The organism is Flavobacterium collinsii (assembly GCF_902804485.1).
Lineage (GTDB): Bacteria > Bacteroidota > Bacteroidia > Flavobacteriales > Flavobacteriaceae > Flavobacterium > Flavobacterium collinsii.
In genome coordinates this window covers 1-47,521 of sequence record NZ_CADCST010000111.1, presented here as the reverse complement: position 1 = coordinate 47,521, position 47,521 = coordinate 1, and the positions used below count along the sequence as shown (strand labels likewise).

Below are 47,521 nucleotides of genomic sequence, written 5' to 3'. Positions count from 1 at the left end.
CAGATATTGTTTTTGAGGATTTTCAATCTAAAGAACTTTGTAGTTCGTTGCTTGTTTCGGGTAATACAATTCTTTTCGATGGGGGTAATCACAAGTTATATACAATAAATAAAGAGGATTTGAAAACGGTCAGGGAAAGAGGCATTAGTCGGAAGTCTGCCAAAAGTAGGCCTATTAATTCTGAATATCTGATAAGAACTAATAAAAGCCACACTTTTATATTGACAAAAAAGCAACTTTTTGTATTCACGAAGAATAAACAGAAAGTACTGCAATTGGATTTGGAAACAGTATTTCCTACTGATCATTTTACGAATGATGCCTACGCAGCCATTTTAGAAACTCATCCCGGAACGGTTTGGTTTTACTACCAAAAATATTTAATTCATTATGATTTCAAAGATAGGAGGTGTTTACGAAAAGTAGATTTAACGTTTTGGAATCCTCACCAATTGGTAGTAGATAATAGAACGATTTGGCTGATTTCTAAAAACGATGGACAGCTCTATGCGTTGGATTTTGAACCTAACGACGAAATAGACATAAATATAAAACGTAAAAAAGCCATGCAGGACCGTCTGTGTTGTGAGCAACCTAATGAAGAAAAAATTAGAGCGATGAAGGAAGCACAGGAAAAATTTAAAAGAAAGAGTTAACAAAAAAATGAAATCATGAAAAAACTATTTATAATTTGCCTTTTAATGGCAATAACGATGGGTTACGCACAAGGACATCAATCAGGGGGTAAATGGTGCTGCTTACTTAAAAGCAAAGGCTGCGATTCAGAACGCTACTTATGTCCGGCTTGCGAAAAAAATGAGAACAAAAAGAGGGAAGATAAAGCTGCTGAAGATAAACGCAGGGCGGATATTGTTGCTGCCAAGATAGAAGCGGATAAAAAAACAAGGGAAATTGAGCGTAAGAAAGAATTGGCAGAACTAGCTGAAAAGAATAAAGTAACAGAGGTTTTTGTAACCATGCCGAAGAGTGCTTCTGTTGCTTCAGATTTGCAACCAAAAAAGACCAGCTCAATTAGCACTAGTACTCCATCATCTGATTCTGATACTTCATCGCCATCAAGTTCGTCTGATGTCTCGATTTATAATAATATTTATGCAGCAGAAAATGTAAGAAAGTATAATGAACAGAAAGCCCTGGTTGACGTAACAACGGGTATAATTGACTTATTTTCTGCATCGCCTGAAAAACAGCAGAGAGATAGAGATGCTGCTTTTGCTGAATTACAAAGATACAATCGAAGTCAACAAGAAATAGCGAATAGAAAAGAGGAAGAATTTAAATGGATCTATTCGGAACTGATAGACAAAGCCAAAGCAGGGGACGAAAATTACCGAATGCTTCTTTATTTTGCAGGTGCGGCACTGCTAAAAGATTCATACGAATACTTACCGGATAGAAGAGAATGGATTGATACGGCAATAGCGAATAATAATACAGATGCTTTAGTAGAATTTGCCTTAAATAGAGCTTTGAACGGAAGACCAGCCCCTATTTCTCAGTATAATTTTGAAAAATCTATCTTGTATTTTAAGAAAGCAGCCGATTTGGGAAGTAGAGATGCTATGATGCTGCTGGCGCATTGGTATGATTCAGCCAATTATTCGTCTGCCTATACCGTAAAAGGAGGTAATAATCCTGAATTGGCTTTAGAGTGGTTTCAAAAGGCAGCAAAGGCGGGTAGTCCTAACGCCATGTATTATTTAGGAATGATATACACATATGGCAGAACCATCAACTTTAAAAAGCTAAATATGTCTGGAAAGAGTAAAAGTTATTACAAGCAAAAATTTATAGAATATAATATTGACAAAGATGAAAATCTCGCCTTTGAATGGTTCTCCAAAAGTTTGCAGCCTGATTATCAAATGTCATTGTTCTCAAAAGCTCGTTATAATGAAGCTTTAGATAATCCGGATCATTATTCTTCCTATTTTGAAAAAGGAACTTATATAGAACTGGCTGAAATGTATAGTGATGGAAAAGTAGTGCCTAAGGATAAAGTTAAATCGGCAGAATTAGAGAATCTATATCGTAATTATATAAATACCCAAACATTTGAATACATATACAAATAAACTTTGAACATAATAATAGTACCACCAATCAATTTTAATACATTTGATTATAGCTATTCTGAATAAGACATCTTTTTAGTAAATAGACTTTGATTTGGGATTAACTTTTGTTGTTTCCGAATATTTTTAATGAAACAAGAAGGATGAAACTCAAAGGCGAAGAAAAAAGATTTTGGTGGCATTTTTGCCAGATCAAGGATTCCAAAGACATTCCTCAGAAAGTACCTGTTGTTGCCGGAGTAGATGACTTGGACTATAATGACAATTATTTCGCAATGCTTACGGATAAAGTAAAGATCATCCATTGCATTTATCTTAAAGAAACCGCAGTCACAGATGAAGGTGTGAAACAGATTTCCAAAGTGCAACAGTTAAAAAGTCTCACGTTGATGAAGCATCCCAATATTACAAAAGCCAGCTTGTTTTATCTCAATCAGCTTACAGATTTGGAATATTTAGACATTTGGCGAACGGAGATTATTTTGGAAGATTTAGCAGCACTGGATCAGCTGAAAAATCTAAAGAAGGTGTATGTTTCATCTTTAGCAGAAGTAAATGGTTTTTTTCCTGAGCTCGAAAATGAACAGATTTTAGAACATCTGATTGTACTGGAAGATCTGTTTCCAGATTGTACTTTCTATGTAGATCACAAAGAATATTGATCGGAATTATGATAGGATAAAATGACTATATACTTGAATCTGCTAACTAGAAAAAAGAATAGTTTTCAGAAAGCGATTATATTATACCTTGAAGGACACAATTCTTGATTAGTTCACTGGTATTTTTAGAATCAGATTTCGCTAAAATGTTCCTACGATGTTTTTTAACCGTTAAGGCACTAATAAAAAGTTTAGTTGCGATTTCATTATTGTTTAAACCATTACCAATTAGCTTAATAATATCCATTTCTCGTTTAGAAAATTCTTTTACTTCCATTTTACCCTCATTAAGACTTACATTCATAAAAGAAGGTTCTCCATTTAAACCAATAAATGAAATCTTATAAGTGTTTTGATTGCTTAGATGATCAATTACAGTGTGTATGTTTAATGATTTTCCATAACCTCCATTGTCATCCATGCTAAGCATTAAGGATTGATGATTGAACAGACTGTAGTCCCCATTCTTTAATCGGGCCCTAAAACTATAACTTATTTTATAACTCAAAAATTTTTTCCTATCCACTTTCTCCTGAAAGAATTTAGTTAGAAATGCTTCAGCTTTGATCACAAATTCGATGTCTTCCGGATGAATAACCCCAATTACATCATTAAGCGTGAAAGTTTCCTGGTCAAATCCGTGCATGTCGTAAATAGCAGGGCTTATATGTGAGAGTGACATATCGTAAAAATCTATAATATAGAAATAGAAGGGGCCGGTACTAATAATTGAATTTGTAAGATCATCAAAAAAAATTTGGTGTGATGGTGTAGTTTGAGCCGTTCTATTAGAAAGCCAAACATCATGAAGGGTTTGTATTTCAGCATTCATTGATACGGAGTTTTAGTAAGCAAATTAACAAAATAATGAGTTTAACTCAAATAAAAGTGGGTAAATATTGCAGAGAACTGTATGCTTGGTCAAATCAGTTACAAAAAACACAAAGTACTTAGTTATTTTTTTGCAGCGATGGATCTAATTATATTAACCATAATTTACCAAACTTGATATCAGTTTATTCTATTGATAATTAATTTTTTGTCTTTATCTTTAAAAAATAAATTTTAGTTCTACCATTAAGATTTTTACAACAATTTAAACGCATTAACATCAATACTATTAATGATTATTATATGGAAAAAAAATTAGTTATAGTATTCTTATTCTTTATAATAGGATGCCAAAACTATCATCATACAGTAGAGAGTCAAGGAAAAGAAAATCAAACGGTATCTATTGATAAAAGCGATATTATTTCATCTGATATTTTAACTGCTGAACAACAGGCAAAACTCACACCTGTTGAAGTATTGGAACGATTAAAAAGTGGCAATAAAGCTTTTGCTGAAGACAATTTAACGATTCGTAATACTACAGAAAGAGTGAGGAAGGCATCTTTAGGTCAATATCCAAAAGCGGTAGTACTATCGTGTCTTGACTCCCGTGTGCCCGTTGAAGATGTTTTTCATAGTGGCATTGGTAACTTATTCGTTGCCAGAGTAGCTGGGAATGTTGTAAATGATGATATTTTAGGAAGTTTAGAATATGCCTGTAAAGTTTCGGGCGCAAAATTAGTATTGGTGCTGGGACATGAATATTGCGGTGCTATTAAATCGGCTATAAGTGATGTCAAGTTAGGTAATATAACCTTGCTGTTGAATAAAATACAACCTGCAGTTAAAAAAGCTAGTATAGATTTTAAGGGTGAAAAGACACCTTCGAATGAAGCATTTGTAGAAGCAGTATGTGCTACAAACGTTGAACTTGCTATTGATCAAATTCGTCAGAGGAGCATTATTTTAAAAGAGATGGAACAAAACGGCCAAATACTAATAATTGGAGGTGTTTACAATATGAAAACTGGAGTGGTAGAGTTTTTCGATCCGTATCAAACAATCCACAATAAGTGAACTTATAAACAGGTGCCTATTTATTCAAAAATGGATAATAAAAATAAGTAAAAAAATACGTTTTTATAGTGCTCATTTTTGAGTTCTGAAAACAAAGAATCCCCGTTAAAATACTATATAATGGCGTTTTAACAGGGCATTCTTTGTTTTCTAATATTTTGTAAAACCTATTTACCGATACAGAAATTTGCAAAAATATTTCCTAACAATTCGTCGTTAGAAACCTGACCGGTAATAAGACCAAATTGGTACAAAGCTTCGCGAATATCAAGTGCAATAAGATCGCTGGAAAGATTAGTTTCAAGTCCGAATTTTACTTTCTGAATCTCTTCTAATGCTTTAAGTAGAGAATCGTAATGTCTTGTATTCGTTACAATAGTTTCATTGTTTCTGAGTGCTCCTGTATTGACAAAAGAAAGTAGCTCGTTTTTTAAATCATCAACACCAATTTTCTCTTTAGCTGAAATTAATAATAGCTTTGCATTTAAATTTTCAAGCTTATTGGTGATGTTTGCAACTTCATCAGTAGACAATATATCTTTTTTATTGACGACAATTAGCAGAGGTTTTAACGGGTACTTATTTTTGATTTGTTCAATTTCAGAAACAAACTCAGAACTTGAAACCTGAAACTTGAAACCGTCGAACAAGTAAATCACAACCTGTGCCTGGTCGATTTTTTCAAATGTTTTTTTGATTCCGATGCTTTCTACAACATCCTTGGTTTCGCGAATTCCTGCTGTATCAATAAATCTAAAACCAATTCCGCCAATCACTAATTCATCTTCGATTGTGTCGCGTGTTGTTCCTGCAATGTCAGAAACAATGGCACGTTCTTCATTTAACAGGGCATTTAGTAAAGTAGATTTACCCACATTTGGTTCTCCAACAATGGCTACCGGAATACCGTTTTTAATCACATTTCCAACGGCAAAAGAATCAATCAGACGTTTTAAAACAAATTCAATTCGATTTAATAACTCATGAAATTGGGTACGGTCTGCAAATTCTACATCTTCTTCGGCAAAATCCAGTTCCAGTTCGATTAGAGAAGCAAAATTTAAAAGCTCTTCACGGAGTTTGGCTATTTCGTTGCTAAAACCACCGCGCATTTGCTGCATAGCGATCTGGTGCGAAGCTTCGTTATCTGATGAAATCAAATCGGCAACGGCCTCTGCCTGCGATAAATCAAGTTTTCCGTTTAGGAAAGCTCTAAGTGTAAATTCTCCCGGATCAGCGATTCGACATCCTTTTCTTAAGAGCAGCTGAATAATTTGCTGTTGGATATAAGTTGAGCCGTGACACGAAATTTCAATTGTATTTTCGCCTGTGTAGGAGTTAGGTCCTTTAAAAACAGACACCAATACTTCATCCAATGTTTTTGAGTCATCAACAATATGACCCAAATGTAAAGTATGTGTTTTTTGTGTGGTTAAGTCCTTGTTTTTTATGGATTTAAAAACAGAGTTTCCGATCGTAATAGCGTCAGAACCTGAAATACGTATGATAGCAATAGCTCCAGCTCCTGATGGAGTAGCCAATGCAACTATAGAATCTTGATTTATCATGTTGCAAAGGTATAAAAAAAGGCACAAAGTTACGAACTCAAAGCTTGCTTGAAAATGAGGTTTATAGTTTTTCTAAACGCTAATTTTAATAAAATTTTAAATGTTAAAATACTGATAATTATCAGTTTGATTTGAACCTAGAATGATTAAATTTGAGAAACAAACCTTTAATCTCAAACAAAATGAAAAAGATATTATTTCCAACAGATTTTTCTGAAGCGGCAACAAATGCTTTTGTTCACGCTTTAGAATTTGCTAAGATTGTAAACGCCGAACTCGTTTTGTTGCACACTTTTGAAATTCCGGTTTACGATAGCCAATTTTTCCCCGAAAATTATGCATCAATCTATAGTTCTATTGAATTGGCAAAGTTTGAAATGTTTAAAGATGAGATCCCGAAGCTTAGAACCATTGCAGCGGAGCGAAAATTGGATAACATTGTCATCAAACATCGTTTAATGGATGGTGACTTAGTTTTCAATCTAAAAAAAGCAGTAGAAGAGGACCATATTGATTTTGTAATCATGGGAACTTCTGGGGTTTCAGACTGGACAAAATTTTTCCTTGGATCAAATACGAGCTCAGTAATTTCAGAGGTTAAGGTTCCTGTTTTGTGTATTCCTGCTGATGCAAAATTCAAAAAAATAAAAATAATTGGTTTTACAACGCGTTATCGTGAGAAAGACAAAGCCGAGCTTCGTAAAGTTCTGGAAATTGCCAGAAAAACAAATGCAAAAGTAAAAAGCCTCTATGTAAGAACTTCAAATACTGATGTCCCAGATACTACAATTAAAGAATGGGATAAAGAATTTGCGAATGAAAATGTAGAATTTTTGGTTCTGCCAAGTGATGAAGTAAAAGAAACTATTCTTGATTTTGTACTTTATAAAGATGTAGATGTTTTAACGGTTATCACGCACAAAAAATCTTTCTTTGAAAGTATTTTTGAATCCAGTTTCTCAAAAAAAATAACCAAAGAAGTTTCGATACCTGTTTTGGTCATGCATGAAACCTAAAATCTATTAGAGATTTAATACCGGAATGTAAGTGTAAAACCTATATTTGTGTTTCATTAAATTTAAGGAATGGAAGCATATCAGAATAAAGTTGAGCACTATACAATACTTTTTAATAAAATCAACAAAAAATACAATAGCATTAGTATTCTGCGTCTTTTAAGCGTATTTCTGTGTTTGTTCTTATTGTTTTACTACATAAAAACCAATGAAATACTTTACGTAGCTTTTGCTTTTTTGTCTTTTGTTGGTTTTCTTTTTTTAATGCGAATTCATTCTGCTCTGTCTTTTCAGAGGGAACTTACTAAAGCAATTTTGAAATTAAATGAGAATGAAATTGCTTATTTAAAAAGAGAAAAAATTCCTTTTGAGAACGGAATAGAATTTAATGACTTTAGCCATTCCTATGCTTATGATCTGGATGTTTTTGGAGATCATTCACTGTTTCAAAATCTAAACAGAACCGCTACTTATATTGGTAAAAAGACGTTGGCAAATCAATTGCTGAAGTTATCTTCCAATGAAACTATTCTTGAAAATCAGAAAGCAATCGACGAATTAAAAACTAAAATAGATTGGCGTCAGGATTTTATGGCTTTGGCAATGATAAGTTATGACACAAAAGAATCTTATAGCTCTTTAATTTATTGGAATTCATTTAAAAATAACATCTTACCTAAAGTTTTAATTGCAATATCTGTTATTTTTCCAACCTTATTTTTAGGCTTTTTAGCAGCATACTTTTTTACATCAAAAACAATTTTATTATCCTATCTGAGTTATATTTTTATTGCCAATATGATTGTTTTGGGAAGTTGCTTTAAGCGGATACAGTCGGAGATTGCCAAAGCCGATAATGTAGATAAAATCATCAAACAATACAGTTTATTAGTTCAGAAGATCGAAACTGAATCTTTTCAGTCAAAAAGATTAATTGATTTACAACAACAGCTTATTTTTAGAAATACAACCGCAAGCAAACATTTAAAAGACCTTTCGGAGTTGTTTTCTAGAATGGATACCATTAATAATTTTGTAACTGCAACTGTCTTTAACGGAATGTTTTTGTTTAATCTGCACGTTTTGAAGGCGCTTTTAAAATGGAAACAAAACTATTCGGCTGAACTTGAAAAATGGATAGATATTATTGGTGAATTTGAAGCATTGAATAGTTTAGCAAATTTGGCATACAATAACCCGGATTTTGTTTTCCCTGAAATCAATTCAGAATATAAAATTGGGTTTTCAAATCTGAGTCATCCGCTATTAAATCCGGCAACCAGAGTAGGGAATGATACTCATTTTTATCCTGAATCCTTCATGATTCTGACCGGTTCAAACATGTCGGGTAAAAGTACTTTTTTGAGAAGTTTGGGAATCAATATGGTTTTAGGAGGGATAGGTTCAGTTGTTTGTGCTTCAAAAGCTAACATTCACCCACTTCCAGTTTTAGTTTCAATGCGATTGTCTGATTCGTTAGCGGATAGTGAGTCTTACTTTTTTGCTGAAATTAAACGTTTAAAACAAATTATGGACGCGTTAGAAGAACGTCCTGCTTTTGTTTTGTTAGATGAAATTCTAAGAGGAACAAACTCCGATGATAAACGAAACGGAACAATTGAAGTGGTTAAAAAAGTAATTGCTAAAAATGCGATTGGTGCCATTGCTACGCACGATATTGAGGTATGTTTGACAACAAATGAATATCCTGATGTTTTAACGAATCAGTGCTTTGAAGTTGAAATTAAAAATAACGAACTTCATTTTGATTATAAACTTCGTAACGGAATTTGTAAAAATAAAAGCGCAACTTTCCTGATGCAGAAAATGGGAGTAATTTAGAAGGTTTGAGCGTAGATTTTAATTGAAACGCTTCTATTATAATTTGTAATTGAAGTCTAATTTTGTAGTTTTCTCTTATTAGAAATATTAAAAACAGGAGAAGAAAAAAAGTAAATTATTACTTTGCTTTTTGAAACACTACAATGAAGTATGTAAGAAAAAGCAAAGTAGTAATTAAAAATAGTATGGTGGTTTTTAGATGAACATACTAAACAAAAATCCTGAAGCTATAGTTACAGCTATAGTGACCAGACCAGGCAACATAAAACTATGATTGACTACATATTTTCCTATTCGGGTAGTACCTGTACGATCAAAGTCCATTGCAGCAACCAGCGTGGGATAGCCTGGTAAAATAAAATCAGCATTAACAGCAGGAAACATGGCAATAAGATGTGGTTGTCCAATTCCTAATGCCAATCCTATTGGCATCATGATTTTTGTCGTTGCGGCCTGACTGAATGTTAACGCTCCCATAATGATTAACGCAAAAGTAAAAGTAAAGGGATACTCTGATGTGATGTCTCTGAAAGTACTTTCGATTAATTTGTTGTTCGCTCCCATAAAAGTGGCACTCATCCACACGACTCCAAGAACTGATACAAGAGCTGTTGCCATAGAAGTAAACAGACTCATTTTGGATACTAACATAGGGGAGGTTTTTGTAACGATCATTATAAGTGCCGAAGCCGATAGTGTAATCATAATAATCAATCCGGTAAGATTAACAGCTCCATCTGCTCCTACAGCAAAACCTGCTTCTCCTTCTCCTACATAAGGAAGAAATTGTGGAAAAGCCCCGAAAATAATAATAAGCAATATAGCACTCGCGAATATGAAAACGGCTGTTTTAGCACCTGGTTTTAACGTTCTGTCTGATTCAGATGTTTTATCTATACTTTCGGCAAATACAGGGTCCTTCATTTTTTCGATAAACTCAGGGTCTTCATTGAGTTCTTTGCCTATTTTCCAAACTGAAAAAACACCTGCAGCAATTCCTATGAGACAAGCAGGGATACATATCTTCATGATATCGACAACAGCGGTAGAATAGGCAAGTATAGCTGCTAAGGAGGCTGTTGCAGCACTCATTGGGCTTCCGGTAAGTGCCATATGAGAGGCGATAACAGAAATACTTAATGGTCGTTCAGGTCGTATTCTTTTCTTAGCAGAAACTTCTGCTATAATTGGAAGCAGTGAATATACTATGTGCGCGGTACCGGCGAAGAGACATAAGAAATAAACGGTAAATGGCGCAATAAAAGTAATGTACTTGGGGTTGCGTCGTATAATTTTCTCAGCGATACTAACTAGATAATCTAAACCTCCGGCGGCCTGTAATGTAGCTGCAGTAGTTACAATGGCCAGAATGATCAAAAGTACCGCTACAGGTGGCTCCGCAGGGCGCATATGAAAAAACAGGACAAATATAAGTAGTCCGATCATTCCCATTACTCCCAGACCAATTCCTTTAAGTCTCGATCCAATAAGGATCATGGCAAGCAGTATGGCAAACTGTAGTAGTATCATATAGTGATGAATTTGAAGATTAACAAGATTGTTTGTGAATTGAATCTTATTCGAAAGTTACTGATAATGTTGTAAATGTGGTAAGTAAAGATTTTAAAAATGGAAAAAATAATCTTGTAACTCTTTTTTATTCTTTGATTTCGTTAGTCCAAGCATCAATAAAATTCTTGCTTTTTGCGGGCTAAGATTATCAGATACTATAGTCCCTAGTTCATTATCGTTGGTCTCACCATCTAATACGACTCTGCCTTCAATGCAACGACTTGCACGGCATACAGAGATATTTGCTTTGGTTGCTTTTTGAATAGCATCGGTAAAAGCTTTAGAGAAATTCCCGTTTCCAACACCGGCTATTACAATACCATCTACTTTTTGTTTTACCAAATAATCGATATAATCAGCTGAGGCATCTGCATACATATATACAATTTCAACTTTTGGCAGTTTTGTGTTTGTATTCACTTCAAAAGGTCTTCCTTTAGTGGTTTCTCTCACGGATGATTTATAGTATTCTACACGACCGTCATAAACTTCTCCAAGTGGTCCCGAATCTGGCGATTTAAAAGCATTTACTTTAGTTGTACTGGTTTTGGTCACTTCTCTGGAGTCATAAATTGATTCATTAAAAGAAACTAAAACGCCACGTTTTCTGCTTTTAGGGTCGGCAGCAACCGTAATAGCATCAAACAGGTTTTTAGGACCGTCAGCACTAATAGCTGTTGCCGGACGCATAGAGCCCGTAATTACAACAGGTAATTCATGTGGAAGGACCAAATTAAGAAAATAGGCTGTTTCTTCCTGCGTATCGGTACCATGTGTTATAACAACGCCATCGGCTTCATTTTTGCTAAATATTTCATTGATACGAGTGGCTAGTTTTTTCCATATGTCGAGACTCATGTCCTGACTGCCTACAGAAGATATTTGCTCTCCGCTGATGTCTGCAATCGAATTTACACTCGGAATGCTTCCTATAAGATCGGATATTGGAATTTTACCCGCAGTATAGCCGGCTCTATCCGAAGATTTTCCCTCACCTGCAATAGTTCCACCCGTAGCAAGAATTATGATTCGGGGTTTTTGTTGTCCAAAGGTTATAGATGTCGCGATGCACAACAAAAATACGAGTACTAATTTTTTCATTTTTTTTATTATTTATGTGGTTAATCCTGATATTAGAAATTGAATAACATTCCAAAATTGATTCGAACGGCGTTAGCCCCTTGAGTGTTTCCATCTGCATATTGTAATTGTTTGTAGCCTATTTGTGGTTCAAGTCCGACAGTAAGGAAATCAAAAAAGTCATAAGATGCATTAAGCGTAAACTGGTAATTGGTCATACGGTCCCAACCGGCCTGTGTGGCAGCTCCGTCATAAAAATGATTGTAAGAGGCCATAATCATGGAATGAAATTTTTTATTGAAGAAACGTTCGTACGAAATAAAACCTGCATGTACTGGTAAAAGGTCTAGTTTTCCCGAATAATCTGATCGGGCAAAACCATCTAGCCCCGAACCACCCACAGCCAGAAAATAATCACCGATTCCTTTACCTATTGTCCATTGCGCCTGAAGATTATTTATTAAGCCTGATTTTTTTCTAAAAAAGATACTTGTAATTGCTGTGACACCGCCACCATTTTGGGAAGCAAAATCAAATTGTGTTTCTCCGGATGCAACATTTTTAGAATCGTAAGCAACACTACGATAAAGTCCGGCCACTTTTATAAAGCCTTTGTTGTTAAAAGCATATCTTATGCCTGCAACAGCATCAGGTGCTCTGGAGGGCACGTAATCTACACCTTGAGTGGGGTTTAGCGTGTAATCGTACAAGCGACGTGGTTCCATATATTCTGCAGAAAGCTCAAAAGCAGTGTGTCCGTTTTCTTTAAAGCGAGCAGTGTAGCGTACCTGAATTCTGCGGGAAAGTACCATACCTGTAGGGCCATCCCAATCGAGTAATGGTGAAGGCCACAAGGAGGAGTCTCCAAAATTTGACCAGGTTTGACCTACCGTCCAATGATCGTATTGAACCCAGGCATGGCGTAGTCTGAATTGAGAAGTGTTATTTGCTCCTTCAAAATCGGCTTCAAGCATTGATTTTATTTCTTTTCCATTATTGAGTTGTATTGTACTTACAAAACGCAATTGCGATTGTCGCATGTCCATGCTAAAAGCAGGTATGTCTTTTCCTGAAACATCATTTTTATGAATAAGAAATGAGCTATTACCACTGAGGCTTCCTCTGACATCGTAAATTCCGTTTAATTTTAATCTGCCAAGAAGTTTTGCAGTCAATTTTGGCTTTCCATTTAAAGTATCTTTTGATTCAACTGCCATAAACTGGGCTTGTACAGAGCTGGATAATAGCAAAGCGAAACAACAGAGGATCAATGCTAAAAGTTTATTTTGTTTCATAATTAATAAAAAATTTGAGGTAAAATAAAGGTTGCTGGCTATGATTTTTTTATTGCTAAGCTCAAGTAATAGATTTGAATCAATTAAGCTATGCTAAATAGAAATGTCTCTTAATGCTAAAGATGGTATTAGATAGGTGTAGATTATGTAGAATAAGTATAGAGTTGAAATCGAAAATACCTTTGGAATATTTGTGTTACCAAATATGTGATAAAAAATAAAAATCTTAGGCGGTAGGATAACATCTTTTTCATAAAATCTCAGGATTAGATTTAATATATAAAAGTCGATTCATACAAATATAGGAAAAAACACTGCAAAATCTTACAAATAAAACAGTTAAAAGCTGAAAAATTTATAATTATGCAATTGAGTGTGTTAAATCAATTGAATTTAAAAGGGTTAGGCACAAAAAAATAATATTACAGGAGTATGTAAATAGTGCCGAAGAATTTAAGTCTAACTTTTTTTGATGCAAAAAGTGATATAAATGACTTACTCTGTTTTAAGGATAAATTATAATCTCAGATATTCATACAGTTAAAGAATGAATTTGTTTGAATATCTGAGATGTAGAGCTATTGAAGGTTATTTTTTTAGAATTGAGCTCCAGGTTAATGAAGCTGTTCTGAAATAGTTATTTCTGCATTTCTTTGATCGTATTCACAAAAGCCTCCACTGGCTGAGCTCCGGAAACGGCATATTTTCGGTCAAAAACAAAAAACGGAACTCCTTGTACACCAATCTGATTTGCTTCATGTATATCAGAATGAACATCATTTAAGAAAAGGCTTTCGTTTTCTACGACTTCTTGCACTTCTTTTGGGTCTAAACCAGCTTCAATACCCAATTTGATTAGGGTTTGGGAATCGTTTAAATCTTTTCCGTCTGTAAAATAAGCTTTAAAGAAAATTTCTTCCATTTGATCGCCAAGATTTTTGGTTTTGGCCAAATGAATGATACGGTGTGCCGTTAGTGAATTTGAAATTATTGCTTTATCAAAGTGATAGTCCAAACCTACGCTTTTTGCACGTTCTGTGACACCTTTATGCATTTCGATGGATTGCTCAACAGAAAAACCTTTTCGCTCTGCCAAAAAGGTATAAACATCTTTACCTGATTGCGGTGTGATGGTTGGATCAAGCTGAAAGCTTTTCCATTCAATTTCAAATTTATCATTTGGAAATTCAGCTAAAGCTGTTTCCAGTTGTCTTTTTCCGATATAACAAAACGGACACATGATGTCCGACCAAATTTCTATTTTCATATTACAAAAATAAGAAAAATTTGTTTTAGGTTTCAAATTCAAGTTTGTGTTGATTTCAACGTAAGGAGTTCTCAATGTTTTTAGACAAAGCTTTGCGAACTTTTACATTTATAACATACATGCAGAGTATAGAAAAACCTAGCGCACTTTGCGGTAAAAATCAGCTCAATCCCTGATCGCATTTCAACCTGAAACCTGAAACCTGAAACATCTACGCAGAAACAAAAAGAGAAAAATAAAAAACCGCAAATCTTAAAAAAAGAATTGCGGTTTCTAGGTATAAAAAATGGTTGGTTAATAGCGATGTTATTTTTTTTTACAATGATATGTCTTTAATTTGAAACTAAAAAAAATCTCTGTAACAAAAAGAAGTTTTGATGTTAACTATTTAACATTACAGGCATTACCAGCATTGTAACAGTTTCTCCTTCTTCTAAACCGTCTACCGGTGTAAGGATTCCTGCTCTGTTAGGTAATGACATCTCCAACATAATCATATCTGATTGCAGGTTAGTTAGCATTTCAGTTAAAAAACGGGAGTTGAAACCAATTTGAAGATCATCTCCTTGATAATCACAAGTTAATCTTTCTTCGGCTTTGTTAGAGTAATCGATATCTTCTGCGGAAACATTCAATTCGGCTCCGGCAATTTTTAAGCGAATTTGGTGTGTAGTTTTGTTTGAGAAAATTGCCACACGCTTAACTGAACTTAAAAATAAAGAACGGTCTATCATTAATTTGTTTGGATTTTCTTTTGGAATTACCGCTTCGTAGTTAGGGTATTTTCCATCAATCAAACGACATGTTAAAATATAATTGTCAAATGAGAAAGTCGCATTTGAATCGTTGTATTCAATTTTTACTTCTGCATCAGAAGTTCCTAAAATACTTTTTAAGATATTTAAAGGTTTCTTTGGCATAATAAAATCAGCTACCTGTGATGCTTTTACATCTGTACGGGCATATTTTACTAATTTATGAGCATCTGTTGCTACAAAAGTTAATCCTTCAGGAGAGAATTGGAAGAAAACTCCGGACATTACCGGACGTAAATCATCATTTCCGGCAGCAAAAATAGTTTTACTTACTGCAGTTGCCAAAACATCAGCAGGAACAAGTGTAACTGACGGTTCTTCAAGACTCACTGATTTTGGAAATTCTTCACCGGCAGCATATGCTAAAGCATATTTCCCAGAGTTAGAACTAATCTCAACAGTATTGTTCTCTTCAACCGTAAAAGTTAAAGGCTGTTCCGGAAACGTTTTTAAAATTTCAAGTAAAAGTTTAGCAGGCACGGCAACGCTTCCTTTACTTGTAGAATCGATTGATAATGTAGCAGACATTGTAGTCTCAAGATCCGAAGCCGAAACTGTCAGTTCGCTGTTGTCTAGTTCAAATAAAAAGTTGTCTAAAATAGGCAACGTATTGTTGCTGTTAATTACACTACCTAAAACCTGTAATTGTTTTAATAAGTACGAACTCGATACTATAAATTTCATCTCTATTGTTTTATTTTTTTGCTCTTTTCTTTAGTTTTTCCTCAACTAAGATAGGTTTTACAAATATATCGTAAACAATCTTAAGTTTAGTAATTTTTTTATTAACATCTACTTACTGTATTTTCTTTTTCGCATATAGGTAAATGCGAGTCCAAAAATCAATAAAATTAGAATTGGAAGTCCGATAGTTATGAATTGCGTGAGTGTGTAATTTTCATAAACTTTCTCTTTGTCTAATAATGGAAGATTAACATCTTTACTTCTAATGTTAATAAGTCCGGTATCATCCAACAAATAATTAATACAATTCATTATAAAATCTTTGTTGTCGTACAGGTTTCCGGTACGCTGATCATAGCCCAATTCGACTGGCATCATATTTTTGTCCAACTGATTTCTGGCCAGATCACCATCGGCTATGACAATCATTTTATTTGGTTTTCCTTTTGCTAAAAAGGAGTTTTCTTTAAAAGGTAAAACACGATTCTCAAAAGCGGAATGGAATGATCCTTCTAATAAAACAGAAAGCGGAATATTTCCTTTGTTTACATAATCCTGAGGAGAAGTTTTTTCAGTTACAATATTTAAGTTGATGGGAGCAGGAGTTCCAATTGCTTTCGAGTATTGAGAGGATTGCAGTAAAACCGTTTTTTTAATTCCGTTCTTTAAAGTATCAATCGGACTCGCAAAATCAAATCGGATTCCGCCCAAATTTTTCACAATCGGATGTTGGCTGGTCGGGTACACTTGTGGAGCATATTTCCATACAAAGTCCTGATATTGTGTAGCGCTACCTTGCTCGCCGGTAGCCAGTTTAATTGGGCTTCCCTGTTCGTCTTTGATCAGATCAGGATTGATTCTGAAGCCATATTTAAAAAACATATCGTTCAGATTCAGATCTCTTGGGTACGCCAGAGTTGCGCCTGCCTGGTTGTAAAGACTATCCATGTCGGCAGCTACCTGATCTATTAGCCATAATGTTTTGCCTCCGTTCATGATGAACTGATCTAAAACCTGTTTTTCTTCGTCAGAGAAAGTTTCTGTAGGTTTTGAAATAATGGCTAAGTCGTATTTTTTAAGAGCAGCTAAAGTTTCAGTCGGACTTTTGGCTACAGAGTCTAATGTGAATGGACCAATATAATAGCTTTCGCGAATTTGCTGTAACATTTTGGCAATGTGAATCTCGTTCAATTCTCCATTCCCTTTTATAATGGCAACCTTCTTTTGTCTGTCTTTACTAATTTTATTGATGGCATCAGCAATTGAATATTCTAAATGCTGAATTGATCCTGTTACTTTTTGTGTTGTAGAGGCTCCCATTATGTTTTTCAACAAAGGAATATTGACTTCTTTATTGTTGTAAACCGCAACAGCCCACGGGAAAACCATAGCCTGTGATTGTTTTCCTTTGTCGTCTACCGTAATATTTATGGGTGTAAGACCTTTTTGATAAAGCGATTTGATAACATCCATACTTTCGTCTTCGTTTTCTAAAGGATTAACGAATTCAAAAACAATATTGCTGTTATACGCCTGAAATTCCTCCAATAACTGACGGGTTTCTTGTTGGAGGCGTCTAAAATCTGCCGGAAGTTCACCCTGCATATAGATCTTGATCGATAATGGATTTTTAACCTGTTTTATGATCTGTAAAGAAGTTTCAGATAAGGTATATCGTTTGTCTTTGGTTAAATCGAATCGGTGAAAAAATAAACTTCCCAATACATTTAAAACGATTAATACAAAAACAGTAATTCCTAATGTTTTAATATTTTGTTGAGTAGATGACTTCATTACGCTTTAAAAGATTTTAATTGATACACAGTAAACGACAGAAACAATACGGTGATGCTTAAAAAATAAATTACATCACGGGTATCGATTACGCCCCGACTCATACTTTTAAAATGATCCTGCATGCCAAATGCCGTAACAATGGTGGAAGATCCCGGAATTAATGAAGCCAGTCCTTCAAAACCAAAATAAAGAAGAAAACAGAGAAAAACCGCAATAATAAAGGCTACAATCTGATTTTCAGACAGGGTAGAAGTAAAGATTCCAATTGCAGAATAAGCTGCAATCAGAAACAACAATCCGAAGTATGAACCTATAGTACTGCCCATATCAATATTCCCTTCAGGAGAACCTAAATTCGATATTACTTTTACGTAAATAAACGTTGGAATAATTGCTAAAACAATTAATAAGAGAGAGCCAATAAATTTTCCGTTTACGATTTCCCAAATCGATAAAGGTTTTGTTAACAACAACTCTAGTGTTCCTTGCTTTTTTTCATCAGAGAAACTTCTCATAGTAATTGCAGGAATCAGGAAAATTAGAATCCACGGAGCTAAAGTAAAGAAAGGAGTCAAATCCGCATAACCAGTATTTAATATGTTGTAGTCTCCTTCAAATACCCATAAGAATAATCCATTGCTAATTAAGAAAATTGCAATGACCAGATAGCCAATAGGAGAACCAAAAAAGGATTTTATTTCTCTTAAAATGATTGATTTCATGTATAAGGTTTATTCGTTTATTTGTTTAATCGTGTAATTTTTTTTGTTTAAGGTTTCAAGTTTCAGGTTGCTTTCCTTTGCGAAATTTGCGTTTTATCAAACCTTTTAAACATCATCTTTGCGTTCTTTGCGTTAAAAGATTCCAATTTTCAAATCCAGTATATAACATGAAACATGAAACCTGAAACCTGAAACTAATCTAAACTAACCAGTTTATCCACACTCCATGCTTCGGGTTTGGCATTGAAAAGTTTTTTTGTAAAGTCCCAAACAGAATTAAAAAGTTCAGATTGTCTGTAATTTTCCAAGTCTTCTACAGTTTCCCAATAGCTATAGGTGAAGAAAATGCATTTATCATTTTTATCCTGATACAGTTCTAAAAAACGATTTCCATCAGCATTTCGTATTTTGTCTTTCACACTTTCAAAATTCTCCAGAAAAGCAGGAATTTTTTCTTCGTGAAAACTCATTTTGACTATTCGAACAAACATATTTGTAATTTTAAATTTCTGTCTTTAGATTTTAGATTGAAAATCTGTTACAGGTGCGCAAAAATACCAAAATTGATTCTTCTTTTTGAGAAAATTTAAAATATTATAAAAGCACTTTTTCGGTAATTATATTCTCTGTTAAACAGAGTGAGGGTATGGAGGAATAAGTCTGTTTGCAAAATGTTAAATCTTTATAGGATTTTGTAGTGAAATTTACACGCTCTCTAAAGGATAAAAGGAATCGTTGCAAGTCTAAAATCTGCAAGTCTAAAATCTGCAATCTAAAATCTACAATCTAATTTTCAGGAGAACTTAATCGTAATCACATCTCTGTAATTCAATCCTAACAGACTGTTTGCAGAGCCCACCTTGGAAGGATTGCTTCTGAAAATTGCAATTTCAAGAAACCCGGCTTCGTTAAAAATAGCTAACTTTTCGCCTTCATAGGTTTTTATTGGATATTTTTCCGAACTCGCAATTGCTGAATAATTGGGTAAAATAGTCTTGATGCTTTTGGGTTTCATCACAATTTCATAAGATCGTCCTTTAGCTACTTCGTTAAATTGTCTTTTAGAGATATTGGTGACTACATTTCCAAAATGATCGATATAGATCACATACCCTTTTATAGAATTGTTATCACTGGCAATTACAGGCTGTAGCTCTGTGATTTGCTTTATTTCTTTAATTTCCTTACCAATAACATTAAGAAGTCCGCCTTTAGAAATGTGGCAGGCTACTTTTATAAAAATATCCAAATCACTAAACTCACTCGGGAATCGGTCGTGTATATTGACGGCAACAATTTTCTGTGGAACAATCTTTTGCGTAAGCATGCTCAAAATACCATTATCGGCACAAATAAAGTAGTGATCGTTCCATTGCATGGCGATATGCTGATTTTCTTTATTACGTTCGATATCTACTCCGATCAGGTGGACAGTTCCTTTTGGAAAGCTTAAATAGGATGCGCCGATAACGTAACTTGCTTCGGCTGTGTTAAATGGGTCAATGTCATGCGAAATGTCAACAAGTGTAACCTCTGGATACTCAGATAATATTTTACCCTTTAGCGAACCAACAAAGTGGTCTTTTAAGCCGTAATCGGTAGTGAGGGTAATTATTGACATAATTTTGTTTATAACTATTGGTAGTATTTAAATCTAATTTTCATTAAATTTGAGAAATGCAAAGCTAGTAATAGTAATTGCAAAAACGAAAAAATGAAATGATAAATTGCAATTATTGATCTGAGTTTTCAGTCTTAGTCACACTAACTGAAAACCACCATTGATACTGCGACTAAAAAAGACCCGACAACTACTGATTTATAAAAACTGATTTATTTTTAATTTAAAACTATCTCATTTGAACGAAAGAATTATCGAGCTCATAGACATCGCTCCAAAAGACTTTTGGGGCGCTCAAGACACTCATCTTGAAATCATTAAAAAGTACTACCCAAAGCTTAAAATAGTAGCGAGAGGTACCACTTTGAAAGCATTTGGCGAAAAAGAAGTTTTGGATGAATTCGAAAAAAGGTTTCAGAGGCTTATGCTTCATTTTACCCGATACAACAACATTGACGATAATGTAATCGAACGCGTAATCATGAGTGATGGTCAGGATGAAAAAAAAGCATACGATCATGACAAGATACTAGTTCATGGTGTTGGCGGTAAAATTATTAAAGCCATGACGCCTAACCAGCAGTTACTGGTAGATACCATCAAAAAAAATGACATGGTATTTGCGGTCGGACCTGCCGGAACCGGAAAGACTTACACAGGTGTTGCAATGGCGGTAAAAGCACTTAAAGACAAAGAAGTAAAAAGGATCATATTGACGCGACCAGCGGTAGAAGCAGGAGAAAACCTGGGTTTTTTACCTGGTGATATGAAGGAAAAACTGGATCCTTATATGCAGCCTCTTTACGATGCTTTACGAGATATGCTTCCCAATGAAAAGCTCGAAGATTACATTTTAAAAGGAATTATTCAGATTGCGCCTTTGGCTTTTATGCGCGGACGTACGCTTGATAATGCCTTCGTAATTCTGGATGAGGCACAAAACACCACGCATTCGCAAATGAAAATGTTTTTGACCCGTATGGGAAAAAACGCCAAATTTATGATAACAGGTGATCCCGGACAGGTCGATTTGCCACGCAGAACCATTTCAGGTCTGAAAGAAGCTATTCTGGTTTTAAAAGACGTAGACGGAATTGGAATTATTTATCTCGACGATAAAGATATTGTACGTCACAGATTAGTCAAAAAGGTAATTGACGCTTACAAACAAATAGAAAATCACGATTAATTTTTTTATAAAATGTCAAATGTAAATCGTGAAATGTGTTTTGACATTTATTAATATTCGTTTTATACCTATCTTTGAGTAGAGAGGTGTAAAACGAATATTTTTTTGTTATAAGTTTAAAAAGTATAATTAATGAAATTTAGAATTATCACTATTTTAGTTCTTGTTAGTTTGATTTCGTGCAAAAAATCAGAAAGTTTGCCAAATAAATTTGTCGGGACCTGGTATGATACTGAATATATAATTCCGAGCAGATCAACCTTAAAAATAAATAAAGACAGTACTTTCAAATATGAAAGCGCAGGTTGTGATTGGAGAGTAATTTCTAAAGGGAATTGGAAAATAGTTGGAGATTCGATAGAATTAAATAGTAAAAGTAGTGATACTTGTTATAAAATGTTTCCTTTTGTTGATTGTAAACCGTTTGAAACTAGAAGGAGAAAGGATGTATTAACAAGTCCCAATTGTAAACCGGAGAATAATGCGTTATTTTTAATCTTCGCCAAAGAAAAATTTTACATCAAAAATGATTCTCTAGTTTATAAGTTAAGACCAAGTTCTAGTTGTCCAGATACTTTGAAAATTATTTTTGCAAAAACCGAAAAAATCAGAAGATGAAACAACTGGATGATTTCTACTTAAAACAAGAAGAACCCATAAAAGGGATATTTCTTGCTGTAAAAGAAATTATTCTCAAACAAGATTCGGACATTACCAACGTTTTAAAATACGGAATGCCTTTTTTTTGTTATAAAGGAAAAATGTTTTGTTATTTGTGGATGCACAAAAAATACAAACAACCTTATATCGGAATTGTAGAAGGGAAACACTTTGAAGAATCATTTTTGCTTCAGGAAGCCCGATCCAGAATGAAAATTATGCTCCTCGACTTTGAGGAGGATTTGCCCATAGAAAGAATTGAGAAGATTCTGGAACAAGCTTTAAATTTATACAAAAACGGAATTATTAAGCTTTAAATGTTTAAAATGCAGTATTTAACGAAATAGTTAAATATATAATAAACTTGTCGTATTTGGGGCTTTCAGAGCCGGAAATCTTTGCTCTTCTGCATACAAAGCAGTATTTTTGCAACTGATAAATACCTGAATTTTAATATGACAAAGCTTAAAAATATAAAAGTTGTAGTAAGTGACTTAGACGGAACTTTACTCAACCCTCAACACCGAATATCAGATTATACCAAATCAATTTTTCAGGAACTGCACAATCAAAATTATCTTATCGTGGTAGCTACAGGCCGTCATCATCTCGATGCGATGGCTATTGTTGCAACGCTTGAAGTTCCGGTTTATCTTGTAAGTTCAAATGGAGCAAGGATTCATTCCCCTGAAAAAGAAGAACTTTTTGCGTTCGATTTAAAAAGCGACGTGGTAAAAGCAGCTTTAAATGTGGATATTGACCCGGAAATCACAGTAGTTTTATTCAAAGAAAATGTTTGGCAAACCAATAGGGTAAATGAAAAACTAAACGCTTTTCAAGCCGAATTAAAATACCGTCCGGAATTAGTGGATTATAAGACGCTGGAAGATTTTGGAGCGATTAAAATATTCTTTTCTCATGAGAATCATGAAAAACTAGTAGCCTTAAAAGATGCCGTTTTAGCAAATTCTTCAAGTGATTTACATCATGCTTTTAGTTTGCCAACTTGCTTGGAATTCATGGATAAATCAGTTGATAAAGCGGTTTCAATTCAGCGTGTTTTAGAAAAAGAAGGGTTTTCTTTAGAAGAAGCCGTTTCCTTTGGTGATGGGTTTAACGATGTACAAATGTTATCAGCAACCGGAAAAGGTTTAATTATGGGAAATGCTCCGGCCTTGTTAAAAGAAACGCTGCCGGAACTGGAAGTAATTAAAACCAATGCCGAAGACGGAGTTGCAAAATATATAGCCTCAAAGATTCTGAATAAAGAATTGGCTGTTAGTTAATTTTGAACATTTTCAGGACTTAGTGTTTTTTTGCAATAGCAGGAAGTTTATGCCTTTATGGTATCATAAAATTTACGAATCCCCGAAGTGATCTTTGGGGATTTTTTTTGATAATGATAAGTGATTGAATGCGTGAAGTTGTAAAAACATTTTTTTAATAATTTTCAAAGTGTATTTTTGTTTTATCAAAAAACTATACCATGACAAAAAACATTTTTATCCTTGCTTTTTTTACGCTTGCGATTTCAGGCAATAGCCAAACTTTGAAATTGGAAGAAATAATGAAAGGCGAATCTTTTATTGGAAATCAACCTACCTACGGACGCTGGTCTTTGGATGGGAAAAAAGTATATTTTGAATGGAATCCAACCAATGATTTAGGCGCAAGTACGTATTCCTGGCAAAAAGGAGCAGTAAAGCCTGTTTTGGTGGAACCCAAAGAAGCTGCTTTTTCGAAACTGGATTTTAAAAGAAAACCAACTTCAGATGTAGTGTATTATAGCGATAAAGGAGGTTTGTATTCGTATTCGATCAGTACCAAAACAGTTAAAAAAATTCTTCAGCAAAGTACTCCGGTTTCTAATGTAGAACTTGGTAGTGCAGAAGGGACGGTATTTTTCGAGCAAAACGACAACATTTTTAAATACAATGCAAAAGAGGGAACCGTTTTGCAAATAACAAACTTTACTAAAGGAGTAAAAAAGGAGAAAACTCCTGAAAAAGATTCCTTTTTAAAGACACAACAAAAAGAATTATTTCAGTTTATCAGGGATGCAGCAGCCAAAAAGCAGTGGAATCTTGCCAAAAGCAAAGCCGTTAAATCTGATTTTGCTAAAGAATATTATTATGGAAAAGATAACTTTTACAATTTAAAAGCCAATCCAAACGGAAATTTTACCACTTTTAGTTTAGCTGAAGAATCAGATAATAAAAAAGAAAAAATGGAGGTTTTTATAACGGATGATGGTTATAATCAAACACCTAATACAAAAGAGAAGGTTTCAACGGCAAATCTTGTCAAAACGAAATTCGGAATTTACTCTGTTGCTAAAGACAGTGTGTATTTTGTGAATTTCTCGACTTTAAGTCATATTCAGGATAATCCGAAGTATTATGAAGCTTACGATAATTTAAAAAATAAAGCAAAGGAAGACCGATTGATTACTGCTCAGGCTCCTGTGTATAACGAAAACGGTTCTTTGGCAATTGTTGAACTTAGAAGCCAGGACAACAAAGACAGATGGCTGGTGAGTTTGAATGCAGAGAACGGATCGTTTAAAGAAATTGAGCATCAGCATGATGATGCATGGATTGCTGGTCCCGGAATTCCATCTTATTCATTCGATTCGGGAGTTCTTGGCTTTTTAGGAGATAATGAAACTATTTATTTTCAGTCAGAAGTTACAGGGTACTCCCATTTGTATACCTATAATTTAAAAACAGGTAAGAAGGTACAATTAACCAGTGGAAATTGGGAAGTTCGTGATGTGACCCTGTCTAACGATAAAAAGACGTTTTATTTAACGACCAACACTACACATCCGGGAAACAGAAATTTTTATAAATTACCCGCTGCCGGTGGTACTTTGGAATCTATTTTAACCAAAGACGGTGCACATGAAGTAGTCATTTCTCCAGATGAAAAATCACTTTTGGTGCGTTACTCGTATAAAAATATTCCTTGGGATTTCTATGTTGCCGACAATAAAAAGAATACTACTTTAAAACAAATTTCATCTTCTGTTTCTGAAAGTTTCAAAGATTACAAATGGAGAGAACCAGAGGTAATTACTTTCAAAGCACAGGATGGAACTCCTGTAAATGCAAGATTGTATACACCAAAAACGGAAAATGCCAACAAAGCGGCAATCATTTTTGTTCACGGTGCGGGTTATCTGCAAAATGCACACAATTATTGGAGCAACTATTACAGAGAATATATGTTTCATAATTTACTGACTGATTTAGGATACACGGTTTTAGACATAGATTATAGAGGAAGTGATGGTTACGGACGCGATTTCAGAACCGGAATTTACCGTTTTATGGGAGGAAAAGATTTGTCAGATCATCTTGATGGCAAAAAATATTTAGTAGAAAAATACGGAATTGATGCCAGCAGAGTAGGTATTTATGGTGGATCATACGGTGGTTTTATTACTTTAATGGGAATGTTAACCACTCCTGGTGAATTTGCTTCGGGTGCAGCCTTACGTTCTGTTACAGATTGGGCGCATTACAATCACGGATATACCGGAAACATTTTAAACTTTCCTGAAACAGATCCGGAGGCCTACAAAAAAAGTTCTCCTATTTATTACGCTGATAATTTAAAAGGAAATCTGGTAATGTTACACGGAATGGTAGATGATAATGTAGAATATAAAGACATTGTTCGCCTGTCACAACGTTTTATCGAACTTCAGAAAAAGAACTGGAGTCTGGCTTCATTTCCTGTTGAAGCACACGGATTTAAAGAAACCTATTCCTGGATTGACGAATACAGCAGAATCCTGAATTTGTTTAATTCGACTTTACTGAAGAAGTAGTTTTTAGTTTTCAGTCGCAGTCGCAGTTTGAAAACTGTAAACTGTGACTGCGACTGCGACTGAGACTGTATACTGAGACTGTATACTGAGACTGTATACTGCGACCGTATACTGAGACTGTGACTATACTTAGAAAAACGAACAATTAGAAATTGACATTTAAAATTTTGGATAAGCTGATTTACAAAATAGATAATAGGGAGCATAAAGCATTAATGCGTGTTTGGGAATCTTCGGTAAAGGCTACACACGATTTTTTAAAGAATGAAGATTTTGAATTTTATAAGAAGTTGATTCCAGCCTTTTTTGAGCACGTAACATTGCATGGTGTAAAAAATGAGGCAGAGAAAATTATTGGATTTATAGGCACTAAAAATGAAAATTTAGAAATGTTGTTTGTCTCGGCAAATGAAATTGGAACAGGCATAGGAAAAGCTCTTTTGCTGTATGCAATTCAAAATTTAAAGGTGACAAAAGTTGATGTTAATAAAGATAATTTACAAGCTCTGGAGTTCTATAAACATTTTGGTTTTGAAGTAAAATCTGTTTCTGATTTAGACGGTTGCGGAAAACCATATCCGATTTTACATATGGAATTAACAAATGCATAAGGTAATAAGAATCAGAGTTTGCAAACTGTAAACTGCGACTGAGACCGCGACTAAAAAAAAAGAATCTGAATAGGTTCTTTTTTTCTTTTAATTAGTTTTAAATTTGCATTCATAAAAAACAACACAACACTAGAATAATGAGTAATACAATCACAACTACAAACTTCAGTTTTCCAAATCAGAAATCGGTTTATCGCGGAAAAGTAAGAGAGGTTTACAATATCAATGACAATCTTTTAGTAATGGTAGCAACCGACAGACTTTCGGCTTTTGATGTGGTTTTGCCAAAGGGAATTCCGTACAAAGGACAAATTCTGAATCAGATTGCAACGAAATTTATGGAGTTAACGCAGGATATTGTACCAAATTGGTTGATTGCAACTCCGGATCCTAATGTAGCTGTGGGACATTTATGTGAGCCTTTTAAAGTAGAAATGGTGATTCGTGGTTATGTTTCAGGACACGCTGCACGTGAATATGCTGCCGGAAGAAGACAAATCTGCGGCGTTACAATGGCAGAAGGTTTAAAAGAGAACGATAAATTTCCGGAACCTATTATTACACCAACTACAAAAGCTGATAATGGCTCTCACGATGAAGATATTTCGCGTGAAGACATTTTATCAAAAGGAATTGTTTCTGAAGAAGATTATCTTGTTTTAGAAAAATACACCCGTGCTTTGTTTCAAAGAGGAACTGAAATAGCAGCAAGCCGTGGCTTAATTTTGGTAGATACTAAATATGAGTTTGGAAAAACGAAAGATGGTGTTATTGTTTTAATTGATGAAATACATACACCGGATTCTTCCCGTTACTTTTATGCGGATGGATATCAGGAAAGACAGGAAAAAGGAGAGGAGCAAAAACAATTGTCAAAAGAGTTTGTGCGTCGCTGGTTGATCGAAAATGGGTTTCAGGGTCAGGAAGGACAACAAATTCCGGATATGACAGACGAATATATCCAGTCAGTTTCGGAGCGATACATCGAATTGTACGAGAATATTTTAGGAGAAAAGTTCGTAAAAGCAGATATTGATAATATTGATCAGCGTATCAATAAAAATGTATTAGAATATCTTTCAGTAAAATAATAATTTATCAAATCCGACAGGCTTTTAAAACTTGTCGGATTTGATTTATACTAATTAGGTCAATTTTTATTCTTCCATTTTGACTTTTAAATTTTCCAGACCTTTCTGTAGGTCATTGCCAATCATTTGGTCCATTTTCATCATCGGCAGCATAATATTCATTGGATAAGGAATAACACCGCTGATTCCCCATTTTACTTTAGTCTGATTTCCCGGTGCAGTCTCTGTCGACATAAAACCAATCGCTGTATCGTCCATTGGTTTTTTGAAACGTAAAGCAAAGTCAATGCGTTTTCCTTCCGTAATTTTTGTGATTTCCTGTTCTCCTTCACCAACTTCTTTTACTGTGCTTTCCCAGGCAGATACCGATCCAACATCTCCATCAGTTCCTGTATAAGTAGATTTCATTTTGGGATCAAGATTGGCCCAAACACTAAATTCATTTTGATTTTTAAGAGATCTCACATAATTAAAAACGCTGTCAACAGGTTTGTTGATGGTAATCTCTCTTTCTATAGCATAATTTTTAGGCATAAAATAAGCTGCAATCAGGACGATGGCTACAATAAGAATTAGAATGATTAGAATTCTTTTTAGGATTTTCATATTTTGTGGTTTTAGGTTATTTTTTTTTGTTCGGCTAGTTTAAAGTATAACTCCTTTATTTATAAGGCTTTTTGTTTTGTAAAGTTATTAAAGTTACGGTTCGTATTTGCAACGTGGAAAAAAAATAATAAGATTTTATATGTTTTTTTTCTGTAAACTGTAACATATTGGGTTTTCAAGCGTCTATTAAGAAAGCTGATAGTTAACATTCAAATTACTTTAAATCGCTTTTATTAATTGAATGTTAAGAATTAGTTAAAACATGGTACTTTGTTATACATAATACATAAAATAGAATTACATTTACATAGAATTTAAAAATCATCAATCAATCAACAATTAACAATCAATCATTATGAAAAATTCAATCATTTATCTAGGAGTTGCTTTAGTAGCATTTGCAAATGTAGCAATGGCATCAAATCAAACATCAATTGTGAAACCACAATTGGAAATTGTAAATAGTTTTTCAACACCATTAAATGTGGCTGTTGGTAAAGGAGATTTAGATTTTGTTAAAAAATTATTAGAATATGGAGCTGACGTAAACGAAATGTCAGAAGGTTTATCACCTTTAATGATCGCTGCCCGTTATAACAAAGTGGATATTATGAGAGTATTATTAGCAAAAGGAGCTGATGCTTCTGCTAGAAATGAAAAAGGTTTTACCGCTTTGAAATATGCACAATTATCAAACGCAACAGAAGCAATAGACATTTTGAAAGATTTAAAATAAAAGTTTAAATCGAGTTTTTGAATTAGTATATGAAACGACCTTCCTTGAGCAGAAGGTCGTTTTTCATTTTATATCCTGCTAATTGTTTCAATAGGCAAAAGACTGCACAGAGAACTACATAGTTTCTTTTCCTAAAGGGAAAATAATTTGAAAGAAAGTTGAAGGATTTTCTTTGATAAACATTGCTCACCCTGAATAGCGATACATAAAAAAAGCACCATTAAAAAAATAATGGTGCTTTTTCGTTGAAACGGAATCAAATTAATTTAACCAATTAATATTTCTTAAAACTCTTTATTCAATTGGAACGTGTTTTTTACGGTTGAATACCCAGAAAATGATTGGGAAAACCAAGAGGGTTAAAATCGTGGCAGTAATTAAACCTCCAATAATAACAATTGCCAATGGTTTTTGTGATTCAGAGCCAATTCCTGTCGAAATAGCCGCTGGCATTAAACCTATTGAAGCCATCAGGGCAGTCATAACTACAGCTCTTGTTCGGGCTTTTACTCCCCTAAAAATAGATTCTTCGAGTGAAAACTTTGCTTTTAGATTATGATGAAACTCGGAGATCAAAATCACACCGTTTTGAATACATATTCCAAGTAATGCAATGAAACCAACACCTGCCGAGATTCCAAAATTCATTCGGGTTAGATGCAGGGCAATAATTCCTCCAATAATGGCAAAAGGAACATTGGCTAAAACCAACAGAGAATCTTTAATATTTCCAAACAATATAAACAACAGTACAAAAATTCCAATTAAACTAATAGGTACAACCTGAGCCAATCGTGCACTGGCACGAACCTGATTTTCAAATTCTCCCGTCCAGCCAACAGTATAACCTGTTGGAAGTTTCATTTTTGCTACTTTTGCCTGTGCTTCTGCAATGGTACTTCCTAAGTCACGATCACGTACAGAGAATTTTACTCCAATAAAACGTTTGGTGTTATCCCTGTAGATAAAGGCAGGACCAGTTATAGTTTTTAAATCGGAAATCTCTTTTAACGGAATTTTTATTCCGCTGATAGTTGGAACTTTAAGTTCTGCAATATCATTTTCATCTTTACGATATTCTTTCGAAAAGCGGACTCTTACATCAAATTTTTTGTCGTCTTCATATTTTTGAGTGGCTGTTTTTCCTCCAAAAGCCAATTCCAAAACAGCTTGTGCATCACTTAATGTTACGCCGTAAGCAGCCATTTTATCTCGGTCAAGGACAACACTAATCTCAGGCTGACCAACATTTCGTAGTATTCCCGCATCTTTTATACCTGGAATATTTTTTATTTGAGCCAAAACTTCATTGGATAATTCGTCAAGTTTATCGAGGTCATCACCATAGATTTTTACTGCGTTTGAGGCTTTAAAACCAGCAACAGATTCAGCTACGTTATCAATTACTGGCTGAGAATAATTATAGGTAATTCCCTGATGAACTCTTAGTTTTTCATCCATTTCGTTAATTAATTCATCCATTGTAATTTTTCGTTTCCATTCGGATTTTGGTTTTAAATCCACCTGGAGTTGTATAAATCCAAAACCATTGGGATCTGTTCCGTCATTACTTCTTCCGGTTTGTGATAAAACATTTTTAACTTCAGGAAAACTTTCCAAATCTTTTCGGATGATAGCGGCAGTTTTGACACTTTCAGGCAATGAGGTACTCATTGGTAATTCGGCTGTTACCCATAAAGCCCCTTCATTTAACTGCGGTAAAAATTCTGTACCTAAAAATGTTGCCGAGAAGAAAACTGCTACTAACAGCGCTATGGAACCAATTAGCGCTTTTACTTTATGTTTAAAAGTCCATGCAAAACTTTTACCTACAATTCGATCCCAGAAATTGACAAACGGATTGTTTTTTTCCTTTACATTTTTGTTCAATAAAATATGCGATAGAACAGGTACCAGTGTCAGAGTGAAAAGTAAGGCTCCCATTAAAGCAAAACCAAGAGTGTAGGCCAAAGGCGAGAACATTTTTCCTTCTACTTTCTGAAAGGAGAATATTGGCAGTAGAGCGGTAATGATAATCAACTTAGAAAAGAATATGGCTTTACCCATTTCTGCTCCCGTTTTTTTGATCAGACTTCCTTTAGCAATTTTATTGTAGGCCGTCATTCCTAATTGATGCGCCCGATGATCTAACACTACAAATAATCCTTCAACCATTACAACAGCACCATCGATGATAATCCCGAAATCGACCGCGCCTAAACTTAGTAGGTTGGCACTCATTCCCATCATTTTTAGACATAAGAAAGCAAATAATAGCGATAACGGAATTACAATCGAGACCGTAAAAGTAGTTCTCCAGTCGGCCATGAAAAGAAATACAACGCAAGTAACCAGTATAATTCCTTCGAATAAATTATGCATAACCGTTTCAGTGGTGAAATTCATTAAATTATCACGGTCGTAAAAGGTTACCAGTTTGATGTCTTTTGGAAGAACATTGTCGTTCAGGTCTTTTATTTTGGCTTTTATTAAGGCTAATGTTTCTTGAGGATTTTCACCTTTTCGCATTACAATAATACCTTCTACAACATCATCATTTTTAGCCAGACCCGTTTGTCCGACTCTTGGCATCGCACTTTCGTAAACAGTTGCTAAATTTTTGACTAAGATTGGATTTCCGTTTGCATCGTCTACAATAATATTTTCGATATCCTGGATTGATTTCAGAAGCCCAACTCCACGTACGACAAAAGCCTGACCGTTTTTTTCAATGATATCCCCACCAACATTCAGATTACCTCCATTTACAGCATTGTAAACCTGAAGTGGTGTAATGTTGTATTTGGCTAGTTTTATAGGATCAACACCAACTTCATAGGTTTTGGTTTGTCCGCCAAAAACATTTAAATCAGCAACACCGGGAACAGAGCGTAACTGTTTGTCTATAACCCAGTTTTGATACGTTAGTAATTCCCTACTGTCTCTGCTGTCACTTTTTACAATATATCTGAAAATTTCGCCCGTTGGCCCATAAGGAGGCTGAACATCCGGTTCTACATCATCCGGAAGTGATACATTTTTTAGTAGATTATTGACCTGAAGACGCGCAAAAGTATCATCGACACCATCGTCAAAGATAATTTTGATGACTGACAGACCAAACATGGTGATACTGCGAACACTGGTTTTCTTTTGTACCGAGTTCATGGAGATCTCGATAGGCGACGTGACGAAACGTTCTACTTCTTCAGCACTTTTTCCATTCCACTGTGTAATGATAATAATTTGAGTATTGGTTACATCCGGAAAAGCGTCAATGGGCATGTTCTTGAAAGAAATGAATCCTGCAACGGCCAATATTCCCACCCAGAAAAAGGTAAATGCCTTGTTTTTCAGGGAAAAAGCTATAATGTTTCTTATGAATTTGTTCATTTTAAAAAGTATTTTTAATGATGAATTTTTGTTTCTGATGCTGCTGTGCGGAGCATTCTTTATAATCTGTATTTTCTAATTAGAATTCTGTATGAAAACGTAAGGCAAAAAACTGAACGGGGCCTCTGTCTTTATTATAGGCGGGATTCATGGCAAACTGGTAATCCGGTGAAAGTGTAATATGGGTATTGGGCACTAGGAAAGAATAGTAAACTTCTACAATCTGCTCTATTCCGTAATTTAGTGTACCGTCACCAATCATAAAACCATTTCCTCCGAGCTTTTGATATTGTTTATGTGGATTTGATAATCCGTTGGCGACTATGGCAATACCGGCAAAATCATTGGTTCTATTCCACATTTTTCCTTTAAGGTTTATTCCCAACTGTGCCGATCTGTCAATCTCTGTAAAAGCCCAGGTTTCATTTTTACCGTCATTATAGCTCATTCTGGCAAACAGTCCCCAATTATCTCCGTGTGTATAATCCATGTTTAAACCTATACCATATTTTGTACGTCCATCTTGTCTGGTACTTTTTATATCCGGAAATGTGATAAAGTTTGAATTAGCCTCACCGTAATTTCCCATTCCTGCTACATTTCGAAAGCCTAGTAACTTGATGTTGGCTATGTCCATATTTTTAAAGATTATCTGCTTTTCAATTTCTACGTTGATGGCGTTGGAATCTTTAAAACTAAATTCGACATTGGGTCCGTTAGCGTAGGTTGGTAAAGCAGACAATGAAGCTCTTATCTGCCAGGAATCAAATTGATAATTTACATATAATCCATCTGTATATCCTCGGGTGTTTGCGGCATAATCCCACGCTCCATGTGTCATTAGTGCCCAGTTTAGAAATTGTGTTCTGGGGTCGTGCGAGTACGGACTATTGTCAAAATAGTCTGATAGTCCAAATTTCCCAAAAACAAGCTGTAATGATCTATTGTTTTTAAACTGAAACTTTTGTTCCAAAAGCATTCTGGCAACATAAACTACTGGTTTGGTATCTCCAATTCTAAAAGTTTCTCCGTTAGGAAAACCACCCAATCCCCGGGCCTGAGATAAACCTTCACCTCCTGACATTTCGGGATTAAAAGTTATTGTGGCTCCTTTCCAAAGTGGAACATCGAGATATAAGGTTGATGTTAATGACAAAGCGCCTTCGGCTTCGGGTGACATACTGTTGGTCCCGGAATAATTAGCATGAAAAGCCGGATGGTATTGATAGATAGACGTCATTTGAAATCCCAGACTATATTTTCGTATCGAATCAGTTTCTTGCGAAAAGGATAGTGTGGAAATAAATAACGTGGCAAACCCCAATATTTTTGCAGACTTTTCCATTTCATTATTCGTTTAAGGCACGATAGATAAATAATTGATTATTGGTAATTACTTTTTCACTTTCTTTCAGACCTTTCGAAATATAGGTTACATCGCCTACTACTCTGTAAATGTCTACTTGTCTGGTCTCAATGTTATGACGATCTTTAAAAATCATAACAAAGTTTTTACTTTTATCAAAAACAATTGCTTTACTGGGTACGGCTATCATAGACTCACCTTCGCTATACGACAACTTAATATTCGCATTCATATCAGGTTTCAGCATATATCCGGGATTTTCCAATTTTATACGTGCTTGCATTGCCTTTGTTTCAGGGTCAATAACATTGAAAATTTTATCTACTTTTCCTTTAAAAACTTTATCAGGATAACTTAGTGTAGTGACGTCGGCATCTATACCCAGTTTTACTTTATTAATATCAATTTCATTAATATTTGCCAAAGCCCAGACTTCGCTGATTTCTGCAATATCAAAGATGTTTTCAGAACGGTCATTTCGCAAAAGCATATCCTGATTGATACTTTTTTGAATGATAAAACCACTAATTGGTGCAGTTACTTCATAAATAGAACCTGCTTTTATGTTGTAAATTTTATAGGTTTCCTGAACTTTACTCAATTGCGATTGTGCCTTATTGACCTCTGATTTTGCTTGAAGGACATCGCTTTCGGAATTTAATTTTCCGTCAAATAATTCCTGAGCTACTTTTAAATGATTTTTAGCGACCAGTAAATCATTTTTGGCATCGATAGACTGCTTTTCAAAATCGGCAATATCCGTACTTTTTATGGTCGCCAAAACTTGTCCTTTACGAACATAATCCCCAAGTTCGACATTTACTTTAATTACGTTTCCGCCAACAAGAGGGTAAACATCAATCATTTTGTTATTATCGGCAGTAATTTTTCCGTAAAAACTTAATACATTTTTTACCGGTTGTGTTTGTGCCTCCGCTGTTGTAGTCGTTTTTAACATAGAGTCACTTAAAGCAAAAGAGGTATTCGTATTCGGATTTTCAACTTCTTTTTTGCAGCTTGTGAGGGATAAACTCACGAGAGCAATTCCTATTAGTAGTTTATATTTCATTTTATTTAGTTTTAGAATAAGTCTTTGTTGATGGTACTATTTAATTCTTCGCCTGAAAGGATAACTTTTTTCTTCAGTTCATTTACCTGAATTGAAGCCTGATTGTAACTTTCCATAAAATCAGTAAATTCTAATAAACTGATATTTCTTTTCTGGAAGTTGGTCAGGATCCCATTATATACCGCCTCAAAGTCTGAATTAACAGTTGGTTTTATGACCACATAGTTTTTACGGGATTCTTCCCATTTGTTCCATGCCGATGTAATTTCTGTTTGCAATTGCAGGTCAAAATTTTGCTTCTCAATTTTTGATTGTTCTAAAATTGTTTTCGCATATTTAATATTTCCTTTGTTTTTATTCCAAAGAGGTAGTGGAATTCCAAGAGTCAGATTTGCTTCTCTGTTAAAAGCTCCGCTACGCTGATCGTAAGTGGCTCCCACAGTAATATCAGGGACAGAAAGTGCTTTTTGCCATTTTACATTTATTTCATTGGCTTCAATATCCTTTTGTTTGGCTAAATAATCCGGACGATTCGCAATCGCTTCGTCCTGAAAGGTCTTAAGATCAAAAGGAATTGTTTTGGTATACTTATTAAATTCTTCTTTAGAGACTTCCGGAATCACATTTTCGGCTGAATTTAAAAGCAATTTTAAATTGGCCTGTTCTTCAATGTTTTCATTGACTACTTCCATACGCTCATTTTTAAAATTCAAATACAGCGATTGCAAACGAACAAGATCTCTTAGAGGAATATTACCTTTTTGTACTTGTACTGTGTAAGAGCTTATCAGATCTTCAATATGTGCAAGCTGATTGTCAGTAGTTTCAAGACTTTTTTTGTTGTAGTACACTGTGAAGAAGCTCTTTCTTAATTGTAATTTTAAAGTTCTTAGTAAATCATTAAACTGTAATTCGGCCAATTGTTCGTTAGTTTGGGCCAGCTTGATTTCGTTGCGTTTTTTTCCACCTAAGTAGATTAACTGCTCAATACCGAATGCTTTTTGCCCTTGCTTTCCAATATCAAAATACTGATTTCTTTCGGGGTTGTAGGCATTTAATTCTGCCGTCAGAGAGGGATTATCCCAAATTCGGGCTTGAATGGTTAGCGCTTTAGAAGCATCGATATTATATTGTGATGCCAACAAAAAGAGGTTGTTTTTAAGAAATTGGCTTTCACAGTCCTGAAGGGTGACTGTTTTTTGAGCCAAAACTACCGGACCGAAAAGTACAAGTAGGAATGCACAGAGTTTTCTCATTGTATCATTTTTAATTTATACAAATATGCTATCACCAGACTTTAAGATACCTTAAAATCTACCTTAAAAATAACTTAAAATAAATTACAAATGAAAAAATAATTGAAATAAATTCGTGTTAATATCTGGAACGCTGTAGGTTATAGATGCGTTATGAAGTGTTAGGATACGTTGAACAATACGTAATCCAAGGCCAAAACCCGAAGTGCCTTTCGAATTTTTGCCACGCATAAAAGGTTGAAAAAGATTTTTTTGTTCTTCCTCATTTAAAGTCTCTCCTGTGTTTGAAATGGAGAGCACTAATTGATCATCCTGAGTACTTATGATTACTTTTGCTTGTTGATTATCAGAGTAAACACAGGCATTTTTAAGAATATTGGTTATAGCAATTTCCAGTAAATTTTTATTGCCATTAACTTCTAAAGTAGTATCCAGATTATTGTTTTCTTCTATTTCAAATAAAATTAAAAATTCAGGATAGCTTTTATTCAGATTTTCGATGGCCGAAAACAAAATTTCGTCCATACGATGAATTTCCTTGTTTTCGTTTTTCTTATTGTCAATTTTGGACAGAATTAATAGGGAGTTAATCAATTCAGTCAGTTGATTGATATCCGACAAAATGGTTTTTAAAAAATTTTTGCCTTTATCAGATGTTGCGGGATCGGCAATAGTGTTCTCAATTTGTGAAGTAATTCTCGATAGGGGAGTTCTTAACTCATGTGAGGCGTGGGCTGTAAATTCTTTTTGTTTTTGGTAGGAAACTTCAATTCGGTCCATCATGAAATTAAACTCATTGGCGATCAGATCAATTTCGTTTTTATTGTTTTTAGAAGCAACTCGAGTATCAAGATTATTCTCGTTTATATTTTTTATTTTTTGATGAAAGATACTCAGTGGGCTCATGGCTTTTTTGACCATAAAAGAGGTTAGAACCCAGCAAATACAAGTAAAAAAGATATATGAAACCACTAAGGTATAGCGTAGAAAAAGCAATTTTCGTTTACCATAATCGTCTGTGGCAGATATTAAAGCATAAAAATCCCTGTCTTTTGTATCATAAAAAACACCGTATACTTCGTAATCACCTTGTTGTTTAAAAAAAGTTTTATGCTTTTTGAGGTATTTTAAATCGTCAACTGACCAATTAATTTTGGCATCGTCAATACTGCTGTAAATTAGTTTAAAATTAGAATCAAAGACCAGTGTTTTCTCATCATATAATTGGTTAATAGAATTCTGATCGATCATTTTTAAAAGCTGATCGTCAACTTCTTTAACATTGACTAAAAGCTTGATATTTGAAAGTGCCTTAATTTCCAGTCGATCTCGAAATTCTTCTTTTCTAAAATTAGAATACAAAACAAATATCAATGTAGAAGCCAATCCAAAAAGGATTGTAAATAATAAGCTTACTAAAAGTGATATTCGATTTTTTAAAGTCATTCCTGATCGCTCAAATAATATCCGTACCCAACTTTGGTCCGAATCAGTTTAATGTCGTGGTCCTTGTCGATTTTTTTTCTTAAAAAATTAATGTAAACTTCAATGGTATTCTGATTGGTTTCGATGTGATAATCCCAAAGTTTTTCTGCAATGAATTGTTTCGACAGAACTTTGCCTTTTGCATGAGCCAGAATCAAAATAAGTTTGAATTCTTTAGGAGTCAGTTTGATTTCTTCATTTGAACGAAATATTTTCATATCACTTTCCAGAATCTCTAAATCGGCAATAACTATTTTTGTTTCTACCTGTTGTGGAATTTCTTTTCGACGTAAAAGTGAGGAACTTCGGGCATAGAGTTCTTCGAAATGAAATGGTTTAACCAGATAATCATCGGCACCGCTCTCAAAAGAAGCCAGTTTATCCTCAATTTCGCTAAAAGCAGTAAGCATAATAATGGGAGTCTTTTTATCGACTTCCCGAATACCTTTGCAAACTTCAATACCATTACTGCCTGGAACATTAATGTCCAGAATGATTAAATCATATTCATAAGGAAAATATTTCTTTAGCAATAATGCCCCATCGTAATAAGGAAAACACTCAAACTCCTTTGAAGTAAAGAATGCGGAGATTTCTTTAGATAAGGTAAAATCGTCTTCGAGTAGCAGTATTTTCATAATATTCTGGTTGAGTTTTTAGTCCTTAGTCCTTAGCTCTAAGCTTAGATCTCATAAACATATTTCATAATTTTTTAAGTAACTAGTCCCTGGCTACTAATCGTAATAACAAATCACCAGGAACCAGGGACTAAGTACTAAGAACTAATTAAAATAAGAAAAAGTTTCGTTGTTTTCAATTTTAAGTAGTGACTCGTAAATCAATTGAATTACATTTTCAACATCTTCTCTCTGAACCATTTCTACAGTAGTGTGCATATAACGCAAAGGCAGAGAAATCAATGCCGAAGCCACACCGCCATTACTGTAAGCAAAAGCATCGGTATCGGTTCCTGTAGCACGGGAAGTGGCATGACGCTGAAACGGGATTTTCTTTTCTTCTGCGGTATCTACGATCAGATCACGAAGTTTATTTTGTACGGCTGGTGCATAGGCAATAACCGGTCCTTTACCCATTTTTAAATCTCCTTCTACCTTTTTGTCGATCATTGGAGTAGTGGTATCATGGCACACATCCGTTACAATAGCCACATTTGGCTTTATCGTTTGTGCGATCATTTCGGCTCCGCGAAGCCCAATTTCTTCCTGAACAGAGTTTACAATATACAAACCAAAAGGAAGTGTTTTTTTATTTTCTTTTAATAAACGGGCTACTTCGGCAATCATGAAACCACCCATTCTGTTATCGATAGCACGACATACAAATTTATTTTCGTTCAAGATCATAAATTCGTCCGGATAAGTAATCACGCAGCCTACATGTACTCCCATTGCTTCAACCTGTTCTTTAGTTTCGCAGCCTAAATCGATAAAAATATTACTAATTTTTGGTGCTTCTTCCTTATCGCGCAAACGGGTATGAATAGCAGGCCACCCGAAAACACCCTTTACAATTCCTTTTTTAGTATGAATGTGTACTCTCTTTGAAGGCGCAATCTGATGATCAGAACCACCATTTCTAATTACGTACAATAAACCATCATCTGTGATATAGTTAACATACCATGAAATTTCATCGGCATGACCTTCAATTACAACTTTAAACGGTGCATCCGGATTAATAACTCCTACAGCTGTTCCATAAGTATCAGTAATAAAAGTATCTACATAAGGTTTTAAATAATTCATCCAAAGTTTTTGTCCTTCGCTTTCGTAGCCTGTAGGAGAGGCGTTATTGAGGTAGCTTTCGAGGAAAGCAATTGAGGTATCTTTTAAGATCGATTTTGTGTTCATAAAAATATTTTTTTGCTAATTTATAAATTTGGTATCAGAGTTGTATATAAATATATAATTTTACATTTAAATTATGACTCGATGAGATGTACTGCCCCTATTTTATTTTTTATATTGATTTCGTTAACTAGTCAGGCTCAGGTTAAACCTAAAGAGAATGAGCAAATGGGTTACATACTGACTGAGCAGGATTCGATTTTGAATGATACGATCGAACTGCCTGAAATTATTATTTCTAAGGAAAAACTGGATCCCGAAATGCAAAAGCAATTCATGATTCTTCAAAACCGTGTCTATAAGGTATATCCCTATGCAAGACTTGCAGCAGACCGGTTGACCGCATTGAATAGCGGAATGGCACGTCTGAAAACCAACCGAGAAAAGAAAAAATATTTTAAGATTGTGGAAGATTATCTTAATAATGAATTTGAAGCAAGACTTAAAAAACTTTCACGTAAGCAAGGACAGATACTCGTTAAACTCGTTCACAGACAAACCGGAATAACAACTTACGAGTTAATCAAAACTTTAAAAAGTGGTTTCAAAGCCTTTGTGTCAAATACTACAGCCAATTTATTTGACATTAGCTTGAAAACCGAATATAAGCCCTTTGAATCTAATGAGGATTATTTAATTGAAACCATTTTGGTCAGGGCATTTGATTCCGGAAAACTCGTGAATCAAAAAGCAGCTAATCCTGTAAATTATGATGATTTAATGAGTCACTGGGAGACAAAAGTAAAAGAGACAAAAGCAGACAAATAATCAAATTATATTCAAAAATTTTTCAAAAAAGACTTACAAATTATTTTGTAAGTCTTTTTTTATGGTTTTTGGTTTCGGATTACAAAGTAAGTTTTAATCAAAAGAATTTACTTACTTAATTTGTGATTTTTTGATTTTTCGCTGAAGCCCCGTAAAATAAGCGTTTTTGTTATAATTTTTGTAGTTAAAAGGGTTTTTGCTTTGTTTTTTAACAAATTAATTGCAAATATAATTTGTCAATTATAGTTTAATTTGTAGGTTTACTGATTAACAACCACTATGTTAACCAAAACCAATTTAATCTATGAGAATAAAACTACTTACACTATTTGTGTTATTAGTGACTATGTCCTTATGGTCACAAAAGACATCTGACAGTGATTTTGCCATTTCCGTCAACGGAAATAAAATCACGACCACTTCCAATTTTAAACAGCAGTTTAAAGACAAAAAAAGTACCAGTAAACAAAACCTTAAAACTGAGTACACACTGTTGCAGTTTACAAAAATCCCTTCTGTAGAAGAGCAACAAAAGTTAAAATCGCAAGGGATAACATTACTTAGTTATTTATCGAACAACGCTTATTATGCCGAAATTGCTCCTGAATTTTATAACAAGAGTAGTGTTTCTGACAATATAAGAGCTGTGATTGCCGTAGATCCAAAATTCAAACTGGATCAAATGATTGTAGACAATGCAATTCCGGATTATGCTGCAGCAGGTGGTAACGGAATTAAAGTTGTGGTGAGCTATTTTAAAGGCGTTGATCGTAAACGTGTCGAGCAGGATTTAGCAGGCTTGTTTTTAAAAAACAGTAACAATGACACGACTTTTAATGAAATTTATATTCAGGCCTCTAAAGAAAAATTAGAGGAGGTGGCAAAATTCAATTGGGTACAAAACATTGAATTGGTTGCACCACCAGTAGAAAGTGATAATAAGCCGGGTGTAACTTCACATAAAGCAAATCTTTTAGGGTCTACTATTCCTGGTCTTGGTTATGGATTAACTGGTAAAGGAGTGAAAATTGGTGTTTGGGATGGTAATCTTGAACCTCATAAAGATCATACTGGTAGAGTTATCAATAGAGAATACGAATCAAATTCTTCGCATGGAGATCACGTGGCAGGTACTATTGGCGGTGCCGGTTTATTGGATCCTAAGGCAAGAGGTATGGCTCCGGAAGTACAGATGTTCGGTTGGAACTTTAATACGCAGTCTAACGGTTTAAGCGTTCAGCAGGAAAGAGTGAAAGCGGCGAATGAAGATGGTATTGAATTAACATCAAATTCGTATGGAGTAAATTTAACTTCAGGTTATAATACCAGAAGATATGATACCGGAGATCGTGGTGATGATAATGTTACTGTAACATTTCCTTACCTTTTAAATATTTATTCAAATGGAAATGCACAAACAGCATACCCAGGCGGATTTAATACTTCGACAAAGAATTCAAAAAATGCACTGCATGTAGCGGCAAATAATCCTGATGATTTAATCAGTTCTTATAGTAGTTTTGGACCAACTATTGATGGGCGTTTGGTTCCTCAAATTGCAGCTGTAGGAACAAATGTGTATTCATTAGATTATAGCAATTCTTATCAGATCATGAGTGGTACGTCTATGGCTACTCCTGGGACTACAGGTACAGTTGCTTTACTTTACGAAAGATACAAGAATATTTATGGTGCAAAACCGTTAGCATCTTTAATGAAGGCCTTAGTAACGGGTACTTCTAAAGATGCAGGGAATCCTGGACCGGATTATAAATATGGTTTCGGAAATCTAAACGGTCTTAGAGCTGTTAGAGCTTTAGATAACAGAACTTTTTATTCCAGTACAGTATCTAATGGTCAAAGCTATGAGAAAGAAATTGTGGTACCGACAGGATTAGTGACTTTGAAAGTACTGCTTGCTTACACAGATTTACAAGGAACACCGGGAGCATCTTCTGTTTTGGTAAATGATCTTGATGTAAAAATTGTAAAAGATGGTGTAACCACTTTACCATGGGTTTTGAATGCTACAACGCCAAATGCTAATGCGGTTCGCGGTGTGGACAATTTGAATAATATTGAACAAATCACTTTGGATAATCCTGCAGCAGGAACATATAAAATTATTGTTAGTGGTTCAAGAGTGCCAATTGGTACACAAGAATTTTCAGTGGTGTATGATTTAGTAGCTCCTGAATTGATTTTGACTTATCCTATCGGAGGTGAAAAATTCGATACAGATAGTACAGAGTATATTCGTTGGGATTATGAAGGAGAAGCAAAACCTTTTACAATCGAATATTCTGTTGATGGAGGAATTAACTATCAGTTGATTGCGAAAGATGTTCCTTCTGCTGCGAGAAATTTTGCATGGAAAGTTCCTGCAGGAATTGTTGCTAACGCAAAAATAAGAGTAATTGCAGGTTCGAAAGTGGATACTTCAAAAGAGGTATTTAATATAATTACAGAGCCTAGAAATTTAGTGATAGCACCTGCAGCATGTGGTGTTTCGTCCTATAAGATGGATTGGGATCCAATTCCGGGAGCAAAGTATGAAGTATTAAAAATGAACGGGTACAAGTTTGATGTTGTAGCAACAGTAACTGACCCTACTTATACTTTCACAGTTTCAACAGGAGATGATAACTGGTTCTCAGTTAGAACTATTGATATTGTGTCAGGAATTGTTTCTGAAAGAGTAAGAGCAGTAAATGTAGAACCGGTTTCTCAAGCCGTTGTTAGTGCTGCAACTCTTCCTTTTGTGGAGAATTTTAATTCCAGAAAAGCGGCTAATTATGTGTTTTCTAAAGGAACAACAGGTTTAGTGAAGTATGAATACATTAATGCAGATTTTGTAGACGGAGCAAAAATGGCAGGATCCGGAGATGCGTCTTCTTCTCCTTGGATAGCCAGTACGTCTGCTAACGCATTTACTAATAATCCAAACTTCGTTAAGAAAGTCTCATTCTGTAATATCGATGCGACAAGTTTAACAGGTAAAACAATCGGACTTAAATTTAATTTAATTTGGAGTACAGTTGGTGCTTCACCATTACCAAACAAAAACTTTTTTAGACTTGTTGTAAATGGTACTCCGGTAAATAGCTATGAGAATGTTGGTGTTTACGGGGGAACGGCTACCTCTGGCAATACAGAATTATTATATGATTTATCGGCTTATGCAGGAACAGTATTTACTGTAGCTTTTGAGTCGGTTATGGATAACGATGTACAAGTTATCGCTAATGATAATGTATACAATTCTGTTTTTATTGATAATGTTTCGATTTTTGAGGCAACTGCAACAGATCTTGAATTAACATCATTAATTCCAAATGCAGGAATAACAGCCAGTGAAACTGTAAAAGTAAAAGTATTCAATCATTCTCCTGTTGCGGTAAGCAATGTACCTGTTTCATATAAAATTGATGGTGGAGCAGAAGTGATTGAAACTATCCCTGGACCAATTAACCCTTTTACGGAAGCATCTTTTGATTTTGTGCAAAAGGCTGATTTTTCAACTCCAAAACTTTACACAGTAGTTGGAAAAGTAAACTATACAGGTGATGCGGTTGCAGACAACAATACGATAGAGAAAAGTGTTCGTAATACAGGAACTGATGTTTTAATGGGCGGAGCTGCTCCGGCACCTACTTGCGCAGCGACATTTACAGATAGTGGTTCGCGTTATGCAAATTACGCAAACAATCTTTCGCAAACGATAACTTTTAAACCTGCAACAGCCGGAAATAGTATTAAGGTAACTTTTTCTGCCTTTAATGTTGAGCAGGATTACGACTACTTATATGTGTATAACGGAACTAGTACATCGGCTCCTTTATTAGGTACCTTCACAGGAAATACTTTGCCTCCTTCATTAACGTCAACAGCTGCAGGAGGAGAGCTAACATTTAGATTTACTTCAGATAGTGATGTAAATGAATTGGGATGGATAGCTGATATTGAATGTGTGGCAAAACCAGTGATAACAGATGTATCTGTTGTTTCGATTACAACTCCTGAAGTTTTAGGAAAAAAGACCAGTACGCATGATGTGACTATTAGAGTTAGTAATTTAGGAGGAAGTACTTTAACTAATCATCCGGTATTTTATCAAATAAACGGTGCAGCAAAAGTTACAGAAAATGTTCCGACGATAGCGGCCTATTCTACAGTAAGTTTCACTTTTACGACTAAAGCTGATTTATCAGTGGTTGATGCTACTTATACCATCAAAGCTGGAGCTGATTTGCCGGATAATAACCCGGCTAATGATGCAGTTGAAAAAGTGGTATATAATAAAAATGAATTACCGGTTCATACCAATACAAATGGATACGCAATATCGCGTTTCAAATGGAATGATGTGGTAAACAATTCGGGAACTACAGCGTATTCAGATTTTAAAAACATAAAAATTCCGGTTTATGCTGGCTTTACTTATCAGCCAGAGGTAACCATTACAAAGACAGAAACGCCAATTACAAGAGATTTGTCGGCAACTGCAACAGGGGTTTTCACAATGATTGTGATCGATTTGAACGGAGATGGTAATTTAACAGATGAATTTTATGCAGGAAACTTTTGGGTAAATACTACTCCAACTTCTGCGTCACCTGCTATACCATCGACCACAAGTACACATTATTTCAGAAATATGGCTACATTGGCAGGAGGGTTTACTATTCCGGCAAATACAACTTCTGGTGAGAAATTAATGCGCGTATTGCACATGTTCCGTTCACCATCAGAATATTTCAATGTAAATCTTGGACCAACTTTTGATGGATTAACAAGTTCTAGAAGTGATTTTGAAGTAGAGGAGTACACTATTAATGTACTGCCTTTTACAGCTGCTGATGCCAGCATTGATGCAATTTCAGCACCAATTAAACCAGGAAATGCTCCTGTGACAGTTTCGGCTGTAATTCGTAATTATTCAACTGCAGCAATTTCGAACTTCCCGGTTGCTTATAAGATCAACAATGGTGCTGAAGTAATTCAGAATCAAGTTGCTTCAATTGCAGCAGGAGGAACAGCTACCATTACATTTACTACTAAGGCAGATTTAGGTGCGCCTGGTGATTATACAATTCAAGTTTATACAAAATTGCCTGCAGATACAGATCCTTTAAACGATTCTAAATCAATAACACTTTCGCATGCTGCAAATTACGCTACGAATGTTACAGGGACTTTTGATGGTGTAAATGATTTTATTAAAACAGATGTTACACCAGCGCTCAATCTTACTAGTAATTATACGTATGAGCTTTGGGTCAATCAAAAGCAGCCATCAATTTTTGGTAGACTTTTAGATAAAGGTACGGCATTGGTATTTATACATAATAACAATAGCTTGTCACTTTATAAAGAGAATAGTTTAGTAATTTCGATTACAACAGCAACAGGTTCGTATGTTATTAATACAGGTGTAAATTCTATTAAACAAAATACCTGGCACCATATTGCTTATTCTGTAAGTTCTGCCTTTGTGTACACGGTTTATATTGATGGAGTTTCAGTTCCTTATACCAGTACAGGTACTGCAGGAGCATCAAGTTCAAATACTAATGTAGCTGCTTATATAGGTAATAATGCAGGATTGGCTCGTGGTTTAAATGGTAATATCGATGAAGTTCGTATATGGGCAGGAGTTCGCAATCAGGCAACAATTGCAGCAAATTCAACAACTAAATACGTTGGAAACGAACCTGGATTATTGGCGTATTATAGTTTTTCAGAAGGGGACAAACAGTTTGTATTTGATAGTACAATAAGTGATAACACTGCTGTTGTAACAAATGCCGATACAAATGGTCAGGGTGATGGAAAATTCTGGAATGTACCAGTTCTATTGCAAAAAATAGAGTTTGTAAATCAATTATCAACGAGTTATGATGCGCCTACAAAAACGTTTTCAGTATTACTAAATGACGGAGCGGATATAACCGCTGCGATCGCAAATTATTCCTTAGGAATGAAAAGTATTGCGAAAATAGGTGGTGTTACACAAGTTAACGGAGTAACACCAAATGATTATACCAATCCAATTACTTTAAAAGTTGAAGGAGTTGGCTTTAATACTGGAATAACTGAAACGTATACAGTGAAAGTAGTTACTGGTTTAAGTAATGAAAGTAAATTGCTTTCCTATGACTTTAAAACAGTTTCAAACCCTGGTTTAGTGCAAGAGATCAATACGGATATCTTAGGGAATAACGTAAGCAAAACAGTTCCATTTGGTTATAATGTATCGAATTTAGTAGCAGATTTCACTGTTTCTCCGGGAGCTGAGCTTTTTGTAGATGGGGTAAAACAACTTAACTCAAAAGTAATTGCTTCAGATTATAGCAATAGCTTCTTAGTAACTGTTGTCTCAGAGAATAAGCTTTCTCGAACAAATTATACGGTAGATATTAATGCGAAAAATTCTCAGGCAAGTATTATTAACTATTCAGTAGCTAATCAGGTTGGACTAACTCATATCGATCTGATTTTGAAAACGCTTAAGGTTGTGGTGAATAATAATGCTAATTTAAGTGCCTTGGTACCTGTTTTTCAGGTTTCGGATTTTGCAACATTGCGTATTGGAACCTATATTCAGAATAGTGGTGTAACTAGCCTAAATTATACCGGACCTGTAGTGTACAATGTGTTAGCGCAAAACAGATCTATTGAAAATTGGACTGTGGCAATAGAGATAGCTAAGCCTACAATTACACTTTTAGGCAATGCCGTAGTTTCAATAGATAAAGGATGTGTGTACACAGATGCAGGTTATACTGCTAAAGACAACTTAAATACAGATATAACTGCATCAGTAGTAGTATCAGGTAATGTCGATGTAAATACTCCGGGGCAATATGTAATTACCTACACTGTTAAAGATGCTTTGCAGAACCAATCTACAGTAACGCGTACAGTAAATGTATCAAGTACCGCATGTACTTTAGGGCTACCGGTTAATGTAATAGAAGGTTTTGTGTTGTATCCTAATCCGGTTACGGAAGGAAAAGTACATATAGAATCAGCTTCTACTAGTGCTAAAAACATTTTGATCTCTGATATGTCCGGAAAAAAAGTACATTCCGTTAAAACAGAGAAAACAGAATTAAACATTTCAGGCTTACCAAGTGGTGTATATATAATAAAAGTAGAGCAAGACGGAAACACTTCTGTGCAAAAGCTGATTATTAAATAAACATTCGTATGTGATAGAAAACGATTAATCGAAAAGATGTAGTCGTTTTTAAAATGGAAGTATTCTTCCATAAATTGTAATCCACAACCCGGCAGGTTTAAGATCTGTCGGGTTTGTTGTTTCTGTTCCTATATATAAGGAGTGATTTTATCAAGCAAAGTGAAGTCGAAGATGAGGTTTGGAATTTGGAATTTGGCATATTTAGTAGCTTTCTCCCGCTATTCGTTTCAATCTTTTGCTTTTTAAAGGAAAAAGCAAAAGGATTTCCACTTCTATCGGGGCTAGGGGGTGGGTTTTCAAAAGAAAATAAGGCAAAAAAGCAAAACTTGGCGTCTTAGTGTCTTTGCGAGACTAGTAAAATAGGGGTGTTTCAAAGGAAGGTGTAGTATTGAATCTAATTCACTAAAGAAAAACCTTTCAAACCTGAAAATAGTTT

General features: G+C 34.7%; 35 protein-coding genes. 16 read left to right on the top strand and 19 right to left on the bottom strand.

Annotation, left to right across the window (positions count from 1 at the left end; genetic code table 11):
* The 3 genes from FLA105534_RS18180 to FLA105534_RS18170 form a co-directional block, all read left to right on the top strand.
* Window positions 1–656, top strand: a 656-nt coding sequence (locus FLA105534_RS18180; protein ID WP_173967513.1) for a hypothetical protein, incomplete at its 5' end; no start/stop codon positions are given.
* A gap of 15 nt (window positions 657–671) precedes the next feature.
* Complete coding sequence (locus FLA105534_RS18175) at window positions 672–2,096, top strand: tetratricopeptide repeat protein (RefSeq protein WP_173967512.1); 1,425 nt, start codon at window positions 672–674, stop codon at window positions 2,094–2,096.
* Between the two features lie 143 nt (window positions 2,097–2,239).
* Window positions 2,240–2,758: a hypothetical protein gene (locus FLA105534_RS18170; RefSeq protein WP_173967511.1), complete on the top strand. Its 519-nt coding sequence runs from the start codon at window positions 2,240–2,242 to the stop codon at window positions 2,756–2,758.
* A gap of 76 nt (window positions 2,759–2,834) precedes the next feature.
* Here FLA105534_RS18170 and FLA105534_RS18165 read toward each other — a convergent pair whose 3' ends face one another.
* The gene (locus FLA105534_RS18165; protein WP_173967510.1) at window positions 2,835–3,590 is read right to left on the bottom strand and encodes a LuxR C-terminal-related transcriptional regulator; all 756 of its coding nucleotides are present in this window, start codon (window positions 3,588–3,590) and stop codon (window positions 2,835–2,837) included.
* A gap of 302 nt (window positions 3,591–3,892) precedes the next feature.
* On the opposite strand from FLA105534_RS18165, the gene FLA105534_RS18160 reads away from it, so the two are divergent.
* Window positions 3,893–4,669, top strand: coding sequence for a carbonic anhydrase family protein (locus tag FLA105534_RS18160; RefSeq protein WP_173967509.1), 777 nt, complete (start codon window positions 3,893–3,895; stop codon window positions 4,667–4,669).
* A gap of 167 nt (window positions 4,670–4,836) precedes the next feature.
* Here FLA105534_RS18160 and mnmE read toward each other — a convergent pair whose 3' ends face one another.
* Window positions 4,837–6,237 (bottom strand): tRNA uridine-5-carboxymethylaminomethyl(34) synthesis GTPase MnmE, encoded by a 1,401-nt coding sequence (mnmE, locus tag FLA105534_RS18155; protein ID WP_173967508.1) that lies wholly within the window; start codon window positions 6,235–6,237, stop codon window positions 4,837–4,839.
* A 182-nt stretch (window positions 6,238–6,419) separates the two neighbouring features.
* Here mnmE and FLA105534_RS18150 point away from each other — a divergent pair, with 182 nt between their 5' ends.
* Window positions 6,420–7,253: a universal stress protein gene (locus FLA105534_RS18150; protein WP_173967507.1), complete on the top strand. Its 834-nt coding sequence runs from the start codon at window positions 6,420–6,422 to the stop codon at window positions 7,251–7,253.
* 69 nt (window positions 7,254–7,322) lie between these two features.
* Complete coding sequence (locus FLA105534_RS18145) at window positions 7,323–9,095, top strand: MutS-related protein (protein ID WP_173967506.1); 1,773 nt, start codon at window positions 7,323–7,325, stop codon at window positions 9,093–9,095.
* Window positions 9,096–9,290: 195 nt separating this feature from the next.
* Here FLA105534_RS18145 and FLA105534_RS18140 read toward each other — a convergent pair whose 3' ends face one another.
* The 9 genes from FLA105534_RS18140 to FLA105534_RS18100 form a co-directional block, all read right to left on the bottom strand.
* Window positions 9,291–10,625 (bottom strand): anaerobic C4-dicarboxylate transporter family protein, encoded by a 1,335-nt coding sequence (locus FLA105534_RS18140; RefSeq protein WP_173967505.1) that lies wholly within the window; start codon window positions 10,623–10,625, stop codon window positions 9,291–9,293.
* Between the two features lie 93 nt (window positions 10,626–10,718).
* The gene (locus FLA105534_RS18135; RefSeq protein WP_173967504.1) at window positions 10,719–11,768 is read right to left on the bottom strand and encodes an asparaginase; all 1,050 of its coding nucleotides are present in this window, start codon (window positions 11,766–11,768) and stop codon (window positions 10,719–10,721) included.
* A gap of 32 nt (window positions 11,769–11,800) precedes the next feature.
* Window positions 11,801–13,042, bottom strand: a complete 1,242-nt coding sequence (locus FLA105534_RS18130) for a DcaP family trimeric outer membrane transporter (protein WP_217427713.1) — start codon at window positions 13,040–13,042, stop codon at window positions 11,801–11,803.
* A gap of 637 nt (window positions 13,043–13,679) precedes the next feature.
* Entirely contained in the window at window positions 13,680–14,309 is a 630-nt protein-coding gene (locus tag FLA105534_RS18125) for a DsbA family oxidoreductase (protein WP_173967502.1), read from the bottom strand.
* A gap of 380 nt (window positions 14,310–14,689) precedes the next feature.
* Complete coding sequence (gene dnaN / locus FLA105534_RS18120) at window positions 14,690–15,808, bottom strand: DNA polymerase III subunit beta (RefSeq protein ID WP_173967501.1); 1,119 nt, start codon at window positions 15,806–15,808, stop codon at window positions 14,690–14,692.
* Window positions 15,809–15,916: 108 nt separating this feature from the next.
* Window positions 15,917–17,602 carry a gliding motility-associated ABC transporter substrate-binding protein GldG gene (gene gldG, locus FLA105534_RS18115; RefSeq protein WP_173967500.1) on the bottom strand — a complete coding sequence of 562 codons (1,686 nt, stop codon included), beginning with the start codon at window positions 17,600–17,602 and terminating at the stop codon, window positions 15,917–15,919.
* Window positions 17,602–18,327, bottom strand: a complete 726-nt coding sequence (gene gldF / locus FLA105534_RS18110) for a gliding motility-associated ABC transporter permease subunit GldF (RefSeq protein ID WP_173967499.1) — start codon at window positions 18,325–18,327, stop codon at window positions 17,602–17,604. Before gldF ends, gldG begins: the two co-directional genes overlap by 1 nt.
* Window positions 18,328–18,521: 194 nt before the next feature.
* On the bottom strand, window positions 18,522–18,818 hold the full coding sequence (locus tag FLA105534_RS18105) for a putative quinol monooxygenase (RefSeq protein ID WP_173967498.1): 297 nt from the start codon (window positions 18,816–18,818) through the stop codon (window positions 18,522–18,524).
* 302 nt (window positions 18,819–19,120) lie between these two features.
* Complete coding sequence (locus tag FLA105534_RS18100; protein WP_173967497.1) at window positions 19,121–19,948, bottom strand: SAM hydrolase/SAM-dependent halogenase family protein; 828 nt, start codon at window positions 19,946–19,948, stop codon at window positions 19,121–19,123.
* 238 nt (window positions 19,949–20,186) lie between these two features.
* On the opposite strand from FLA105534_RS18100, the gene FLA105534_RS18095 reads away from it, so the two are divergent.
* From FLA105534_RS18095 to FLA105534_RS18065, 7 genes are all read left to right on the top strand, one after another.
* Complete coding sequence (locus tag FLA105534_RS18095; RefSeq protein ID WP_173967496.1) at window positions 20,187–21,137, top strand: PhoH family protein; 951 nt, start codon at window positions 20,187–20,189, stop codon at window positions 21,135–21,137.
* 132 nt (window positions 21,138–21,269) lie between these two features.
* Window positions 21,270–21,755: a hypothetical protein gene (locus tag FLA105534_RS18090; RefSeq protein WP_173967495.1), complete on the top strand. Its 486-nt coding sequence runs from the start codon at window positions 21,270–21,272 to the stop codon at window positions 21,753–21,755.
* The gene (locus tag FLA105534_RS18085; RefSeq protein ID WP_173967494.1) at window positions 21,752–22,114 is read left to right on the top strand and encodes a DUF1801 domain-containing protein; all 363 of its coding nucleotides are present in this window, start codon (window positions 21,752–21,754) and stop codon (window positions 22,112–22,114) included. The genes FLA105534_RS18090 and FLA105534_RS18085 overlap by 4 nt, the downstream gene beginning before the upstream one ends.
* Window positions 22,115–22,252: 138 nt before the next feature.
* Entirely contained in the window at window positions 22,253–23,083 is an 831-nt protein-coding gene (locus FLA105534_RS18080; protein WP_173967493.1) for a Cof-type HAD-IIB family hydrolase, read from the top strand.
* A gap of 200 nt (window positions 23,084–23,283) precedes the next feature.
* A complete protein-coding gene (locus FLA105534_RS18075) occupies window positions 23,284–25,632 on the top strand; it encodes a S9 family peptidase (RefSeq protein WP_173967492.1) in 2,349 nt (782 codons plus the stop codon).
* A 167-nt stretch (window positions 25,633–25,799) separates the two neighbouring features.
* Entirely contained in the window at window positions 25,800–26,243 is a 444-nt protein-coding gene (locus FLA105534_RS18070) for a GNAT family N-acetyltransferase (protein ID WP_262888462.1), read from the top strand.
* Window positions 26,244–26,380: 137 nt separating this feature from the next.
* On the top strand, window positions 26,381–27,334 hold the full coding sequence (locus FLA105534_RS18065) for a phosphoribosylaminoimidazolesuccinocarboxamide synthase (RefSeq protein ID WP_173967491.1): 954 nt from the start codon (window positions 26,381–26,383) through the stop codon (window positions 27,332–27,334).
* 66 nt (window positions 27,335–27,400) lie between these two features.
* Here FLA105534_RS18065 and FLA105534_RS18060 read toward each other — a convergent pair whose 3' ends face one another.
* Window positions 27,401–27,940 carry an SRPBCC family protein gene (locus tag FLA105534_RS18060; RefSeq protein ID WP_173967490.1) on the bottom strand — a complete coding sequence of 180 codons (540 nt, stop codon included), beginning with the start codon at window positions 27,938–27,940 and terminating at the stop codon, window positions 27,401–27,403.
* A gap of 355 nt (window positions 27,941–28,295) precedes the next feature.
* On the opposite strand from FLA105534_RS18060, the gene FLA105534_RS18055 reads away from it, so the two are divergent.
* Window positions 28,296–28,676: an ankyrin repeat domain-containing protein gene (locus FLA105534_RS18055; protein WP_173967489.1), complete on the top strand. Its 381-nt coding sequence runs from the start codon at window positions 28,296–28,298 to the stop codon at window positions 28,674–28,676.
* Between the two features lie 294 nt (window positions 28,677–28,970).
* Here FLA105534_RS18055 and FLA105534_RS18050 read toward each other — a convergent pair whose 3' ends face one another.
* The 7 genes from FLA105534_RS18050 to FLA105534_RS18020 all read right to left on the bottom strand — a co-directional run bounded on the left by FLA105534_RS18050 (window position 28,971) and on the right by FLA105534_RS18020 (window position 39,116).
* Complete coding sequence (locus FLA105534_RS18050; protein WP_173967488.1) at window positions 28,971–32,069, bottom strand: efflux RND transporter permease subunit; 3,099 nt, start codon at window positions 32,067–32,069, stop codon at window positions 28,971–28,973.
* A 79-nt stretch (window positions 32,070–32,148) separates the two neighbouring features.
* Complete coding sequence (locus tag FLA105534_RS18045) at window positions 32,149–33,414, bottom strand: carbohydrate porin (RefSeq protein ID WP_173967487.1); 1,266 nt, start codon at window positions 33,412–33,414, stop codon at window positions 32,149–32,151.
* Window positions 33,415–33,418: 4 nt separating this feature from the next.
* Entirely contained in the window at window positions 33,419–34,504 is a 1,086-nt protein-coding gene (locus FLA105534_RS18040) for an efflux RND transporter periplasmic adaptor subunit (RefSeq protein WP_173967486.1), read from the bottom strand.
* Window positions 34,505–34,515: 11 nt separating this feature from the next.
* Complete coding sequence (locus FLA105534_RS18035) at window positions 34,516–35,760, bottom strand: TolC family protein (RefSeq protein WP_173967485.1); 1,245 nt, start codon at window positions 35,758–35,760, stop codon at window positions 34,516–34,518.
* 84 nt (window positions 35,761–35,844) lie between these two features.
* Window positions 35,845–37,206, bottom strand: coding sequence for a sensor histidine kinase (locus tag FLA105534_RS18030; RefSeq protein ID WP_173967484.1), 1,362 nt, complete (start codon window positions 37,204–37,206; stop codon window positions 35,845–35,847).
* The gene (locus FLA105534_RS18025; protein ID WP_173967483.1) at window positions 37,203–37,883 is read right to left on the bottom strand and encodes a response regulator transcription factor; all 681 of its coding nucleotides are present in this window, start codon (window positions 37,881–37,883) and stop codon (window positions 37,203–37,205) included. Before FLA105534_RS18025 ends, FLA105534_RS18030 begins: the two co-directional genes overlap by 4 nt.
* 144 nt (window positions 37,884–38,027) lie before the next feature.
* Window positions 38,028–39,116: a M42 family metallopeptidase gene (locus FLA105534_RS18020; protein ID WP_173967482.1), complete on the bottom strand. Its 1,089-nt coding sequence runs from the start codon at window positions 39,114–39,116 to the stop codon at window positions 38,028–38,030.
* An 81-nt stretch (window positions 39,117–39,197) separates the two neighbouring features.
* On the opposite strand from FLA105534_RS18020, the gene FLA105534_RS18015 reads away from it, so the two are divergent.
* Together FLA105534_RS18015 and FLA105534_RS18010 are read left to right on the top strand one after the other, a co-directional pair.
* A complete protein-coding gene (locus FLA105534_RS18015; protein WP_173967481.1) occupies window positions 39,198–39,881 on the top strand; it encodes a DUF4294 domain-containing protein in 684 nt (227 codons plus the stop codon).
* 304 nt (window positions 39,882–40,185) lie between these two features.
* Window positions 40,186–47,085 (top strand): S8 family serine peptidase, encoded by a 6,900-nt coding sequence (locus FLA105534_RS18010; RefSeq protein ID WP_173967480.1) that lies wholly within the window; start codon window positions 40,186–40,188, stop codon window positions 47,083–47,085.
* The last annotated feature ends 436 nt before the right edge of the window (window positions 47,086–47,521 follow it).

What these genes read in the sequence shown, in the direction of transcription:
- FLA105534_RS18100 (WP_173967497.1), bottom strand. Translation starts at nt 19,948, where the DNA reads ATGTCAATAATTACCCTCACTACCGATTACGGCTTAAAAGACCACTTT.
- FLA105534_RS18050 (WP_173967488.1), bottom strand. Translation starts at nt 32,069, where the DNA reads ATGAACAAATTCATAAGAAACATTATAGCTTTTTCCCTGAAAAACAAG.
- FLA105534_RS18090 (WP_173967495.1), top strand. Translation starts at nt 21,270, where the DNA reads ATGAAATTTAGAATTATCACTATTTTAGTTCTTGTTAGTTTGATTTCG.
- FLA105534_RS18055 (WP_173967489.1), top strand. Translation starts at nt 28,296, where the DNA reads ATGAAAAATTCAATCATTTATCTAGGAGTTGCTTTAGTAGCATTTGCA.
- FLA105534_RS18150 (WP_173967507.1), top strand. Translation starts at nt 6,420, where the DNA reads ATGAAAAAGATATTATTTCCAACAGATTTTTCTGAAGCGGCAACAAAT.
- FLA105534_RS18040 (WP_173967486.1), bottom strand. Translation starts at nt 34,504, where the DNA reads ATGAAATATAAACTACTAATAGGAATTGCTCTCGTGAGTTTATCCCTC.
- FLA105534_RS18140 (WP_173967505.1), bottom strand. Translation starts at nt 10,625, where the DNA reads ATGATACTACTACAGTTTGCCATACTGCTTGCCATGATCCTTATTGGA.
- FLA105534_RS18135 (WP_173967504.1), bottom strand. Translation starts at nt 11,768, where the DNA reads ATGAAAAAATTAGTACTCGTATTTTTGTTGTGCATCGCGACATCTATA.
- FLA105534_RS18015 (WP_173967481.1), top strand. Translation starts at nt 39,198, where the DNA reads ATGAGATGTACTGCCCCTATTTTATTTTTTATATTGATTTCGTTAACT.
- FLA105534_RS18045 (WP_173967487.1), bottom strand. Translation starts at nt 33,414, where the DNA reads ATGGAAAAGTCTGCAAAAATATTGGGGTTTGCCACGTTATTTATTTCC.
- FLA105534_RS18075 (WP_173967492.1), top strand. Translation starts at nt 23,284, where the DNA reads ATGACAAAAAACATTTTTATCCTTGCTTTTTTTACGCTTGCGATTTCA.
- FLA105534_RS18105 (WP_173967498.1), bottom strand. Translation starts at nt 18,818, where the DNA reads ATGTTTGTTCGAATAGTCAAAATGAGTTTTCACGAAGAAAAAATTCCT.
- FLA105534_RS18060 (WP_173967490.1), bottom strand. Translation starts at nt 27,940, where the DNA reads ATGAAAATCCTAAAAAGAATTCTAATCATTCTAATTCTTATTGTAGCC.
- FLA105534_RS18125 (WP_173967502.1), bottom strand. Translation starts at nt 14,309, where the DNA reads ATGAAAATAGAAATTTGGTCGGACATCATGTGTCCGTTTTGTTATATC.
- mnmE (WP_173967508.1), bottom strand. Translation starts at nt 6,237, where the DNA reads ATGATAAATCAAGATTCTATAGTTGCATTGGCTACTCCATCAGGAGCT.
- FLA105534_RS18080 (WP_173967493.1), top strand. Translation starts at nt 22,253, where the DNA reads ATGACAAAGCTTAAAAATATAAAAGTTGTAGTAAGTGACTTAGACGGA.
- FLA105534_RS18065 (WP_173967491.1), top strand. Translation starts at nt 26,381, where the DNA reads ATGAGTAATACAATCACAACTACAAACTTCAGTTTTCCAAATCAGAAA.
- gldF (WP_173967499.1), bottom strand. Translation starts at nt 18,327, where the DNA reads ATGAAATCAATCATTTTAAGAGAAATAAAATCCTTTTTTGGTTCTCCT.
- FLA105534_RS18085 (WP_173967494.1), top strand. Translation starts at nt 21,752, where the DNA reads ATGAAACAACTGGATGATTTCTACTTAAAACAAGAAGAACCCATAAAA.
- FLA105534_RS18010 (WP_173967480.1), top strand. Translation starts at nt 40,186, where the DNA reads ATGAGAATAAAACTACTTACACTATTTGTGTTATTAGTGACTATGTCC.
- FLA105534_RS18170 (WP_173967511.1), top strand. Translation starts at nt 2,240, where the DNA reads ATGAAACTCAAAGGCGAAGAAAAAAGATTTTGGTGGCATTTTTGCCAG.
- gldG (WP_173967500.1), bottom strand. Translation starts at nt 17,602, where the DNA reads ATGAAGTCATCTACTCAACAAAATATTAAAACATTAGGAATTACTGTT.
- FLA105534_RS18175 (WP_173967512.1), top strand. Translation starts at nt 672, where the DNA reads ATGAAAAAACTATTTATAATTTGCCTTTTAATGGCAATAACGATGGGT.
- FLA105534_RS18035 (WP_173967485.1), bottom strand. Translation starts at nt 35,760, where the DNA reads ATGAGAAAACTCTGTGCATTCCTACTTGTACTTTTCGGTCCGGTAGTT.
- dnaN (WP_173967501.1), bottom strand. Translation starts at nt 15,808, where the DNA reads ATGAAATTTATAGTATCGAGTTCGTACTTATTAAAACAATTACAGGTT.
- FLA105534_RS18145 (WP_173967506.1), top strand. Translation starts at nt 7,323, where the DNA reads ATGGAAGCATATCAGAATAAAGTTGAGCACTATACAATACTTTTTAAT.
- FLA105534_RS18165 (WP_173967510.1), bottom strand. Translation starts at nt 3,590, where the DNA reads ATGAATGCTGAAATACAAACCCTTCATGATGTTTGGCTTTCTAATAGA.
- FLA105534_RS18160 (WP_173967509.1), top strand. Translation starts at nt 3,893, where the DNA reads ATGGAAAAAAAATTAGTTATAGTATTCTTATTCTTTATAATAGGATGC.
- FLA105534_RS18130 (WP_217427713.1), bottom strand. Translation starts at nt 13,042, where the DNA reads ATGAAACAAAATAAACTTTTAGCATTGATCCTCTGTTGTTTCGCTTTG.
- FLA105534_RS18025 (WP_173967483.1), bottom strand. Translation starts at nt 37,883, where the DNA reads ATGAAAATACTGCTACTCGAAGACGATTTTACCTTATCTAAAGAAATC.
- FLA105534_RS18030 (WP_173967484.1), bottom strand. Translation starts at nt 37,206, where the DNA reads ATGACTTTAAAAAATCGAATATCACTTTTAGTAAGCTTATTATTTACA.
- FLA105534_RS18020 (WP_173967482.1), bottom strand. Translation starts at nt 39,116, where the DNA reads ATGAACACAAAATCGATCTTAAAAGATACCTCAATTGCTTTCCTCGAA.